Annotated in this window: 60 protein-coding genes (1 of these 60 only partly in view); 56 read left to right on the forward strand and 4 right to left on the reverse strand. The window is 45.5% G+C overall.

The features are described from left to right. Positions 1-98 precede the first annotated feature (98 nt). The 20 genes from tyrS to rpsA all read left to right on the forward strand — a co-directional run bounded on the left by tyrS (position 99) and on the right by rpsA (position 22,284). On the forward strand, positions 99-1,325 hold the full coding sequence (gene tyrS, locus NSA57_RS12995) for a tyrosine--tRNA ligase (RefSeq protein WP_173752095.1): 1,227 nt from the start codon (positions 99-101) through the stop codon (positions 1,323-1,325). 14 nt (positions 1,326-1,339) lie between these two features. Beyond that, positions 1,340-3,979 (forward strand): alanine--tRNA ligase, encoded by a 2,640-nt coding sequence (gene alaS / locus NSA57_RS13000; RefSeq protein WP_257465048.1) that lies wholly within the window; start codon positions 1,340-1,342, stop codon positions 3,977-3,979. Between the two features lie 170 nt (positions 3,980-4,149). Continuing rightward, positions 4,150-4,326, forward strand: coding sequence for a 30S ribosomal protein S21 (rpsU, locus tag NSA57_RS13005; RefSeq protein WP_004222305.1), 177 nt, complete (start codon positions 4,150-4,152; stop codon positions 4,324-4,326). Between the two features lie 95 nt (positions 4,327-4,421). Then, complete coding sequence (gene cls / locus NSA57_RS13010; protein ID WP_257465049.1) at positions 4,422-5,984, forward strand: cardiolipin synthase; 1,563 nt, start codon at positions 4,422-4,424, stop codon at positions 5,982-5,984. A gap of 74 nt (positions 5,985-6,058) precedes the next feature. Further along, positions 6,059-7,240, forward strand: coding sequence for a D-alanyl-D-alanine carboxypeptidase family protein (locus tag NSA57_RS13015; protein ID WP_257465050.1), 1,182 nt, complete (start codon positions 6,059-6,061; stop codon positions 7,238-7,240). Between the two features lie 235 nt (positions 7,241-7,475). Next, positions 7,476-8,504, forward strand: a complete 1,029-nt coding sequence (locus NSA57_RS13020) for a molybdopterin-binding protein (protein ID WP_257465051.1) — start codon at positions 7,476-7,478, stop codon at positions 8,502-8,504. A gap of 19 nt (positions 8,505-8,523) precedes the next feature. Continuing rightward, the gene (locus NSA57_RS13025) at positions 8,524-9,366 is read left to right on the forward strand and encodes a metallophosphoesterase (RefSeq protein WP_257465052.1); all 843 of its coding nucleotides are present in this window, start codon (positions 8,524-8,526) and stop codon (positions 9,364-9,366) included. 1 nt (position 9,367) lies between these two features. After that, on the forward strand, positions 9,368-10,153 hold the full coding sequence (locus NSA57_RS13030) for a segregation and condensation protein A (RefSeq protein ID WP_257465053.1): 786 nt from the start codon (positions 9,368-9,370) through the stop codon (positions 10,151-10,153). A gap of 16 nt (positions 10,154-10,169) precedes the next feature. After that, positions 10,170-10,739, forward strand: a complete 570-nt coding sequence (gene scpB / locus NSA57_RS13035) for an SMC-Scp complex subunit ScpB (protein WP_022067377.1) — start codon at positions 10,170-10,172, stop codon at positions 10,737-10,739. A gap of 14 nt (positions 10,740-10,753) precedes the next feature. After that, positions 10,754-11,548 carry a zinc dependent phospholipase C family protein gene (locus NSA57_RS13040; protein WP_257465054.1) on the forward strand — a complete coding sequence of 265 codons (795 nt, stop codon included), beginning with the start codon at positions 10,754-10,756 and terminating at the stop codon, positions 11,546-11,548. A gap of 116 nt (positions 11,549-11,664) precedes the next feature. Beyond that, positions 11,665-12,894 carry a D-alanyl-D-alanine carboxypeptidase family protein gene (locus tag NSA57_RS13045; protein WP_147599036.1) on the forward strand — a complete coding sequence of 410 codons (1,230 nt, stop codon included), beginning with the start codon at positions 11,665-11,667 and terminating at the stop codon, positions 12,892-12,894. Positions 12,895-13,111: 217 nt separating this feature from the next. Continuing rightward, positions 13,112-14,548, forward strand: coding sequence for an acyl-CoA carboxylase subunit beta (locus tag NSA57_RS13050; RefSeq protein WP_147599035.1), 1,437 nt, complete (start codon positions 13,112-13,114; stop codon positions 14,546-14,548). Positions 14,549-14,561: 13 nt separating this feature from the next. Beyond that, positions 14,562-15,308, forward strand: a complete 747-nt coding sequence (locus NSA57_RS13055; RefSeq protein ID WP_257465055.1) for an OadG family protein — start codon at positions 14,562-14,564, stop codon at positions 15,306-15,308. Between the two features lie 23 nt (positions 15,309-15,331). After that, on the forward strand, positions 15,332-15,676 hold the full coding sequence (locus NSA57_RS13060) for a biotin/lipoyl-binding carrier protein (RefSeq protein ID WP_257465056.1): 345 nt from the start codon (positions 15,332-15,334) through the stop codon (positions 15,674-15,676). A gap of 16 nt (positions 15,677-15,692) precedes the next feature. Further along, complete coding sequence (locus NSA57_RS13065) at positions 15,693-16,841, forward strand: sodium ion-translocating decarboxylase subunit beta (protein ID WP_022067383.1); 1,149 nt, start codon at positions 15,693-15,695, stop codon at positions 16,839-16,841. A gap of 79 nt (positions 16,842-16,920) precedes the next feature. Then, complete coding sequence (locus NSA57_RS13070) at positions 16,921-18,333, forward strand: oxaloacetate decarboxylase subunit alpha (RefSeq protein ID WP_147599033.1); 1,413 nt, start codon at positions 16,921-16,923, stop codon at positions 18,331-18,333. A gap of 74 nt (positions 18,334-18,407) precedes the next feature. After that, positions 18,408-19,649, forward strand: coding sequence for a BaiN/RdsA family NAD(P)/FAD-dependent oxidoreductase (locus NSA57_RS13075; protein ID WP_257465057.1), 1,242 nt, complete (start codon positions 18,408-18,410; stop codon positions 19,647-19,649). A 14-nt stretch (positions 19,650-19,663) separates the two neighbouring features. Next, a complete protein-coding gene (gene cmk, locus NSA57_RS13080) occupies positions 19,664-20,362 on the forward strand; it encodes a (d)CMP kinase (protein ID WP_257465058.1) in 699 nt (232 codons plus the stop codon). Then, positions 20,352-21,218: a 4-hydroxy-3-methylbut-2-enyl diphosphate reductase gene (gene ispH, locus NSA57_RS13085; protein WP_138270220.1), complete on the forward strand. Its 867-nt coding sequence runs from the start codon at positions 20,352-20,354 to the stop codon at positions 21,216-21,218. The genes cmk and ispH overlap by 11 nt, the downstream gene beginning before the upstream one ends. After that, on the forward strand, positions 21,199-22,284 hold the full coding sequence (rpsA, locus tag NSA57_RS13090) for a 30S ribosomal protein S1 (RefSeq protein ID WP_147599030.1): 1,086 nt from the start codon (positions 21,199-21,201) through the stop codon (positions 22,282-22,284). The genes ispH and rpsA overlap by 20 nt, the downstream gene beginning before the upstream one ends. Positions 22,285-22,514: 230 nt before the next feature. Here the strand turns inward: rpsA and NSA57_RS13095 are convergent, their stop codons facing one another. Next, positions 22,515-23,528: a ribonuclease H-like domain-containing protein gene (locus NSA57_RS13095; RefSeq protein ID WP_173752102.1), complete on the reverse strand. Its 1,014-nt coding sequence runs from the start codon at positions 23,526-23,528 to the stop codon at positions 22,515-22,517. 264 nt (positions 23,529-23,792) lie between these two features. Here NSA57_RS13095 and NSA57_RS13100 point away from each other — a divergent pair, with 264 nt between their 5' ends. From NSA57_RS13100 to NSA57_RS13185, 18 genes are all read left to right on the forward strand, one after another. Beyond that, positions 23,793-24,641, forward strand: coding sequence for a putative ABC transporter permease (locus NSA57_RS13100; RefSeq protein ID WP_022067390.1), 849 nt, complete (start codon positions 23,793-23,795; stop codon positions 24,639-24,641). 22 nt (positions 24,642-24,663) lie between these two features. After that, the gene (gene rsxC, locus NSA57_RS13105; protein WP_147599027.1) at positions 24,664-25,986 is read left to right on the forward strand and encodes an electron transport complex subunit RsxC; all 1,323 of its coding nucleotides are present in this window, start codon (positions 24,664-24,666) and stop codon (positions 25,984-25,986) included. Positions 25,987-25,999: 13 nt separating this feature from the next. Beyond that, positions 26,000-26,980, forward strand: coding sequence for an RnfABCDGE type electron transport complex subunit D (locus NSA57_RS13110; protein WP_138270225.1), 981 nt, complete (start codon positions 26,000-26,002; stop codon positions 26,978-26,980). After that, positions 26,977-27,585 carry an RnfABCDGE type electron transport complex subunit G gene (locus NSA57_RS13115; protein WP_257465059.1) on the forward strand — a complete coding sequence of 203 codons (609 nt, stop codon included), beginning with the start codon at positions 26,977-26,979 and terminating at the stop codon, positions 27,583-27,585. Before NSA57_RS13110 ends, NSA57_RS13115 begins: the two co-directional genes overlap by 4 nt. After that, positions 27,582-28,295 carry an electron transport complex subunit RsxE gene (gene rsxE / locus NSA57_RS13120; RefSeq protein WP_022067394.1) on the forward strand — a complete coding sequence of 238 codons (714 nt, stop codon included), beginning with the start codon at positions 27,582-27,584 and terminating at the stop codon, positions 28,293-28,295. Before NSA57_RS13115 ends, rsxE begins: the two co-directional genes overlap by 4 nt. Continuing rightward, positions 28,295-28,870: an electron transport complex subunit RsxA gene (gene rsxA / locus NSA57_RS13125; protein WP_022067395.1), complete on the forward strand. Its 576-nt coding sequence runs from the start codon at positions 28,295-28,297 to the stop codon at positions 28,868-28,870. The genes rsxE and rsxA overlap by 1 nt, the downstream gene beginning before the upstream one ends. Positions 28,871-28,882: 12 nt before the next feature. Further along, a complete protein-coding gene (locus NSA57_RS13130; protein ID WP_022067396.1) occupies positions 28,883-29,674 on the forward strand; it encodes an RnfABCDGE type electron transport complex subunit B in 792 nt (263 codons plus the stop codon). A gap of 214 nt (positions 29,675-29,888) precedes the next feature. Further along, positions 29,889-30,500, forward strand: coding sequence for a Holliday junction branch migration protein RuvA (gene ruvA, locus NSA57_RS13135; protein ID WP_257465060.1), 612 nt, complete (start codon positions 29,889-29,891; stop codon positions 30,498-30,500). Positions 30,501-30,508: 8 nt separating this feature from the next. Then, positions 30,509-31,507: a Holliday junction branch migration DNA helicase RuvB gene (gene ruvB, locus NSA57_RS13140; RefSeq protein ID WP_147599022.1), complete on the forward strand. Its 999-nt coding sequence runs from the start codon at positions 30,509-30,511 to the stop codon at positions 31,505-31,507. A gap of 145 nt (positions 31,508-31,652) precedes the next feature. Next, positions 31,653-32,060, forward strand: coding sequence for a cell division protein ZapA (locus NSA57_RS13145; protein WP_022067399.1), 408 nt, complete (start codon positions 31,653-31,655; stop codon positions 32,058-32,060). A 94-nt stretch (positions 32,061-32,154) separates the two neighbouring features. Next, the gene (locus NSA57_RS13150) at positions 32,155-34,326 is read left to right on the forward strand and encodes a U32 family peptidase (RefSeq protein WP_257465061.1); all 2,172 of its coding nucleotides are present in this window, start codon (positions 32,155-32,157) and stop codon (positions 34,324-34,326) included. Positions 34,327-34,331: 5 nt separating this feature from the next. Further along, positions 34,332-35,702, forward strand: a complete 1,371-nt coding sequence (locus tag NSA57_RS13155) for an FtsW/RodA/SpoVE family cell cycle protein (protein WP_022067401.1) — start codon at positions 34,332-34,334, stop codon at positions 35,700-35,702. Continuing rightward, complete coding sequence (locus tag NSA57_RS13160) at positions 35,629-37,107, forward strand: peptidoglycan D,D-transpeptidase FtsI family protein (RefSeq protein ID WP_173752104.1); 1,479 nt, start codon at positions 35,629-35,631, stop codon at positions 37,105-37,107. Before NSA57_RS13155 ends, NSA57_RS13160 begins: the two co-directional genes overlap by 74 nt. Before the next feature lie 91 nt (positions 37,108-37,198). Next, positions 37,199-37,642, forward strand: coding sequence for an NUDIX hydrolase (locus tag NSA57_RS13165; RefSeq protein ID WP_138270228.1), 444 nt, complete (start codon positions 37,199-37,201; stop codon positions 37,640-37,642). Positions 37,643-37,700: 58 nt separating this feature from the next. After that, a complete protein-coding gene (locus NSA57_RS13170; protein WP_022067404.1) occupies positions 37,701-38,012 on the forward strand; it encodes a hypothetical protein in 312 nt (103 codons plus the stop codon). 4 nt (positions 38,013-38,016) lie between these two features. Beyond that, the gene (locus NSA57_RS13175; protein ID WP_257465062.1) at positions 38,017-39,012 is read left to right on the forward strand and encodes a DUF2953 domain-containing protein; all 996 of its coding nucleotides are present in this window, start codon (positions 38,017-38,019) and stop codon (positions 39,010-39,012) included. Positions 39,013-39,014: 2 nt separating this feature from the next. Next, positions 39,015-39,383, forward strand: coding sequence for a GerW family sporulation protein (locus tag NSA57_RS13180; RefSeq protein WP_022067406.1), 369 nt, complete (start codon positions 39,015-39,017; stop codon positions 39,381-39,383). Positions 39,384-39,460: 77 nt separating this feature from the next. Beyond that, positions 39,461-39,598 (forward strand): hypothetical protein, encoded by a 138-nt coding sequence (locus NSA57_RS13185; protein ID WP_022067407.1) that lies wholly within the window; start codon positions 39,461-39,463, stop codon positions 39,596-39,598. A gap of 44 nt (positions 39,599-39,642) precedes the next feature. On the opposite strand, the gene rpmB is transcribed toward NSA57_RS13185, so the two are convergent. Continuing rightward, positions 39,643-39,831: a 50S ribosomal protein L28 gene (rpmB, locus tag NSA57_RS13190; RefSeq protein WP_022067408.1), complete on the reverse strand. Its 189-nt coding sequence runs from the start codon at positions 39,829-39,831 to the stop codon at positions 39,643-39,645. A gap of 155 nt (positions 39,832-39,986) precedes the next feature. On the opposite strand from rpmB, the gene NSA57_RS13195 reads away from it, so the two are divergent. The 4 genes from NSA57_RS13195 (at position 39,987) to NSA57_RS13210 (ending at position 44,627) form a co-directional block, all read left to right on the forward strand. Then, the gene (locus NSA57_RS13195; RefSeq protein ID WP_138270230.1) at positions 39,987-40,346 is read left to right on the forward strand and encodes an Asp23/Gls24 family envelope stress response protein; all 360 of its coding nucleotides are present in this window, start codon (positions 39,987-39,989) and stop codon (positions 40,344-40,346) included. 60 nt (positions 40,347-40,406) lie between these two features. Beyond that, positions 40,407-42,020: a DAK2 domain-containing protein gene (locus tag NSA57_RS13200; RefSeq protein WP_306814108.1), complete on the forward strand. Its 1,614-nt coding sequence runs from the start codon at positions 40,407-40,409 to the stop codon at positions 42,018-42,020. Between the two features lies 1 nt (position 42,021). Continuing rightward, on the forward strand, positions 42,022-44,073 hold the full coding sequence (gene recG / locus NSA57_RS13205; RefSeq protein WP_257465064.1) for an ATP-dependent DNA helicase RecG: 2,052 nt from the start codon (positions 42,022-42,024) through the stop codon (positions 44,071-44,073). Between the two features lie 113 nt (positions 44,074-44,186). Beyond that, positions 44,187-44,627: a DUF6465 family protein gene (locus NSA57_RS13210; protein ID WP_257465065.1), complete on the forward strand. Its 441-nt coding sequence runs from the start codon at positions 44,187-44,189 to the stop codon at positions 44,625-44,627. Between the two features lie 58 nt (positions 44,628-44,685). Here the strand turns inward: NSA57_RS13210 and NSA57_RS13215 are convergent, their stop codons facing one another. Next, complete coding sequence (locus tag NSA57_RS13215) at positions 44,686-44,913, reverse strand: alpha/beta-type small acid-soluble spore protein (RefSeq protein ID WP_147599017.1); 228 nt, start codon at positions 44,911-44,913, stop codon at positions 44,686-44,688. 261 nt (positions 44,914-45,174) lie between these two features. Here NSA57_RS13215 and NSA57_RS13220 point away from each other — a divergent pair, with 261 nt between their 5' ends. From NSA57_RS13220 to NSA57_RS13235, 4 genes are read left to right on the forward strand one after another with little or no spacing between them, the layout of a single operon-like run. Next, complete coding sequence (locus NSA57_RS13220) at positions 45,175-45,570, forward strand: methylglyoxal synthase (RefSeq protein ID WP_147599016.1); 396 nt, start codon at positions 45,175-45,177, stop codon at positions 45,568-45,570. Then, positions 45,567-46,121: a 16S rRNA (guanine(966)-N(2))-methyltransferase RsmD gene (rsmD, locus tag NSA57_RS13225; protein WP_173752109.1), complete on the forward strand. Its 555-nt coding sequence runs from the start codon at positions 45,567-45,569 to the stop codon at positions 46,119-46,121. Before NSA57_RS13220 ends, rsmD begins: the two co-directional genes overlap by 4 nt. Before the next feature lie 8 nt (positions 46,122-46,129). Then, positions 46,130-46,624 (forward strand): pantetheine-phosphate adenylyltransferase, encoded by a 495-nt coding sequence (coaD, locus tag NSA57_RS13230; protein WP_147599014.1) that lies wholly within the window; start codon positions 46,130-46,132, stop codon positions 46,622-46,624. 12 nt (positions 46,625-46,636) lie between these two features. Further along, positions 46,637-47,266 (forward strand): ATPase, encoded by a 630-nt coding sequence (locus tag NSA57_RS13235; RefSeq protein ID WP_147599013.1) that lies wholly within the window; start codon positions 46,637-46,639, stop codon positions 47,264-47,266. Here NSA57_RS13235 and NSA57_RS13240 read toward each other — a convergent pair. Next, on the reverse strand, positions 47,243-48,184 hold the full coding sequence (locus NSA57_RS13240) for a nucleoside recognition domain-containing protein (RefSeq protein WP_257465066.1): 942 nt from the start codon (positions 48,182-48,184) through the stop codon (positions 47,243-47,245). The two genes, NSA57_RS13235 and NSA57_RS13240, sit on opposite strands and share 24 nt — an antisense overlap. Positions 48,185-48,272: 88 nt before the next feature. Between NSA57_RS13240 and NSA57_RS13245 the strand changes: the two genes are divergently transcribed. The 10 genes from NSA57_RS13245 to hisZ form a co-directional block, all read left to right on the forward strand. Further along, a complete protein-coding gene (locus NSA57_RS13245) occupies positions 48,273-49,718 on the forward strand; it encodes an aminoacyl-histidine dipeptidase (RefSeq protein ID WP_147599011.1) in 1,446 nt (481 codons plus the stop codon). Then, positions 49,715-50,044: a TIGR04076 family protein gene (locus NSA57_RS13250; RefSeq protein WP_147599010.1), complete on the forward strand. Its 330-nt coding sequence runs from the start codon at positions 49,715-49,717 to the stop codon at positions 50,042-50,044. Before NSA57_RS13245 ends, NSA57_RS13250 begins: the two co-directional genes overlap by 4 nt. A gap of 105 nt (positions 50,045-50,149) precedes the next feature. Next, positions 50,150-50,962, forward strand: a complete 813-nt coding sequence (locus tag NSA57_RS13255; RefSeq protein WP_257465068.1) for a M23 family metallopeptidase — start codon at positions 50,150-50,152, stop codon at positions 50,960-50,962. Between the two features lie 83 nt (positions 50,963-51,045). Continuing rightward, a complete protein-coding gene (locus tag NSA57_RS13260; RefSeq protein ID WP_147599009.1) occupies positions 51,046-51,852 on the forward strand; it encodes a GTP pyrophosphokinase in 807 nt (268 codons plus the stop codon). Positions 51,853-51,862: 10 nt separating this feature from the next. Then, entirely contained in the window at positions 51,863-53,818 is a 1,956-nt protein-coding gene (locus NSA57_RS13265; RefSeq protein ID WP_257465069.1) for a YgiQ family radical SAM protein, read from the forward strand. 16 nt (positions 53,819-53,834) lie between these two features. Continuing rightward, positions 53,835-54,458: a hypothetical protein gene (locus tag NSA57_RS13270; protein WP_257465070.1), complete on the forward strand. Its 624-nt coding sequence runs from the start codon at positions 53,835-53,837 to the stop codon at positions 54,456-54,458. Between the two features lie 7 nt (positions 54,459-54,465). After that, positions 54,466-55,458 (forward strand): RluA family pseudouridine synthase, encoded by a 993-nt coding sequence (locus NSA57_RS13275; RefSeq protein ID WP_173752112.1) that lies wholly within the window; start codon positions 54,466-54,468, stop codon positions 55,456-55,458. Continuing rightward, positions 55,442-55,999, forward strand: coding sequence for a signal peptidase I (gene lepB / locus NSA57_RS13280; protein WP_147599005.1), 558 nt, complete (start codon positions 55,442-55,444; stop codon positions 55,997-55,999). Before NSA57_RS13275 ends, lepB begins: the two co-directional genes overlap by 17 nt. A 7-nt stretch (positions 56,000-56,006) precedes the next feature. Further along, entirely contained in the window at positions 56,007-56,540 is a 534-nt protein-coding gene (locus NSA57_RS13285; protein ID WP_147599004.1) for a Holliday junction resolvase RecU, read from the forward strand. An 85-nt stretch (positions 56,541-56,625) separates the two neighbouring features. Then, positions 56,626-57,468: the 5' portion of an ATP phosphoribosyltransferase regulatory subunit gene (hisZ, locus tag NSA57_RS13290; RefSeq protein ID WP_257465071.1), read on the forward strand. It continues 276 nt past the right edge of the window; the window shows 843 of its 1,119 coding nt (coding positions 1-843); it begins with the start codon at positions 56,626-56,628; the stop codon falls past the right edge of the window.

Here is a 57,468-nt window from a genome sequence, read left to right on the forward strand (position 1 = left end):
AGTCTTTAGACTCCAGTGCCGGTAATAGACCCTTATAGGGTCAAAGCAAACCACCGGCTAAGCCGGTGGTCGTGATTTATAACAGGAGGAAAAGAAATATGACAGTTTGGGAAGAACTGCAGGCAAGAGGACTGATTGCCCAGGTAACAAACGAAGATGAGATCAAAGAAATGGTAAATAATGGAAAAGCCACTTTTTATATTGGCTTTGACCCCACTGCAGACAGCCTTCATGTAGGACACTTTATGGCGCTTTGCCTGATGAAGCGTCTTCAGATGGCAGGAAACCGTCCCATCGCACTTCTTGGCGGCGGAACCGGAATGATCGGTGATCCCTCCGGAAGAACCGATATGCGTCAGATGATGACAAAGGAAACAATTCAGCATAATATCGACTGCTTCAAAAAACAGATGGAGCGTTTTATTGATTTTTCTGATGGAAAAGCTCTTATGGTCAATAATGCAGACTGGCTGATGGATCTGAACTACGTGGAACTTCTCCGTGAAGTGGGAGCTCATTTTTCCGTAAACCGTATGCTTACGGCAGAGTGCTATAAGCAGCGTATGGAAAGAGGCCTAAGCTTCCTGGAGTTTAACTACATGATCATGCAGAGCTATGACTTCTACATGCTGTTCCAGAAGTACGGCTGCAACATGCAGTTTGGAGGAGACGATCAGTGGAGTAATATGCTTGGCGGAACAGAACTGATCAGAAGAAAGCTTGGCAAGGATGCACATGCTATGACCATTACTCTTCTTCTGAATTCAGAGGGCAAAAAAATGGGCAAGACTCAGTCCGGCGCTGTATGGCTTGATCCGAACAAGACTTCTCCTTTTGATTTTTACCAGTACTGGAGAAATGTGGATGATGCAGATGTAATCAAATGTATGCGTCTTCTTACTTTTCTGCCTCTGGAAGAAATCGATGAAATGGCAAAATGGGAAGGCAGCCAGCTGAACAAGGCCAAAGAAGTACTGGCGTATGAGCTGACCAATCTGGTACACGGCGAGGAAGAGGCAAAGAAAGCCCAGGAAGGCGCCAGAGCACTTTTTGCAGGCGGCGCCAATACAGAGAACATGCCGTCTACAGAGTTGACTGATGAGGATTTCCAGGAAGGCAGCATCGACCTTATTACCATGCTGGTAAAAACCGGTCTTGTGCCAAGCCGTTCCGAGGGTCGTCGTGCCATCGAACAGGGTGGAGTATCCATTGACGGTGAAAAGATCACAGATATCAAACACACAGTAAAAAAAGAGGATTTCAACGAAGAAGGCATGGTGCTGAAACGCGGTAAAAAGAAATTCCATAAGGTGTGTGTAAAATAGAGGAGGAAACAATCATGAAAAAATACGGAGTAAACGAACTTCGTCAGATGTTCCTGGATTTTATGGGGAGCAAGGGACATCTTGTTATGAAAAGCTTTTCCCTTGTACCACAGGGAGATAAGAGTCTTCTGCTGATCAATGCAGGTATGGCTCCTCTGAAGCCTTACTTTACAGGAGCAGAGATCCCTCCAAGGACAAGAGTGGCAACCTGTCAGAAATGTATTCGTACCGGCGATATTGAAAACGTAGGTAAAACAGCCCGTCATGGCACATTTTTTGAGATGCTTGGAAACTTTTCTTTTGGAGATTATTTCAAGCATGAAGCCATTGCCTGGTCCTGGGAGTTCCTGACAAAAGTTGTGGGACTGGATCCGGAACGTCTGTATCCTTCTGTGTATCTGGAGGATGATGAGGCTTTTGAAATCTGGAATAAAGAGGTTGGTATTCCGGCTGAACGTATTTTCCGCTTTGGCAAAGAAGACAATTTCTGGGAGCATGGTGCAGGCCCATGTGGTCCATGCTCTGAGATCTACTATGACCGCGGCGAAAAATACGGATGCGGTAAACCGGATTGTACTGTAGGATGTGAATGTGACCGCTATATGGAAGTGTGGAATAATGTGTTTACACAGTTCGAAAATGACGGAAATGGCAATTACGAAACACTTCAGAATAAAAACATTGATACAGGAATGGGTCTGGAGCGTCTGGCTGTTGTTGTTCAGGATGTGGATTCTATTTTTGATGTGGATACCATCTGTTCTCTTCGTAATCTGGTATGTCAGGTGGCAGATAAGGAATATGGCAAAAATTATCAGGCTGATGTGTCCATTCGTCTGATCACAGACCATATCCGTTCTGCTACATTTATGATTTCTGACGGCATCATGCCAACGAATGAAGGACGCGGTTATGTGCTTCGTCGTCTGATCCGTCGTGCAGCCCGTCACGGACACCTTCTGGGAATTGAAGGAACTTTCCTTGCAAAATTAAGTGCAGAAGTAATCCAGGGATCTAAAGACGGATATCCGGAGCTTGAAGAGAAAAAGGAATTTATCTTCAAGGTTCTTACCAATGAAGAAAATCAGTTTAACAAGACCATTGACCAGGGTCTCCGCATCCTTTCTGACATGGAAGAGGAGATGAAAGCAAAAGACGAAAAAACACTTTCCGGAGAAAATGCATTTAAGCTTTATGATACTTATGGATTCCCTCTGGATCTGACAAAAGAAATCCTTGAGGAAAAGGGATACGGAATCGATGAGGAAGGCTTCCAGGCTGCCATGGAAGAGCAGAGAGTAAAAGCACGTACTGCCCGCGAAGTGACTAACTATATGGGGGCAGATGCTACTGTTTATGATGAGATCGATCCTTCTGTAACAACAGAGTTTACAGGCTATGATCATCTTTCTTATGAGTCAGAGGTAACCGTTCTTGCCGGAGAAAGCGAGCTGGTTGCTTCTCTGGTAGAAGGACAGAGGGGTACTGTTTTCGTAAAAGAAACTCCTTTCTATGCTACTATGGGCGGACAGGAAGGCGACACCGGTGTGATTGAAACTGCAAATGGAAAATTTGTGGTAGAAGATACCATTCAACTCCGCGGCGGTAAATTCGGTCATGTAGGATATATGGAATCCGGTATGATCTCTCAGGGAGAAACGGTTTCTCTTAAGGTTGCAGAAAACAAACGCCGTGACACAGAAAAGAACCACAGCGCTACTCATCTGCTGCAGAAAGCTTTAAAAACAGTACTGGGCTCTCATGTAGAACAGAAAGGTTCTCTTGTGACTCCGGACAGACTTCGTTTTGACTTTGCTCATTTCCAGGCAATGACAGAGGAAGAACTTGAAAAAACAGAAGCTCTTGTAAATCAGGAGATCCAGGCAGCTCTTCCGGTAGAAACTGCTGTCATGGACATTGAGGAAGCAAAAAAATCAGGAGCTATGGCTCTGTTCGGCGAAAAGTACGATCAGAAGGTCCGTGTAGTTTCCATGGGAGATTTCTCAAAAGAACTCTGCGGCGGTACTCATGTAAAAAATACTTCCTCTATCATGCTCTTTAAGATTGTTTCTGAGGCAGGTGTTGCCGCAGGCGTGCGCCGTATTGAGGCTCTTACCGGAAATGCGGTCGTGGATTATTATAAGAAGCAGGAAAATATGCTGAAGGAAGCTGCAAAAGCATTAAAAACACAGCCGGCTGAGGTGACAGAAAAGATCACTCATATGCAGGCGGACATAAAAGTGCTTCACAGTGAAAATGAATCTCTGAAAAGCAAGCTTGCACAGGGATCACTTGGCGATGTTATGGATCAGGTTGCGGAAGTAAAAGGCGTGAAGCTTCTGGCAGCCAAAGTGGAGGGCGTTGACATGAACGGTCTCCGTGATCTGGGAGATCAGCTGAAAGAGAAGCTGGGCGAGGGTGTTGTTGTCCTGGCGGCAGTAAACGGCGCGAAGGTAAACTTCCTTGCCATGGCTACAGATGCAGCTCAGAAGGCAGGCGCTCATGCAGGAAATCTGATCAAGGGCGTTGCAGCTATCGCAGGCGGTGGCGGCGGCGGTCGTCCGAATATGGCTCAGGCCGGCGGAAAGAACCCGGAAAAGGCTCAGGAAGCCATTGACGCAGCTGCCGGAATCCTGGAGCAGCAGCTGGCCTAAGCTTCTGCGGTAAATCCCTGCAAAAATATTGCAAAATATTTTGCAAAAATATCCAAAAGCTGTTGACGAACCTTAAGGCTATGATATATAATATAACTCGTGCAAGAAAAATACCCAGACAGTTGTATTTTAGCACAATCTACAACTGGAGGGAGGTTAGGTGTGAGTCTATGTCAAACGTTATCGTAAAAGAAAACGAGACTTTAGATAGCGCTCTTCGCAGATTCAAGAGAAGCTGTGCAAAAGCAGGTATCCAGCAGGAAATCCGCAAAAGAGAGCATTACGAGAAACCAAGCGTTCGTCGTAAGAAAAAATCTGAAGCCGCAAGAAAACGTAAATATAATTAATTGTGCGCAAAAATCCCTGGCTGTATAGTCAGGGATTTTTAAAAACTCTAATTGTTACTTTATTAACAACATTACAGAAAAAGTGAAGTGAAGCTATGAACCTGATTATCATGCCCCTGAAAAAAATGGCAAAGCTTTTATTTAACAGGATTTTTTATGTGGCGGTAGCCCTGCTTCTTCAGCTTGTATGGGTGTTTCTTTTTGTGTGGGAACTGGCAGGTTATTCTCAGTATATTTCCCTTGCCATTACAGTACTTAGTATTGTGATGGTGCTGTGGATCCTGAATAAAAGAATCAATCCTTCTTATAAGCTGGGCTGGACAATGCTGATCATGGCGTTTCCTGTTTTCGGACTGCTTTTATACCTGCTGTTCGGACATTCCAGGATCGCGGAGGAAATGCAGAAACGTTATACCCGGGTCCAGGAGGACAGTATTCCTTATCTTCAGTCAGATCCCCGGGTCTGCAGGAAAATACAGGAGGAGGATCCGTCTGCGGCAGTCCAGTCGGAATATATCTGCCGTCATTCCGTGTATCCTGTGTATGAACATACAAAGGCGGAATATTTTCAGGTAGGCGATGACATGTTTCCTGTGCTGGTGAAAGAACTGGAACAGGCAGAGCATTATATTTATATTGAATATTTTATTATTAATGACGGCGTTATGTGGAGGACGATTCTGGATATTCTGGAACAGAAAGCCGCTCAGGGAGTGGATGTACGCCTGATCTATGACGGATTTGGCTGTCTTACTACGCTGCCCTACAAATACGATAAATTCCTGCGGGAAAAAGGAATCCAGTGCAAAGTATTTAACCCTTTCCGCCCGGTGTTAAATATTATCCAGAATAACAGAGATCACAGAAAGATCTGTGTCATTGACGGAAAGACAGGCTTTACAGGAGGAATCAATCTGGCAGATGAATATATTAACCAGAAGGAACGCTTCGGCCACTGGAAGGATACGGCGGTAATGCTGAAAGGCGATGCCGTGTGGAGTATGACCATGATGTTTCTTCATATGTGGAATGTGGTAAACGGCATTCAGACACCTATTGATTACGCTGCCCATTCACCCCACGCCTATCATCCGGAAGAGTTTGAGGGAAGCGGATTTGTACAGCCCTTTACAGATACTCCTCTTGACGGGGAGACACTGGGAGAAAATGTTTATCTGAATATTATCAACCGGGCAAAGCGTTATGTGTATATCTGTACGCCTTATCTGATCATTGACAATGAAATGATGACAGCTCTCTGCCTTGCTGCAAAAAGCGGAGTAGATGTGCGGATCATGACTCCGGGAGTGCCGGATAAAAAAATGGTATTCCTTCTTACCCAGTCTTATTATGCGCAGCTGATAGAAGCCGGTGTAAAAATTTATGAATACCAGCCCGGATTCCTTCATGCCAAGTCTTTTGTCTGTGATGATGAAATTGCTGTGGTGGGAACCATTAATCTGGATTACCGAAGTCTTTATCTGCATTTTGAAGATGGCGTATGGATCTACAAAAACGACGTGATCCGGGATATTCTTGAGGATTTTCTGGAAACCATGCATTACTGTGATCCTATCAGTCTTGAATTCTGCAAAAACAGAAATATATTTGTGCGGGGATTTCAGAGTATTCTCCGTGTATTCGCGCCTCTTCTGTGATTTTTGAAGAAGCAGTCATATTTTCGGGTTTCTCCTTTTAGAATAGAATAAAACACCCAAACGGGAGGTTTTCTATGACTAAAAAACGGAGGAACCTTTTTTGTGCCCGGATACTTTGCGCAAGTATCCTTTTTTCGTTGGCAGCGCCGGTATCTGCGGAAGAAACTGCCTCTGCAGTTTCTGTGGAGGCTCCGGAATATGTGCTGATGGAGCCGGAAACAGGGACGGTGATCCTGGAAAAAGACAAAGATGTTCCAAGAAGTCCCGCCAGTGTTACAAAGGTTATGACTCTTCTTCTTATTTTTGAAGAAATAGAAAAAGGAAATCTGAAACTGGATGACACGGTTATAACAAGCGCTCATGCCAAATCTATGGGAGGCTCCCAGGTTTTTCTGGAGGAAGGAGAAACCCAGACGGTGGAGACCATGATCAAATGTATTGTGATCGCTTCCGGAAATGATGCCAGCGTGGCTATGGCAGAACATATTGCAGGCAGCGAACCGGAGTTTGTAAATGCAATGAATAAAAAGGCGCAGGCTCTGGGCATGAAAAACACGCATTTTGTGGACTGCTGCGGGCTGACAGATTCTGACGATCATTATACCACTGCCTACGACATTGCGCTGATGAGCAGAGAACTGATCCGTAAGTATCCGGAAATCCTGAACTATTCTTCCGTGTGGATGGATACGATCACACACAATACAAGGCAGGGTTCCAAGGAGTTCGGGCTGTCTAATACCAACAGGCTGATCCGTACATATGAAGGCTGTGTGGGACTGAAAACAGGCAGCACAAGCAAAGCAAAATTCTGTGTTTCTGCTGTGGCAAAAAGAAAAGGGATCACTCTGATCGCTGTAGTTATGGCTGCTCCGGATTCCAGGACAAGAGTGAAGGATGCCTCAATGCTTTTTGATTACGGATTTGCAAAATGCAGTCTTTATACAGACGAAAATCCGGGGAAGCTTCCAGATCTGAAAGTGATAAAAGGCATAAAAGAAAAAACAACTCTGACTTTTGGAAAAACCTTCCGCTGTCTGAGTACAGACGGAACAACTTTTGATAAAATAAAAAAGAAGCTGATTCTTCCAAATGAAGTAAAGGCGCCTGTAAAAAAGGGACAAAAAGCAGGAGAGCTTGTCTATTATCAGGAGAACAGAGAGCTTGGAAGGATTCCTGTGATCTATGCAGAAAACGTGAAAAAGGCCGGATATCTGGACCGGCTGAAACAGACGGCGGAGGAATTCTGCCTGTGAAAAGATACCGGATATCATACTGTGGCTGAAGGTTACTGTTCACAGGTACTATTCCGCCAGGTGTTTTGGAATGCATTTTGGCCAGGTTACTGCAAACGGAGTGAGCATTGGGATGTTTGCCTGAAAGAACTTTCCGGCATCTGACAATTCTTTTGACAAGAAGGATGGCTGGGGGGTATAATAAATTCCAAATAGGTTACAGACTGAACAGAAATATGAGAGGAATAAAGATAAAATGAAAGAGATCAGGACTGAGGAAGCAGTAGGGCATGTGCTTTGCCATGATATTACCCAGATTATCAAAGACGAAAAAAAAGGCGTGCTATTTAAAAAGGGCCATGTAGTAAAAGAAGAGGATATACCGGCGCTTCTGTCAGTGGGAAAAGAGCATCTTTTTGTATGGGAAAAACAGGAGGGAATCCTTCACGAAAACGAAGGGGCGGAGATTCTGTATGAAATCTGCGCCGGCAGACATATGCACGGAACAGAGGTAAAAGAAGGCAAAATAGAAGTGATCGCTGACTGCGACGGTCTTCTGAAGATCAACAGAGCTGCTCTTCTTGGCGTAAACAGTCTCGGAGAGATGATGATCGCTTCCAGACACGGGGATTTTCCGGTAAAAAAGGGAGATAAAATCGCAGGAACAAGAATTATTCCTCTTGTGATCGAAAAGGAAAAAATGGACAGAGCCCGGGAGACTGCAGGCCGCGAACCGATTTTTAATATCCTGCCTTTCCGGGAAAAAAAGGTGGGGATCGTAACGACAGGAAGTGAAGTGAAAAAGGGACTGATCCAGGATACCTTTACTCCTGTTCTGAGAGAAAAGCTTGCAGAATATTCCTGCCAGGTTATGGGGCAGACAACGCCGGGAGATGAAAAGGATCAGATTACAGGGGATATCCTGAAGTTTATTGAAAATGGAGCGGATATGGTGATCTGCAGCGGCGGAATGAGCGTGGATCCGGATGACAGAACTCCGGGAGCCATCCGCGCTACCGGTGCGGAGGTCGTAACCTATGGAGCTCCGGTTCTTCCGGGAGCCATGCTTCTTCTTGCCTATTACAGAAAAGGGGAAAAAACCATCCCGATCCTGGGTCTTCCGGGCTGCGTGATGTATGCAAAAAGAACTGTGTTCGATCTGGTTCTGCCGAGAATCGTGGCAGACGATTCTGTCCGCAGGGAAGAAATTGCAGCCTATGGGGAGGGCGGACTTTGCCTGAACTGCAGAGTATGTACTTTCCCTAACTGTGGATTCGGAAAATAAAAGCAGTCAGAGGAGCAGAATGAAAACATTCATAACAAAAACCTATCAGATAAAAACAGAAAAGCTGAAAGGCGGTCATCCGGTACGTTTTGCTGTCCTGGCAGATCTTCACGGGCTTGTATTTGGAAATGAGAATCAGGATCTGTTTCATGCAATTGAAAAAAGCGGAGCCGATGCAGCGCTTGTTGTGGGAGACATGGTTGTGAGAGCGGATGTGTCTACGGTTTCGGCAGTTACCGGATTTTTGTGCAGACTGGCAAACAGAATCCCTGTTTTTTATGCTCTTGGAAACCATGAGTATGAAATGCTGCTGAACCCGGATACGTCCGCAGAATATCTTACTTATGAGCATGTGCTTACCAATGCCGGCGTGTGCTTTCTTCATAATGAGCATGTGTGCATGAATATCAGAGGAACAGAGTTTACCTTTTACGGACTGGAGCTTCCGGAAGAATATTATCGGAAGCCTTTTTCTCCATATCCTGACAGACAGGATATGAGAGAATTGGTTGGAAAACCTTCAGGAGACGGGATTTCTGTGCTTCTTGCCCATAATCCGAAATATGGAGACGTATATTTTGAGTGGGGAGCAGACTTTATTTTTTCCGGGCATTATCACGGGGGAATCTTGAGATTTAATGAACATCACGGACTTACCTGTCCCCAGTATCTTTTGTTTCCTCTATATTGCTGCGGGGATTTTCACAGACAGGAGCAGCATATGATCGTCAGCGCCGGTCTGGGAGAGCATACCATTCCTGTGCGTATTCATAATCCCAGAGAACTGATCCTTGCAGAGCTTGTTCCGGACGAAGGCGGGCCAGGCGGAAATACTGCGCAGAAAACAGGAGGGGACAGCTGAAATGGCCATACCCATAAAGATAAATGTATTTGAAGGACCGCTGGATCTTCTTCTTCATCTGATCGAAAAGAATAAAATTGATATTTATGATATTCCTATTGTGGAGATCACGGATCAGTACATGGAGTACATTCATGGAATGGAAACAGAGGATCTGGGCACTATGAGCGAATTCCTTGTAATGGCAGCTACGCTTCTGGATATCAAGTGTAAAATGCTGCTGCCCCGTCAGGTCAATGAAGAAGGGGAAGAGGAGGATCCCAGAGAGGAGCTTGTTCAGAAGCTTCTGGAATACAAGATGTACAAATATATGTCCTATGAACTGAAGGACAAAATGGATGGAGCGGCAGGCGTGTTTTTTAAAAAGCCCACCATACCGGATGAAGTGATGAAATACAGAGAACCGGTGGATCCTCAGGCGCTTCTGGCATCTCTGACGCTGGAAAAGCTGAATCAGATCTACAAATCCATTCTGAAAAAACAGGAATCGAAAATCGATCCCATCCGAAGTAAATTCGGTACCATTGAAAAAGAAGAGGTCAGCCTTTCTGATAAAATGCTGGAAATGAAAGCATATGCGGCAGAAAACAGACGTTTCAGCTTTCGGGGGCTTCTGCAAGGCCAGACCTCCAAAATCCAGGTGATCGTTACATTTCTGTCTATCCTGGAATTGATGAAAATGGGATACGTTCATGTAAAACAGGAAGAGCTGTTTGACGACATCCAGGTGGAGGTAAAAGAGGATCCTGATACCTGGAAGAACCTGACAGAATTTGCGGACGAATAGGGGAATAAGGAGAAATATGGAAATAAAAAGAACAGAGGCAGCCATTGAGGCCATCCTTTTTGCCATGGGGGAATCTGTGGAGCTTTCCCGGATTGCCGCTGCGGTAGGGCAGGACAAGGATACTACCCGCAGGCTGCTGCATCACATGATGGACCGGTATCAGGAGGAGGACAGGGGGATCCAGATCATAGAGCTGGAACAGTCCTATCAGATGTGCACGAAAAAAGAGTATTATGAGAACCTGATCCAGATCGCCCTGCATCCCCAAAAGCCGGTTCTTACGGATGTTATGCTGGAAACACTTTCGATCATTGCCTATAAACAGCCTGTGACAAAGGCGGAAATAGAAAAGATCCGCGGAGTGAAATGCGATCATGCCATTAATAAGCTGATGGAATATGAGCTTGTCAGAGAGCTTGGAAGGCTGGACGCGCCGGGACGTCCGATTCTTCTTGGTACAACAGAAGAATTTCTGCGTTCTTTCGGGGTGCAGGCTCTTGATGAGCTTCCGGTTATGGATCCGGTACAGCTGGAAGATTTCAAGGCGGAAGCAGAAGAGGAAATCCAGTTAAAGCTGGACGTATAAGGAGGAAGGATGAAATGCCAACCACATACACACACGATTTATTTGGAAAAAAGGTTTACAGACAGCTTCCGGAGGAAATTCGAAAAGTGATACGGGAAAACGGAAATCTTTTTCGGATCGGCCTTCATGGACCGGATATTCTGTTTTATGACCTGTTCAATCAAAAGGTCTGCGGTCTGGGAACGGAAATGCACAAGATACCTGCAGCTTCGTTTTTTTTAAGAGGGATGAGCATTGTAAGAAGAACAGGAGACGAGAGGCTTCTGGCTTATCTTCTGGGATTTGCCTGTCACTATCTTCTGGACAGCTCCTGTCATCCTTTTGTGGATGAAACGGCTGAAAAGAAGATTCTTTCTCACACGCTTCTGGAAAAAGAATTTGACAGAACACTGATGGTGGAAACGAACAGGAATCCTCATCATTATTATCCGTCAGACTGTATTGTGCCCAGGATGGATTATGCAAAAGTTATACACTGCATGTTTCCTGAGATTACAGCAAAGAATATTTTCCTTTCTCTGAAGATGATGAAATTTCTTACCAATGCAATGGTTTACAATAATTCCGGAAAACGAAGGCTTTTGGCGGCCATTGTCACAAGGATCGCAGGACGGAAGCGGTCTGCGGCTGTCCTTGAATATTTTATGGAAAAGGATCCGGTTCCGGGGTCAGAAGCTCCTGTAAAGGAGCTGCATCAGTATTTTGATCAGGCGGTACGGGAAGCGCCTGCGTACATTGAGGAACTGTTCCGTTTATCCAGAGAGAAGAGAATGCTTTCAGAGAGATGGAACCGCACCTACAACGGATAGATGCAGGGAAAACACAGCCTGCTGGATAAACAGGGAGCTGAGACAGAGGAAAAGCAGAATAAAGCGGACATGTATGCATAAACTTATCCTATAAGCATAAAAAGGCGGGGATGAATATGAGACATGCTGCATTACTTCTGCTGACATCTGTCTTTCTTTTTGGGGAGTTTGCTTTTGGTTCTCAGGCTGTTGCGGCTGAGACAGTCTGTGAAAATACAGAAAAGGAAGCGGCAGATTCTCCGGGCAGCCTTTACGCTCTTTCAGCTGTTCTGATGGATGGAGAGTCCGGGCGTATTCTTTATGAAAAAGACGGGGAAACACCCAGGCCCAATGCCAGTACCACAAAAGTAATGACCTGTATTCTGGCTCTGGAAAACGGGGCAGGCGACGATTACGTTATGGTGTCAGATAAGGCGGCGGCGCAGCCGGATGTACAGCTTGGCATGAGGGAGGGAGAGCAGTATTATCTGGAAGACCTTCTGTATTCTCTTATGCTGATGAGCCACAACGATACAGCGGTAGCCATAGCGGAACATATCGGGGGAAGCACGGAAGGCTTTGCCGGGATGATGAATGAAAAAGCAAAAGAGATCGGATGTACGGATACGTATTTTATTACGCCCAACGGTCTGGATGCAGAAGATGAAAAGGGAGTGCATCATACAACTGCCAGAGATCTGGCTTTGATTATGCGCTATGCCATCAGAAGCGAAACCTTTTTAAAGATCACCCAGACCCGGGAATATTCGTTTACAGATCTCGATGAAAAAAGAGAATTTTCTGTTCACAATACAAACGCTCTGCTTACTATGACTGACGGGGTTCTTTCCGGAAAAACAGGATTTACAGGGGACGCGGGATATTGTTATGTGTGCGCCTGCGAAAAAGATGAAAAGACTTTTGTGGTGTCCCTTCTGGGATGTGGCTGGCCAAACAACAAAGGATATAAGTGGAAGGATTCTTTGAAGCTTCTGGATTACGGGGAAGATAATTTTGATTATGAGAAGTTCTGGAAAGAACTGAAGTTTCCGGAAGTACCGGTGAAAGACGGAGTGGAAAAAAACATTACCTTTGGGGACACGGCTGTTGTAAGCGGGATTCCGTCTGTTTCCGAAAAAGAAAAGAATAAAAAAATACTTATGAAAAAAGGTGAAAAGATCAGCTGCCGCCTGGAGATGCCGGAAAAGCTTCAGGCGCCGGTAAAAAAAGGAAACAGGATCGGAACTCTTATTTACAGCCTGGGAGAAGAGGAACTGGCTTCTTATCCGGTGCTGGCTGACCGGAATGTGGAAAAGGTTTCTTATGGCTGGTGTGTGGACCAGGTGTTTCATGATTTTTTTCACTGAATATCAGTTATAGGAATATCCGGAATTTTGCTGAAGGGGAAATTCCCGGCTTTGGTGCACCATGTACCACAGGCCGGGAGTTTTTTTGAGAGAAGAGGTTAAAATTTTAACAAAAACGTATTACCCTATTGAAAAATTTAGAAAAAAAGGTTACAATTATAATCGGCTGAAATTTTGGTTATACTTAAAATTCTTATAAAATGGAGGGCAAACGAGAATGAGTAACGCAACACCAAGTTTAGCAGGCACAAGAATCACTTCTTTGCTTGACGCGAACAGTTTTGTTGAAATCGGAAAAAGTGTTACAGCAAGATCCACTGATTTTAACATGACTGAAACAAAAGCACCTTCAGACGGTGTGATCACCGGATCTGGTGTGATCGACGGAAATCTTGTCTATGTTTACAGCCAGGACGCTTCTGTTCTGAACGGAACCGTTGGAGAAATGCATGCAAAGAAAATTTCCGCACTGTATGACCTTGCAATGAAAACAGGCGCACCGGTAATCGGTCTTGTTGACTGTGCAGGTCTGAGACTCCAGGAGGCTACAGACGCTCTGGAAGCTTTTGGTTCCATTTACCTGAAGCAGACACTGGCATCCGGAATGATCCCGCAGATCACAGCGATTTTCGGCACCTGCGGAGGCGGTATGGCCGTTGTTCCGGCACTGACGGATTTTACTTTTATGGAAGCAAAAAAAGGTAAAATGTTTGTAAATACTCCAAATGCGCTGGAAGGCAATCATGTGGACAAATGTGATACAGCATCTGCTGATTTCCAGAGCCAGGAGACAGGTCTTATTGACGGTACAGGAACAGAGGAAGAGATCCTTGGTCAGATCCGTCAGCTTGTAAGCCTGCTTCCTTCCAACTTTGAGGACAATGATTCTTTTGTAGAATGTGCAGATGATCTGAACCGTACCTGTGATGATCTGGCTGCATGTGCAGGAGATACTTCCCTTGCACTTTCCAGAATCGCAGATGAGGGACTTTTCTTTGAAACAAAGAAAAATTACGGAAAAGATGTTGTTACAGGCTTCCTTCGTCTGAACGGAGCAACTGTAGGTGCTGTGGCAAACAGAACAGAGATCTACAACGAAGAAGGCGAAAAAACAGAAGAATTTGACGGCACCATCTCTGCAAGAGGCGCAAGAAAGGCAGCAGCCTTTGTAAAATTCTGCGACGCTTTTGATATCCCGGTTCTGACACTTACCAATGTGACCGGATTTAAGGCAACTCTCTGCAACGAAAAAATGATGGCAGCATCCATCGGTGAGATGGTTCGTGCTTTTGCAGATGCAACTGTACCGAAGGTAAACGTAGTGATCGGCAAAGCTTACGGAACCGCATATGTTGCCATGAACAGCAAATCTGTAGGCGCGGATCTTGTGTATGCATGGGACAGCGCAGAAATCGGTATGATGGACGCTTCTCTGGCAGCTAAGATCATGTATCCGGGCGCAGATGCTGCCTCTCTTAATGAAAAGGCAGCAGAGTACAGAAACCTTCAGTCAGGTGTGGAATCTGCAGCGGCAAGAGGCTATGTAGATACTGTGATCGCTCCGGCTGATACCAGAAAATATGTGATCGGAGCTTTTGAAATGCTGTTCACAAAAAGAGAAGACCGTCCGGCTAAAAAGCACAGCGCAGTCTAAGTGAGGTGAGCATATGAATCAGATGTTAAAAAAAGCATCCTCTGTCTGCGCAGCAGCAGTGTGCGCCGCATCACTTATGTTTTCCGGCGCTTCCGTTGTAATGGCTGGCAGTGAGATCGACGAGGAAATCATGACTCAGATCACCATGACTGCAGAGGGACTGACTCAGACGATCATTCCGCTCAGTGATGAAGAAATTGAGGCATATCTGGAATCCGGTGACGAATTTACCGAGGGAGCCATGACCGCATGGGATGACGCCAGGGATGAAGTAGGTGAACTGAAAGAGGCCGGAAAGGCCGAGGTGGAGTTTTCCAATCATCAGTATACTGCCACAGTTCCGGTGGATTTTGAAAAGCTGGATGCAAAATTTGTATATGTATTTGAGGACGTGGAAGGTGTGCTGACACCTGTTTCTGCTTCTGTAGACGTTCAGTACCCGTTATCCACAACCATGAAAAATGCCGGATTGAATACAGTTATGGGACTTGGAATCGTATTTGTGATCCTGGTTCTTCTGATCTTTATTATTTCTCTTTTCAAATTTATTCCGGGTTCACCGGCAGCTGCAAAAAAAGAGAAAAAAGAAGAAGCTCCGGTACCGGCACCTGCCGCTGTTCCGGTTCAGGAAACAGTGCAGGCAGCTGATGATACAGAACTGATCGCAGTTATCGCAGCAGCGATCGCGGCCGCAGAGGGAACCACAACAGACGGATTTGTCGTGCGTTCTATCCGCAAAATCAACCGCCCAAGAAGATAATTGACAATTAGGAGGATTATAAAATGAAAAGTTATACAATTACTGTAAACGGAACTGCATATGAAGTAACTGTAGAGGAAACTGGAAGTGCTGCTGCACCTAAGGCTGCACCGGCACCCGCTCCGAAAGCAGCAGCTCCTGCAGCTGGTGCAGGCGCTGTAAAAGTGACAGCATCTGTACCGGGAAAAGTTCTTAAGATCGTTGCATCTGCTGGACAGGCAGTAAAAGCAGGCGACAGCATCGTGATCCTGGAGTCCATGAAAATGGAAATTCCTGTAGTTGCACCTCAGGACGGTACAGTTGCAAGCATTGATACAACAGAAGGTGCTTCCGTAGAGAACGGAGATACCCTGGCTACTATGAACTAAGACGGGAGGTATTCAGATGTCTTATGTAACAGAAACCCTGTCTAACCTGATTCATCAGACAGCCTTCTTTAATCTTACCTGGGGCAACTATCTGATGATCGCGGTGGCATGCGTATTCTTATTCCTTGCTATCAAGAAGGGATTTGAACCGCTTCTTCTTGTTCCTATCGCTTTTGGTATGCTTCTGGTAAATATTTATCCGGATATTATGGCTCGTCCGGAGGATATGTCAAACGGAGTAGGCGGACTTCTTCACTATTTCTACCTGCTTGATGAATGGAGTATTCTTCCGTCCCTGATCTTCATGGGCGTAGGAGCCATGACAGACTTCGGTCCGCTGATCGCAAACCCGAAGAGCTTCCTTCTCGGCGCTGCGGCTCAGCTTGGTATTTATGTTGCATACTTCCTTGCGATCTTCATGGGATTCAATGGAAAGGCAGCAGCAGCAATCTCCATTATCGGCGGTGCTGACGGCCCGACTTCTATCTTCCTTGCAGGAAAGCTTGGACAGACTGCCCTGATGGGACCGATTGCGGTGGCGGCATATTCCTATATGTCTCTTGTTCCCATCATTCAGCCTCCGATCATGAAGCTCTGTACAACAGAGAAAGAGCGTAAGATCAAAATGGACCAGCTTCGTCCGGTCAGCAAGCTGGAGAAAATCCTCTTCCCGATCGTGATCACTATCGTAGTATGCCTGATCCTTCCTACAACAGCTCCGCTGGTAGGTATGCTGATGCTTGGTAACCTGTTCCGTGAGTCCGGCGTTGTAAAACAGCTGACAGAGACAGCTTCCAATGCGCTGATGTACATCGTAGTTATTCTTCTGGGTACTTCCGTAGGTGCTTCCACAAGCGCTGAGGCATTCCTGAACCTGGATACTCTGAAGATCGTAGCTCTTGGTCTTGTTGCCTTTGCTTTCGGTACCTTTGGCGGTGTTATGCTTGGAAAACTGATGTGCAAGCTTTCCGGCGGAAAGATCAATCCTCTGATCGGCTCCGCAGGTGTATCCGCAGTTCCGATGGCGGCCCGTGTATCTCAGAAGGTTGGCGCTGAGGCAGATCCTACCAACTTCCTTCTGATGCATGCTATGGGACCAAACGTTGCCGGTGTTATCGGTACAGCCGTGGCAGCCGGAACCTTTATGGCTATTTTCGGTGTCTGATCTGTTGTGACAGACAGATGCCTGTAATCGTCAGATATATTGAATTTCCTTGTGAAAACTGATTAAAGGAGAATAAATAATGGCAGAATTAGAAAAAAAACCTGTTAAAATCGTGGAAACTGTTCTGCGTGATGCGCATCAGTCTCTGATCGCAACAAGACTCAGCACAGAGCAGATGCTTCCTATCGTTGATAAAATGGACAAAGTAGGCTACCATGCAGTAGAGTGCTGGGGCGGCGCTACTTTTGATGCTTCTCTTCGTTTCCTGAAGGAAGATCCATGGGAAAGACTTCGTAAATTCCGTGACGGCTTCAAAAACACAAAGCTTCAGATGCTGTTCCGCGGACAGAATATCCTCGGATACCGTCCTTATGCAGATGATGTGGTAGAGTATTTTGTACAGAAATCTGCAGCAAACGGAATTGATATCATCCGTATTTTTGACTGCCTCAACGACATGCGTAACCTGAAAACCGCAGTTAAGGCTGCAAACAAAGAAAAAGCTCATGCTCAGGTTGCTCTTTCCTATACTCTTGGCGATGCTTATACTCTGGAATACTGGACAAACATTGCAAAAGAGATCGAGGAAATGGGCGCAGATTCTATCTGTATCAAGGATATGGCAGGACTTCTTCTTCCGTATCAGGCTACAGAGCTTGTAGGCGCTCTGAAAGACGCAGTTAAGATTCCGATCGACCTGCATACACACTATACCTCCGGTGTTGCTTCCATGACCTATATGAAGGCAGTAGAGGCCGGCGTAGATATCATTGATACTGCAATCTCTCCGTTTGCTCTGGGTACTTCTCAGCCGGCAACAGAGGTTATGGTTGAGACCTTTAAGGGTACTCCTTACGATACAGGCTTTGATCAGCAGCTCCTTGCTGAGATCGCTGACTACTTCCGTCCGATCCGTGACGAGGCTCTGGACAGCGGCCTTCTGAATCCGAAGAACCTTGGCGTAAACATCAAGACTCTTCTGTATCAGGTACCGGGCGGTATGCTTTCCAACCTGACTTCCCAGCTGAAAGAGCAGCATGCGGAAGACAAGTTCTACGATGTTCTTGAAGAGGTTCCGAGAGTTCGTAAAGACCTTGGCGAGCCGCCTCTGGTTACTCCTTCTTCACAGATCGTTGGTACACAGGCTGTATTCAATGTTCTTATGGGCGAGAGATATAAGATGGTTACAAAAGAAACAAAGGATATCTTAAGCGGTAAATACGGCGCTACTGTAAAACCGTTTAATGAGGACGTTCAGAAAAAATGTATCGGAGATACTCAGCCGATCACCTGCCGTCCGGCAGACCTTCTGGACAACGAGCTTGACAAACTGGAAGGCGAGATGGCACAGTACAAGAAACAGGACGAGGACGTACTTTCCTACGCACTGTTCCCACAGGTTGCTACTGAGTTCTTCAAGTACCGTCAGGCACAGGAGACAAAGGTGGACGAGACAGCAGCGGACACAAAAAACGGAGCTTATCCGGTATAAGGTTTTTATAAAAGAAAAGTCAGGGGGCTGTGCAGGAAAAACTGTACAGCCCCTTGCTGCATGAAAGGATAAGGATGAAAAACAGAGTCATAATTGTTGGCGGAGGCGCAGCGGGAATGCTGGCGTCGATTTTTGCAGCTAAAAAAGGCTGTGAGGTCACACTCTTTGAAAAAAATGAAAAACTTGGCAAAAAGCTGTATATTACAGGAAAAGGGCGCTGCAATGTGACCAATAACTGTGATCCGGAAGAACTTTTAAACAGCGTTGTAACAAATGCCAAGTTCTTATACAGTGCCTTTTATACCTTTACCAGTCAGGATATGATGGAATTTCTGGAGGAAGCGGGCACGGCTCTTAAAACAGAGCGGGGAAACCGCGTTTTTCCCTGTTCCGATCATTCGTCCGATGTGATCCGGGCACTGGAGCGTCAGATGAAAAAATACGGAGTTCGCATCCATCTGAAAAGCCAGGTAGAGCGGCTGCTTCTGGAAGAGGGAACGGCGGCAGGGATCATTCTGACAGACGGCAGCGTTCACAGGGCAGAAGCGGTTATTGTGGCAACGGGAGGTCTTTCCTATCCCACAACCGGTTCTACAGGAGACGGATATCGTTTTGCCCGGGAGGCGGGGCATACTGTGACCGATTTAGCCCCCTCTCTGGTTCCTCTTCGTACAAAAGAAGAGTATATTCCGGAAATGGCAGGTCTTTCCCTGAAAAATGTGGAGCTGACCGTGAAAAGCGGAAAAAAAGTCCTTTACAGGGATTTTGGGGAGATGATGTTTACTCATTCCGGAATTACGGGACCTCTGGTTCTTTCTGCCAGCGCCAGACTGGGCACGGCCCTCAGAAAATCAGGAGAGCTTTCGGCTTTTCTGGATCTGAAGCCTGCGCTTACGCCGGAGCAGCTGGATGCCAGAATACTGAGAGAGTTTGAATCCGGAAAGAATAAGCAGTTTAAAAATGTGATCATCGTTCTGTTTCCCTCCTCTCTGACACCGGTTATGCTGAAGATCGGAGGGATTTCTCCGGAAAAACCCATTCATGAGATTTCCAGAGAGGAACGCCTCCGGTTCGGTGCTCTTGTAAAAGCATTTCCCTTTACCATCAATGGTTTCGGAGAATTTAAAGAGGCTGTTATCACCAGAGGGGGAGTTTCTGTAAAAGAGATCAATCCTGCAACTATGGAATCAAAGAAAATACAGGATCTTTATTTTGTGGGAGAGGTGCTTGACCTGGATGCGGTGACAGGAGGCTATAATCTTCAGATCGCATGGTCAACTGCCTACCTTGCAGCTATGGCTGTATGCGGAGAATAAAGGAGGACAATGAAATGATCTATAATATTGCCATTGACGGCCCGGCAGGAGCCGGAAAAAGTACGATTGCCAAAAAGGTTGCCGGAGAGCTTTCCTGTGTGTATGTAGATACAGGTGCCATGTACAGGGCAATGGCTCTTTACCTTCTTCGCCGGAATGTAAACAGAGAAAATCCGGATGAGATCGGAGAGGCCTGCCAGGGAGCGGAAATATCCATAGAGTATAAAAACGGAGAACAGATCGTTCTTTTAAACGGGGAGAACGTGAATCCGTTTCTCAGGAAAGAAGAGGTAGGCAATATGGCTTCTGTAAGCTCTGCAAATCCAAGGGTGAGGGAAAAGCTTCTTGACCTTCAGAGGAAGCTTGCCGCTTCCATGAACGTGGTTATGGATGGAAGAGATATCGGTACTACGATCCTTCCCAATGCAGAGGTGAAGATCTATCTGACTGCCAGCTCTTTTACAAGAGCAAAGCGCCGTTATCTGGAGCTCCAGGAAAAAGGCCTGTGCTGTGACCTGGAAGAGATCAGAAAAGATATTGAAGAGCGTGACAGTCGTGATATGAACAGGGAAATTTCTCCCCTTAAGCAGGCTGAGGATGCGGTTCTGGTAGATTCCTCTGAAATGACCATTGAGGAAGTGGTAAAACGTATTTTACAGATTTTTCATGAAAAAGTGATATTATCAGACGAGGTTGGAAAAAATGAAAGTTAAGACCGCAAAAACAGCCGGCTTCTGCTTTGGTGTAAAAAGAGCGGTGGACAAGGTGTACGAGCTTATTGAGAACGGAGTTTCGCCTATTTATACGCTGGGTCCGATCATCCATAATGAAGAGGTTGTCTCGGATTTTGAAAAAAAAGGCGTTACCGTGATCTCGGAAGAGGACATTCCGAAGCTTCGTGAAGGGACGGTTGTGATCCGTTCCCACGGCGTGGGCCGCAGGATTTATGATATGCTGAAGACTGCGGGAATTTCCTTCGTAGACGTAACCTGTCCTTTTGTTCTGAAGATACACAGGATCGTGGAACGGGAAAGCAGGGCCGGAAAACAGATTATCATATTTGGAGATCCTTCCCACCCGGAGGTAAAAGGGATCTGCGGATGGTGCGAGGGTTCCTGTACTGTTCTCAGAAACAGAGAGGATGCAGAAAATTTTGTCCCGGATCCGGGGCGAATACCCTGCATTGTTTCGCAGACGACATTTAATTACAACAAATTTAAAGAATTAGTTGAAATTCTCTGCAAAAAGAGGTATGATAATAATGTTTTAAATATTGACAATATTTTAAACACTATTTGTAATGCTACCGAAGAACGGCAGAAAGAAGCACAGTCCATAGCCGGAGAGGTAGACACTATGCTTGTCATCGGCGGCAGACATAGTTCCAATACTCAAAAGCTGTTTGAAATATGTAAAGAGGAATGTGAAAATACTTACTATATACAAACACCTGTAGACTTGGATTCTGAAATGTTCCATCACAGTAGTTATGTAGGTATTACAGCAGGGGCGTCCACCCCAAAGAAAATTATTGAGGAGGTTCAAGAACATGTCAGAATTAAGTTTTGAACAGATGCTGGAAGATTCCGTAAAAACTATCAGAAATGGAGAGATCGTGCAGGGTACTGTCATCGACGTAAAAGAGGATGAGATTATCCTGAATATCGGCTATAAAGCAGACGGTATTATCACCAGGAGCGAGTATTCCAACGACAGCTCCCTTGTACTTGCAGACGTTGTACACGTAGGTGACACAATGGAAGCCAAGGTTCTTAAAGTGAACGACGGTGAAGGTCAGGTTATCCTGACATACAAGAGACTTGCTGCTGAAAAAGGCAACAAACGTCTGGAAGCTGCATTCGAGTCTCAGGAAGTCCTGAAAGCGCCTGTAACTCAGGTACTGGACGGAGGTCTTTGTGTAAACGTTGAGGAAGCAAGAGTATTTATTCCTGCAAGCCTTGTATCTGATACTTACGAGAGAGATCTGTCCAAATATGCAGATCAGGAGATTGAATTTGTTATCACAGAGTTCAATCCGAGAAGACGCCGCATTATCGGTAACCGTAAACAGCTTCTTCTTGCAGAAAAAGCTGAGAAGCAGAAAGAGCTTATGGAGAGAATCCATGCAGGCGATACTGTAACAGGTGTTGTTAAGAATGTAACAGATTTTGGTGCATTCATCGATCTTGGCGGAGCTGACGGTCTTCTTCATATTTCCGAAATGTCCTGGGGCAGAGTAGAGAATCCGAAGAAGGTATTTACTGTTGGTGAAGAAGTTAAAGTTCTGATCAAAGAGATCAACGGAGATAAGATTGCTCTTTCTCTGAAATTTCCGGAAGAAAATCCGTGGCTGACTGCTGCTGAGAAATTTGCAGTAGGCAACATAGTAGAAGGAAAAGTTGCACGTATGACAGATTTCGGTGCTTTCGTAGAGCTTGCACCTGGAATCGACGCACTGCTTCATGTTTCTCAGATTTCCAGAGAGCATGTTGCCAAACCGTCTGACGTACTTTCCATCGGCCAGGAAATTCAGGCAAAGGTTGTTGATTTCAACGGCGAAGACAAAAAGATTAGCCTCAGCATGAAAGCTCTGGAAGCTCCGGCTGCAGAGGAAGCAGAAGGCGAAGAGGCATAAGAAGAACTGCTTTGTCAGTCTGAATACAGAAGATAAACTGAATTAACAAAAAGGATCATTACAGTTATGCGTATATGGCAGACTGAAATGATCCTTTTTTCTTTCTTTACCGAGAAAGGAGTGCGTTCGGTACTGACCTTTCTGGTACATAAAAATTTTTGTGAGAATGCTTCCGGATGCATACAGAATATGATCTGAGACACAGGAGACGGTTTATGGCCTCGGAATTTCTAAAAGCTGAGAAGGCATGGAAGGGTACTTTTTAGATACTGCGCCTGTTTTTCCGGATTGTTCAGGAAAGCTTCGCTGCAGGGAAACCAGGTATAACAGGTTTCCGGAGTGGCGGGAATCCTCAGACTTTTGTCCATGTACTGACTTAACTGTCTGGGCATGGCGGTATCTTCTCCGGGAATATAATCATAGGCTTTGTAATCTCTGTAGTACTGGCGTATTTTCTGATCTGTGGAAGTGACCAGAAGAGCTCCTTCCTGATCCCGGACAGTAATATAAAAATCTGTTCCCTTTTTGGAGACGGGTTTTGGCACAGGAGCCGGAAGCCGGAAAGAAAGGATCATCCGGTCTTCATCTGTTTCCGCTTTCAGAGGCTGATAATTGCCTTCCATCAGAACCCGGTATCCGAGCATGGAAAAAATGCTGCCAAGTCCCAGGAGATCCTCCTGATTGTGACCGAGGATGGTCTGTTCAGGCTCGGCCTTTGGATTTTTTATGTAGGATTTATAAAGACGAATGCACTGTCCGCCATCGCAGTGGAGGCGGGAGTCCAGCCCCAGGAATTCTTCCAGATCCGGCTGTTTCATTCGTTCCAGCTTCAGGAGATCTTTACAGGGCTTCAGTTCCTGATACAGATCCAGGACAGGGAGATTTCCGAAGGGAGAGGGCAGATTGTGTTTTTTGTAACGCGCTTCCAGATACGGCTGATCGAATCGTCTGCCATTATATTGGATTGTGGAGCTTGCAGAAGTCAGAAAATTAAAAAATTCACAAAGAATTTCAGGTTCCTCATCCTCTTTTTCCGCCATCCACTGATGGAGAAACCATTTGTTATTTTCCTGCATTACCGCGCCAATCAAATATAAAAAAGTGGAATATCGTGATAGTCCGGTGGTTTCGATATCATAAAAAACAGGGGCGTTTCCACAGTCGAAAGAGACGGAATTCGACAATTTTTTAACAGTCTCGAAGTCCGGAAACCCTTGTAAAATAGGCATTTTTTTAACAATCATATTTTTTCATTCCTTTCGTGATTGTACTTAATTATACACAAAAAAATAAAAAAATAATAGTGAATTTTTTCATAAATTGAGTTATAGTATAAACATCGTTACTGTTCAGATAGGCATGCTTCCTCCGGGCATTTTGGCATATATATGCAAAGCTCCCGGGACATTCAGGGCAAAATGCCATCACCGAAGGTCAGATGGATTGTAACGGAACATCAGCAGATGTTTGTCTGAAACAGGAATTTAAAACAGAAAGACGGGATGATTATGTGGAATCTGACAATTAACGGAACAGATCTTTACCATATTTTAAACTGGTTTTTTATTTACAGCTTTTTGGGCTGGGTATGGGAAACCTTTTATGTTTCTACAAAGCATGGAGAGTTTGTGAACCGAGGCTTTGTCAGCGGGCCTTTTTGTACAATCTATGGCTTTGGGGCAATATCTGTTTATCTGATTCTGAAGCCGATAGAAAATCATGTGCTGCTTTTGTTCTTAGGGGGCATTGTGGTTGCCACAGTGCTGGAATATATTACGGCGGTTCTGATGGAGAGTATTTTTCATACCTCCTGGTGGGATTACAGCGACCAGAAGTTTAATTTTCAGGGACGTATCTGCCTGGGAGTTTCTCTGGGATGGGGAGTTCTGACAGTTCTTCTGTTCAGGGTTCTGCATCCGCTTGTAGAGAAACTGGTTGCTCTTTATCCGGTGTATGTCGGAAAAATCTCAGTATGCGTAATAGCAACGGGGTATCTGTGTGATTTCTGCCGTTCCGCATCTGCAGCCTTCCATTTGAAGGAGAGAATTCCTTACTGGGAGCAGGATCTGGAAAAGAAGCGGGTGGAGCTTATGCTGAGGCTAAATGTGAAACTGGAATCGCTGGAGCTTCCCAAAGGTGCTTCTCCTGAACTTCTCAGAGAAAAGCTGGAAGATTCAGAAGCTCTCAGGATTTTAAGCGAAAAGCGTCTTGCATTCCAGAAAGAATTCACAGAAGAGCTCCGGGCTTACAGAAAAACGCTGGTAAACAGAACAAAGGGAAATACCAGACGTTTCCTGAAGGCTTATCCTCATCTGAATCGTGGATACCGTATGCGCCATAAGAAAGATAAAAAATAACTTGCAAAAGGAGGAAATAGATATGGGAAAACTTACCTTTAAGGGTGGGATTCATCCCTATGAGGGCAAGGAACTGTCCAAAAACAGTCCGATTGAAAAGTATCTTCCAAAAGGAGAGATGGTTTATCCGCTGTCTCAGCATATTGGAGCTCCGTCTGTTCCCTGTGTGAACAAAGGTGACCGGGTCCTGGCAGGACAGAAGATCGCAGAAGCCAACGGATTTGTATCCGTACCTCTGCACGCTTCTGTTTCAGGAACCGTAAAGGGCTTTGAAAAAAGACTGACTGCTGCGGGAAGTATGGCGGATTCCATTATCATAGAAAACGACCAGCAGTATGAAGAGACAGGATTCCAGGCAGCAGAGCTTTCTGAATTGTCAAAAGAGGAGATCATAGCAAGGATCCGTGAAGGTGGCGTTGTGGGAATGGGAGGAGCCGGTTTCCCTACTCATGTCAAGCTGTCTCCGAAGGAGCCGGATAAGATTGAATATGTTCTGGTAAACGGGGCGGAGTGCGAGCCTTATCTGACCAGTGATTACCGGAGAATGCTGGAAGAACCGGACAAGATCGTTGCGGGTCTTGAGGTAATGCTGAAGCTTTTTGATCATGCAAAAGGCTATATCTGCATTGAAGATAATAAGCCGGACTGTATTGCAAAGCTCCGTGAACTGGTAAAGGGACATTCCAGAATTGAAGTGAAAGAGGTTATGACAAAATATCCTCAGGGCGGCGAGCGTACTCTGATCTATGCCACCACCGGAAGAGAGATCAATTCCTCCATGCTTCCGGCAGATGCAGGCTGCGTGGTGGATAATGTAGATACAGTTGTGGCTGTTTATAAAGCGGTTATTCTGGGACGTCCGGTTATGAACAGGATTGTGACAGTGACAGGAGATGCCATTGCCAGTCCAAAAAACTTTACGGTTCTTACAGGAACAAATATGGAGGAGCTGATCGAAGCCGCAGGCGGACTGAAAACAGGCGCTGCAAAAGTAATCTCAGGCGGTCCTATGATGGGATTTGCCATGTTTGACCTTCATGTTCCCTGTGTAAAAACAACATCTGCGTTCCTCTGTCTGGAAAAGGATGCTGTTTCAGAGGCACAGAAACAGATGACAGCCTGCATTAACTGCGGACGCTGTGTGCGCGTCTGTCCGGGACGTGTTCTCCCTGCCCGTCTTGCCACACTGGCAGAAAGAGGGGATATGGCAGGATTTGAAAAATTAAACGGAATGGAATGCTGTGAATGCGGCTGCTGCAGCTATGTATGCCCTGCAAAGAGACCGCTGACTCAGAGCATCAAATCCATGCGGAAAATGGTTCTTGCCAGCCGCAGAAAGAAATAGGGGAGGTAAACCAATGGAACAAAAGTATAATGTGTCATCCAATCCTCACGTAAGAGATGGTATGACAACAAGCAGAATCATGCAGCTGGTAGTGATCGCGCTTCTTCCTGCAACACTGTTCGGAATCTGGAATTTTGGTTTTCGTGCATTCCTTGTTGTTGCGGTAACAGTGGCATCCAGCGTTATTTTTGAATGGCTCTATGATCATTTTATGCACAAACCAAATACAGTAAAGGATTTCAGCGCAGTTGTTACAGGACTTCTTCTTGCTCTGAACATGCCGGCGCAGATCCCGCTGTGGATGCCGGTTCTGGGAAGCGCATTTTCTATTATTGTAGTAAAACAGCTTTTTGGCGGACTGGGACAGAACTTTATGAACCCGGCTCTTGCAGGAAGGTGTTTCCTGATGATTTCCTTTGCAGGAAGAATGACAGACTTTGCAGTGTCAGATCATTTCCGGGGAGTTGTGGATACTGTCACAGGAGCCACTCCTTTGGCAGCTCTGAAAACCCAGGGATTTGTAGAAGGTACCTCTGTACCGGTACAGAATCTGTTTTTTGGAAATATCCAGGGAACCATCGGAGAGACTTCCGCTCTTGCAATCCTTATCGGCGCAGTGATCCTTCTTGTATTTAAGGTGATCGACCTGAAGATCCCGCTTACATATATCGGCAGTTTTTCTGTGTTTGTGATCATCTATATGCTGTGCACAGGAATGGGATTTGATGTAAATTATCTGTTAAGTCATCTGTTCGGCGGCGGTCTGATGCTTGGAGCATGGTTTATGGCAACCGATTATGTGACAACGCCCATTACCTTTAAGGGACAGCTTGTATACGGCTGCTGCCTTGGCGTGGTAACTGCAGTGTTCCGTCTGTTCGGCGGTTCTGCAGAAGGTGTTTCCTATGCGATCATTTTCTGCAACCTTCTGGTTCCGCTTATTGAAAAAGCAACCTATCCTGCTGCATTTGGAAAAGGAGGGAAAAAATCATGAGTATTGTAAAAGACACGATTTCCATTACTGCCATCACCCTCGTTGCAGGTCTGGCTCTGGGAGTGGTTCAGGATATCACTGCGGATCCTATTGCAGAGCAGAAGATGAAGGCAAAACAGGAAGCCTATAAATCTGTTTTTCCGGATGCAGACAGATTTGGGGAAGTTGAACTGGGAGATAAGACACAGGAGCTGGCCGGCGTACTCAGTGACAGCGGCTACGGCGCGCAGACCATTGATGAAGTAATGACAGCTTTTGACGCTTCTGACAATGAGATCGGATATGCGTTTACTGTGACAACCTCCGAGGGCTATGGCGGAGACATTCAGTTCGCCATGGGCGTACAGAAAGACGGTACACTGAATGGAATCTCTATTTTGTCGATTAGTGAAACTGCAGGTCTTGGAATGAAGGCGGACACAGATGATTTTAAAAATCAGTTCCGGGATAAAAAGGTGGAAAAATTCCAATACACCAAAACAGGAGCAGCATCAGAGGATGAAATTGATGCCATCAGCGGCGCGACAATCACCACCAATGCTGTAACCAACGGAGTAAACGCAGGCCTTGCCGCATTTCAGTACATGGAAGGAGGAGAACAATGAAAGCAAATACACCATCAGAACGTCTGATTAACGGTATTATTAAAGAAAATCCTACTTTTGTGCTGATGCTTGGTATGTGCCCTACACTGGCAGTTACCACTTCAGCAGTGAACGGCATCGGAATGGGACTGACCACCACAGCCGTTCTTGCAGCATCCAATCTACTGATTTCCCTGCTGCGCAAATTTATTCCGGACGGTGTGCGTATGCCCGCATTTATTGTTGTTGTGGCATCTTTTGTAACTATTGTACAGATGCTTCTGGAAGGCTTCCTTCCGGGTCTTTATGCATCTCTGGGATTATATATTCCTCTGATTGTTGTAAACTGTATCATTCTTGGCCGTGCGGAAGCATATGCATCAAAAAATCCTCCGATCCCATCACTTTTTGACGGTATCGGAATGGGGCTTGGATTTACGTTAAGTATTACCTGTATCGGCGCAGTCAGAGAGCTGATCGGCGCAGGACAGCTTTTCGGTCAGCAGATTCTGCCGCTGGCAGATGCTGCAGCCGGAAAAATGGGATATGAACCGGTTACGATCTTTATTCTGGCTCCGGGAGCATTTTTTGTTCTGGCTCTTCTGGCAGCTCTTCAGAACAAATTCAAGATCGGCGCGGCAAAGCGCGGGATTGATCCGAGTAATCCGGACAAGTGCGGCGGAGCCTGTGCTTCCTGCGGAAATACCATGTGCAAAGGAGGTAAACATTAATGAAAGAATTAATGCTTATCATTGTAGGTTCTGCACTTGTAAATAACGTGGTCCTCAGCCAGTTCCTGGGACTGTGTCCGTTCCTGGGCGTTTCCAAAAAAACAGAAACCGCAGCAGGCATGGGAGGAGCCGTAATCTTTGTTATTACGCTTTCTTCCTTTGTTACAAGTGTGATCTATCAGTTTATTCTGGTTCCCACTCATATGGAGTACCTGCAGACCATTGTGTTCATTCTGATTATTGCGGCCCTTGTTCAGTTTGTGGAAATGTTCCTGAAAAAGGCAATGCCTTCTCTTTATCAGGCTCTGGGAGTTTATCTTCCTCTGATCACTACAAACTGCGCTGTTCTGGGTGTGGCCCTTATCAATGTACAGAAGGACTACAATATCCTTCAGGGCACTGTAAACGGTTTTGCCACAGCAGTGGGCTTTACTCTGTCCATTATCGTAATGGCAGGTATCCGTGAAAAAATCGAGTACAATGACATTCCGGAATCCTTCCGCGGCTTTCCCATTGTTCTTATTACAGCAGGACTGATGGCGATCGCGTTTTTCGGATTTTCAGGACTGATTTAAGGAGGCGTAAATATGAATATCGGAGCAATTATCGTAGCAACTGTTGTAGTTGCGGCAGTGGGCCTCTTTATCGGCATTTTTCTTGGAGTTGCCGGAAAGAAATTTGCAGTGGAAACAGATGAAAAAGAGGTGGCTGTCCGTGAGGCCCTTCCGGGAAATAACTGCGGCGGATGCGGCTTCCCCGGCTGCGACGGCCTGGCTGCTGCGATCGCCAAAGGAGAGGCGCCGGTTAACGGCTGTCCGGTAGGCGGAGATGCAGTAGGAAAAGTGATCGCAGGGATCATGGGACAGGAGGTTGTGGAAACGGTCCGTCAGACTGCGTTTGTAAAATGTACCGGAACCTGTGAAAAAACAAAAAGCGATTTTGTATACACCGGTGTTGAGGACTGTGAGATGATGGCCTTTATCCCGGGCGGCGGGGCAAAAAGCTGTTCCTATGGCTGTATGGGCTTCGGAAGCTGCGTAAAGGCCTGTCCCTTTGATGCCATCCACATTATCAACGGTGTGGCTGTGGCAGATAAGGAGAAGTGCAAGGCCTGCGGCAAATGTGTTGCCAAATGTCCGAATCATCTGATCGAGCTGGTTCCCTATACCCAGACCACCTTTGTGGGCTGCAGTTCTCATGATAAAGGAAAAGCTGTTACTTCTGCCTGTGAGGTGGGATGTATCGGCTGCAAAAAATGTGAGAAAACCTGTCCGAACGGTGCTATTACCGTAACAGATTTCTGTGCTCATATTGATTATGAAAAATGCACCAACTGCGGCGCATGTAAGGAAGTCTGCCCCAGAGGCGTGATCCTGTAAAAAATATAAGACTGTTGTACATACAGTAAGATCCCGGTTTACAGATAAAACTCTGTACCGGGATTTTGTATTACCGGGAGAGCAGCGCATTCTGTATGAACCTTTACGGCCGCCGGAGGATGAGGGAGATTTCTCGAATAGATGTTTGCTTTTTTGCGATAACTGTGATATCATAAATCGATACAGGAAAAATCAAGCACAGGAGCGGCAGCTTATGATTTCATTTATATATGGCACAGTAGTGGATTCCACAGAAACCTCAGTGATCGTAGAGGCAGGCGGGATCGGCTATGAGATTTTTATGACAGGCTCTGCCATTGAACAGGCAGTCCGAAAAGAAGGACAGGTAAAGATACATACGCATTTCCATGTGAGAGAGGATGCCATGCAGCTTTTTGGCTTTTTAAGCAAGGATGATCTTCAGATGTTCCGGCTTCTTCTGGGCGTCAACGGAATCGGCCCAAAGGCGGCGCTTGGGGTTCTCGCAGGGCTTACGGCAGATGAACTGAGATTTGCTGTTTTATCGGATGATGCAAAAACCATTTCCAAAGCTCCGGGTATTGGAAAGAAGACGGCTCAGAAGCTGATCCTGGAACTGAAAGACAAGCTGAAGCTGGAGGATGCTTTTGAGAAGAAGCTTGCCCATGAGCAGGATGCGGCAACCATTTCAGGGACAAATATCCTGAATGGAAGCAAAGAGGCGGTGGAAGCACTGGTTGCGCTGGGCTACAGCAGTACGGATGCCCTGCGGGCAGTACGTAAAGTAACAGATGTGCCGCCGGATGATGTGGAAGCCATTCTGAAAGCAGCCCTCAAAAATCTGTAGGAGTTTATATGGAAAAAAGAATGATCACCACTGATGTAACAGAAGAGGACTTTCCTCTGGAGGGAAATTTAAGGCCTCAGACACTGGAAGAGTACATTGGTCAGGAAAAAACAAAAAAAACACTGAAAATTTATATAGAAGCAGCCAAACAGCGAAAGGATGCGCTGGATCACGTGCTTTTTTACGGCCCTCCCGGACTGGGAAAAACAACTTTGTCCGGAATCATTGCAAATGAGATGGGAGTGCATATGAAGGTCACTTCAGGGCCTGCCATAGAAAAGCCGGGCGAAATGGCGGCGATCCTTAACAATCTTCAGGAGGGAGATATTCTTTTTGTGGATGAGATCCACAGACTGAACCGGCAGGTAGAGGAGGTCCTTTATCCTGCCATGGAGGATTTTGCCATTGACATTATGATCGGAAAGGGGGCGTCTGCCCGCTCTATCCGTCTGGATCTGCCCAAGTTCACACTGGTGGGAGCGACCACAAGAGCAGGTCTTTTATCTGCGCCTCTCCGTGACCGTTTCGGCGTGATGCATCATCTGGAATTTTATAATCATAAAGAACTGGAAACGATTATTCTCCGTTCCGCGCAGGTGCTGGACGTGGAGATCGACCAGAAGGGGGCGGCGGAGATCGCCAAAAGGTCAAGGGGAACGCCAAGACTTGCCAACCGGCTTTTAAAGCGTGTCCGGGATTTTGCTCAGGTAAAATATGACGGGAAGATCACCTATGAGGTGGCTGTTTTTGCCCTGGATCTTCTGGAAGTGGATCAGTACGGGCTTGACAAGATCGACAGACGGATCCTTAAAACTCTGATCGTAAACTTCAAAGGAGGCCCGGTGGGTCTGGAAACACTGGCTGCAGCTATTGGAGAAGATTCCGGTACATTGGAGGATGTCTATGAGCCATATCTTCTTCAGAACGGCTTTTTAAACCGCACGCCAAGAGGGCGTATGGCCTCGCCTCTTGCCTACAGTCATCTGGGCTATGAGAAGATTTCATAAAAAATTCTATACTTTTCGACAAGTTTCGGGTATAATAAAATATGAATGATTTTTTCTGTCTCCGGGAAACCGTGATTCTGAAGGAAAATGAGACAGGAACTTTAATGGAAAATCAGGGAAATTTTATATACACAGGAGGCTTTGTATGGCAGTCAAGAATACGGCACAGGTAGTGATCGGGGGAAAGATCATCACTCTGGGAGGCTATGAATCAGAGGAGTATTTTCAGAAGGTAGCGTCTTACATAAATAATAAAATTGCGGAGCTCAGTGAAATGCCGGGTTATTCCAGGCAGCCAATGGAGACAAAGCATACTCTGCTCAGCCTGAATATTACAGACGACTATTTTAAGGCAAAAAAGCAGGCGGAAATTTTTGAACAGGATCTTCAGCAGAAGGATCAGGAAATGTATGAGTTAAAGCATGAACTGATCGCTCTCCGTATGAAAATGGAGGAAACAGAAAAACACCAGCAGGAGTCAGAGCACCAGCGCATCCTGATGGAAGGGAAGATCAAAGAGCTGGAAGGCGAAATTGAGTCATTACTAAAGTAAAAGTCAGAGGGGGATTGCTTCGGTAGTCCCCTTTGTCTGTTTTCAGGGATTCTGAAAACAGTTTCTGTACAGCAGAAAAGAGAAGTGAGGGATTATGACAGATATGAATAAAACAGAGCTTCTGGCGCCTGCAGGTTCCTATGAAGCCTTTGAGGCAGCCCTGGGAGCAGGGGCAGACGCGGTGTATGTAGGCGGTCCCGATTTCGGCGCCAGGGCTTATGCGAAGAATTTTACCCAGGAGGAGCTGATACGCGCTGTGCGTACAGCCCATCTTCATGGGAAAAAATTATATCTTACAGTAAACACATTGCTGAAAAACAGAGAGCTGAAGGAGCGGCTTTATGATTCCCTTCTTCCATCTTATCTGGAGGGACTGGATGCGGTGATCGTTCAGGATATGGGAGTTCTGCGCTTTATCAGGAGAAACTTTCCGGATCTGTCCATTCATGCAAGTACGCAGATGGCTGTTACCGGACCGAAGGGAATGCGGTTTCTGGAACAGCAGGGAGTAACCCGTGTGGTTCCTGCCCGTGAACTGACGCTTGAGGAGCTTGCTTCCATGCACAGGGAAAGCCCTATTGAGATTGAGGCGTTTATACACGGGGCGCTCTGCTACAGCATATCCGGTCAGTGCCTTATGAGCAGTATGATCGGAGGAAGAAGCGGAAACCGGGGAAGATGTGCTCAGCCCTGCCGGCTTGCTTATCAGGTAAGGGAGCAGCAGGGAGGATTTAAAGGGAAAGAAACCTGTCCTCTGAGCCTGAAAGATATCTGTACCCTTGATATTCTTCCGGAAATCCTAGGTGCAGGAGTGATGTCCCTTAAAATCGAAGGAAGAATGAAGCAGCCGGAATATACGGCTGCAGTTACGGGAATTTACCGGAAGTATCTGGATATACTAAAGAAAAATCCGGATTCCTATCAGGTGGATGCTCAGGATCGGAAATATCTTCTGGAGGTATTTAACAGAGGCGGTTCCTGCTCCGGATATTATAAACAGCAGAACGGCCCTTCCATGGTGGCTTTTTCCAATCATAAAAAAACAGGAGATATCTCTGTGCCTCTGAAGCAGAAAAAGGAAAAAATAAACGGAACACTGATGCTGTATCCGGAAAGCCCTGCAGTGCTTCAGGTTTCTCTGAAGGATACAGAGACTGTTGTATCAGCGGGGGAGGTTCAGTATGCCAGAGAGCATCCCATGGAAGAAGCGCGGATCCGCCAGCAAATGGAAAAACTGGGAAACACAGAATTTGTCTGGGACAGTCTTGATATTCAGTCCGACGGAAATATTTTTGTGCCTGTAAAGGTTTTAAATGAACTGAGAAGAACTGCTCTTGCACAGCTGGAGCAGGAGTTTCTTGAAAAATACAAAAGAGAAGCTCCGGAAAAGATTCTCCGGGGGGAAGAAGCGAAGATACAGCCCGGAGTCAGATCAGAGGATCCACTGGGTATCTATGCCTCCTGCGAGAAACCGGAACAGGCAGAGGTCCTTATGAACAGTCCGGAGATCACAGGCCTTTATCTGCCTTTTGATGTGATGGAAACCTGTATGGAACAGGGACTTCAGAAGGAAAAAGAACTGTACCTTTCTCTTCCGCGGATCACCCGTGGGAAAATGCCGGAAGAGTATCGAAAAAAGGCTCTGACCTGGCTTTCCATGGGAATGAAAGGCTTTCTGGTAAGAAATCTGGAAGCCTATGGAATGCTGAGAGAAGAGGGGCTTCAGAAATATTGTGTGGCAGATGCGTCTCTTTATACCTGGAATGATGAAGCCTGCGCGTTCTGGAAAGACGAGGGGATTCTGAGAAATACTGTTCCTCTGGAATTAAATGAAAAGGAGCTGCGCCACAGAACAAACCGGGACAGTGAGTTTATTATTTATGGTTATATTCCTCTGATGCTGTCTGCCCAGTGTGTGCGCAAGAACACTTTTCAGTGTGACAGAAAAGAAGCGCATATGGTGTTAAAGGACAGATATGATAAGGAATTTCCATGCGCCTGCGTCTGCTATCCCTGGAAAACCGGAACTACAGACCAAAAAGAGTTCTGTTATAATATTATTTATAACAGCATCCCTTATGGACTTTTAAATGAAAGCCAAAAGGTAAAGGAACTTAAAACAGCATCTCTCAGACTTTCCTTTACTCTGGAATCTGCAAAGGAGACAAAGGAAATCGTCAGAGAGTTTCTGGACGTATATGTTTACGGAAAAAAAGCTTCTGCCCGTGAGTTTACAAAGGGACATTTTAAAAGAGGAGCCGAATAAGGCATATGATTAATGTAATTGTTGAATTATCAAAGTATCTGATCCTGACGCTGATGATCATTTATACCTTTCACTGTTTTTACACAGTGCGCCAGCAGGATGAGATTGAGAGAAACGAACTTCTGCGCCAGCAGATGGTGCTGATCTTTTTTATGGATTTCACTGCATTTCTGGTGATCTATCTGAAAACCTTTAATTTTCAGGTGATTGTTTTTTATGTTGAAATGATGGTGTTTTTTGCAGCGGTGCAGATCCTGTACAGGATTTTTTACAAAAAGGCATCCCTGCTTCTTCTGAACAATATGTGTATGCTTTTAAGCGTGGGATTTATCATGCTTTGCAGACTGGACATCGCCACAGCCACGAAACAGCTTGTGATCGCGGCGGCAGCCAGCGGAATCGCGCTGATCATTCCGGTTATGATCCGGAAAATGAAATTTCTCCGAAGGCTTACCTGGCTTTACGCAGGAGTGGGCATCATCCTGCTTGCGGCAGTTTTTCTTCTTGCAAGAACAAGCTACGGAGCAAAACTGTCTCTGATGGGAATTCAGCCCTCTGAGGTTATTAAAATTACCTTTGTGTTTTTTACAGCCTCTCTGTTTTCCAGAGCAAACGATTTTCGCACGGTTGTGCAGGCAACTGTAGTGGCGGCTCTTCATGTGGGCATCCTGGTGCTTTCCAGAGATCTTGGAAGCGCGGTGATCTTTTTTGCCGCCTATCTTGTAATGCTCTATGTTTCCACAAAAAAGCCTCAGTATCTGGGACTTGGACTGGCGGGGGGAAGCCTTGGGGCAGTGGTGGCATACTTCCTTTTCGGTCATGTGCGCCAGAGAGTCAGCGCATGGAGAGATCCGATGGCTGTTTATCAGAACGAGGGCTATCAGATCGTCCAGTCACTGTTTGCCATCGGAACAGGCGGTTGGTTCGGCATGGGACTTTGCCAGGGTTCGCCGGAGTCTATTCCGGTTGTAAAAAATGACTTTATTTTCAGCGCTATCTGTGAGGAACTGGGCGGGATTTTTGCAATCTGTCTGATTCTGGTATGTATGAGCTTTTTCCTGATGATCGTAAATATTGCTCTCAGGATCAAAAATCCGTTTTACAAACTGATTGCTCTGGGACTGGGAACAGAATATGCATTTCAGGTCATCCTCACTATTGGCGGAGCTACCAAGTTTATTCCTATGACAGGCGTTACCCTGCCGCTGGTAAGTTACGGAGGAAGCTCTGTAATGAGTACGATCCTGATGCTTGCCATTATCCAGGGACTGTATATTTTAAGAGAAGACGAGGACGAGGAATTTGAGAGACGCAGAAAAGAAGCAGCGCAGAGAATTCGAGCAAGAGAGGAAGCGCGCAGAGCGAGAGATATCTAAAAAAAGACGTGCCAGAAACAGAGAATATACATTTGTATCCTGGTTTTTTGTGGCTGTTTTTATGGCAATGATCGGATATCTTGTATATTTTAATGTGGTAAAAAGCGAAGACTTTATCAACAGTCCGTACAACACCAGACAGGACACCTTTTCGGACCGGGTGGTAAGAGGACAGATTCTTTCTTCTGAGGGAGAAATTCTTGCCAGGACGGATGTTTATGATGACGGTACTGAGGACAGGATCTATCCCTATGCAAATGTGTTTGCCCATGTGATCGGATATGATTCCAACGGAAAAAGCGGACTGGAGTCAGAGGCAAACTTTCAGCTTCTGACCTCTCATGAGTTTTTCCTGAACCAGATGAAAAATGAATTTCTGGGAAGAAAAAATATGGGAGATACCGTGATCTCCACTTTGAGCGCAAACCTGCAGACAACCGCCTATAATGCTCTGGGGGACAGAAGAGGGGCTGTGGTTGCCATGGAGCCTTCTACAGGAAAGATACTTGCCATGGTCAGCAAACCGGATTTTGATCCCAACTCCATTGAAGAAAACTGGGAATGGCTGGTCAGTGATGAGACAAACTCCAGTCTTTTAAACAGAGCCACCCAGGGACAGTATCCGCCGGGATCTACCTTCAAAGTGGTGACAGCTCTTGACTATTTCAGAAAACATGGAAGCTTTAACGGATATTCCTATGTCTGTGAGGGAAGTATTACAAAAGAAGATCATACCATTCAGTGCTATAACGGGACAGTCCACGGACAGGAGGATTTTTACTCGGCCTTTGCCAGCTCCTGCAACTGTGCATTTGCGCAGATGGGGCTGGATCTGGGAGGAGGATCTCTGCTGGAAACAAGCGAGGATCTGCTTTTTAATAAAAAGCTTCCCCTTGCCTCCTACAAAAAAAGTACCTTCAGCCTGAACGGAAAGTCAGGAATCCCTCTTACCATGCAGACCTCCATCGGTCAGGGAAACACCCTTGTTTCCCCTGCCCATATGGCAATGATCACCTGCGCTATTGCAAACAACGGAGTGCTTATGAAGCCGTATCTGATTGACAGAGTAGTAAACAATACAGGAGATCAGGTAGATGAAACTGCTCCGGAGGTGTATAAACGTCTCATGACAAAAAATGAGGCAGTGATGCTGGGAGAGCTGATGAAAGATGTTGTAGAATACGGAACCGCCTCTGCTCTTTCCGGACAGGGCTATACGGCGGCAGGAAAGACCGGTTCCGCCGAATATGATGAAAACGGCTCCAGTCATTCCTGGTTTATCGGATATTCCAATGTGGATGATCCGGATCTTGCGGTTGCAGTGATCGTTGAAGGAGGAGGTACCGGAAGCGAGGCTGCTGTGCCGATCGCCTCTCAGCTTTTTAACGCTTATTACTACAACTGACCGGAACAAACAGTTGCCAGCAGAGGCAAAAAGAGTTATACTATATCCAGTTTGAAATATCATTCACACGCATTACAGGAGGGACTTGCAGATGATAGAAGCAACGAGCTGTGGCGGTGTGGTAATTTATCGTGGAAAAATACTGGCTTTATACAAATCTTACAGAAACAGATATGAAGGCTGGGTATTGCCAAAGGGAACCGTTGAAAAGGGAGAGACCCATATCCAGACGGCGCTTAGGGAGGTCAAGGAGGAAGCAGATGTAAACGCTTCTATTGTAAAATATGTAGGCAAAAGTCATTACAATTTTACAGTTCCCGAGGATATGGTCACCAAGGAAGTTCACTGGTATCTGATGACGGCTGATAATTATCATAGCAGACCTCAGAGAGAGGAATTTTTTGTGGACTCCGGGTATTACAAGTTTCATGAAATTTATCATCTTCTCCGTTTTTCCAATGAAAAACAGATTGTGGAGAAGGCGTATCAGGAATATCTGGAAATGAGGAGTCAGGGACTCTGGGGCAAAAAATAAACAGGGTTGTGTTTTACGCAGCCCTGTTTAGATTTATCAAAAAGGGGGAATCCTTTAAATGCTGAAATGGCATGACCATTATTACGTAGGAGAAAGTGTACGTGATGAAAGCGCAGTCCGTGAGAAGCTGGATGCAGGAAAACCTGTGCCCGGAATTTATCTGGTGACTTTTTCGGACAACCCTCATAACATTCTGGAGATCATTCCGGCTGTGACCCTGTTCCAGAAAACTGCTGCCAGACTGTGTCCTGAGATCGTAGGCATGGCAAAGGGCATGGATGAAGCCATGGAACTGGTGCAGATGATCGTACAGACTGTGTATGAGGAGACAGGGGATGTCCTGGTGGAAAAATATTTAAAAAACAGGTGAAGGCATGTTACATATCTTATGGATGCTGATAAAATTGATATTGATCCTTCTGGGAACGGTTTTGGGACTGGCAGTGCTTGTTTTGCTGCTGCTTTTGTTCTGTCCTGTCAGATACAGCGCCGAGGCTTTAAAAGAAACGTCCTCTTTTAAGGAAACCGAAGCCGCAGTTCGTGTAAGCTGGCTGTTCGGAGGCATTTCCTTTACTTTCAGAAGGATACAGGGAAAAAATACTCAGAAACTTTGCGTTTTTGGGATTCCGGTTCTGAGCCTTCTCCAAAAACGGAAACAGAAAAAGGCCGCTGCCGGGAAAGTGCAAACGGCAGAGAAAAGCCCTTTGTCTGAACAGCCGACTGAGAAGCCGCTGCCCGAGACAAAAATATCCCTGCCTGAGACAGAAATATCCCTGCCGCAGGAAAAGAAACCGGATATTCCCTATGGTTCTGCCGAAGCAAAACAGAAAAAAGATCCGGAAACAGGCACTTCTGATCTCAGTGAATCAGACGAGAAGATCCGGACTGAAAACAAGAATAAAATATCAGCACTTCTGGACAAACTAAAAGAAATCATGGACAGGCTTGCGCAGCTTCCTTCCATGCTCAGCAAAATTCCGTTAACAATCCGGAGGATTTATGATAAGATAGACTGGTACAGACAGTTTTTTGAGCATCCCAGGACAAAGGAGGCAGTGAGTCTGGTTCTTGACCGGAGCAAAAAACTGATGCATCATATTTTCCCAAAAAAGATAAAGGGGAAGGTGACTTTTGGAAGCGAAGATCCTTCCATAACCGGAACCGCTCTTGCAGTTCTGGGAATGACAATGCCCTTCCATAAAAACAGAGTGGAGATTGTTCCTGTTTTTGACAATCAGAATATTCTGGAGGGAAATATAAAAATAAAAGGCAGGATCTACGGCTTTGTACCGGTGAAAATGCTGGCAGAGCTTTATTTCAATAAAAATATTAAATATATCATCAGCCGATGGAAGCATAAGGAGGTCTGAAAATGGCAAACGAAAATAATTTTAAGGACACGGTAAATTCCCTTTTTAAAGGACTGGACACATTTATTTCAGCAAAAACCGTTGTGGGGGAGGCAGTCCATGTAGGCGATACCATCATCCTTCCGTTGGTAGACGTTACCTTCGGCGTAGGCGCGGGAGCCTTTGAGGGGGACAAAAAAAGCAACGGCGGCGGTGGAATGACCGGAAAGATGACGCCGAGCGCTGTGCTGGTGATCCAGAACGGAACTACGAAGCTGGTAAATATTAAAAATCAGGACGGACTGACCAAGGTTCTTGATATGGTTCCGGATTTTGTGGACAGATTTGCCGCAGGAAAAAACAGCAGTGAAACAACCGGCACAGAAATCTGATTTTATCTTTTTATTTGTGTTCCCGGAAGTATTTGCCGCATAAGATAGTATAGACCAAAGAGAAGAGGTTGTGCGATGTGGGAAGACTTCTGGGACTGATGCTTTTTTGTATAGGGATTGGAATGGTGATCGGAATGCTGATCGCGGAAAGTGTGATTATTGTGATCGCAGCAGGTCTCTGTCTGCTTTGCGGATATCATATGTTTTGCAGATAAAAAATTCCCCACGCTTTTGCGAGGGGAATTTTTAAGTTTGAGTTTTATGCTCTTTCAACTTTTCCGGATCTCAGACAAGAAGTACATACATACATCTTTTTAGCTCCGCCTGTAGCAGTTTTAACTTTTACAGACTTTACGTTGGATTTCCACATTTTATTGGATCTTCTATGGGAATGACTTACATTATTTCCGAAGTGAGCACCTTTTTCACAGATTGCACATTTAGCCATGATAGCACCTCCTTGACGCTTTTTTTCAACAGATTTTATTTTAACAGATGAAAAAGGCTTTTGCAAGCAAAAAAAGGAAAAATATAAAAATAATATTCCTTTTTCCGGGAAAAAAGGTTATAATACATACATATTAAAAAAATGGAGGTACCTATATGAATGGACGTATAGATTCCGGACTCGGACAGATAGTGATTGACACCGATGTGATTGCAACCTATGCAGGCAGTGTGGCAGTGGAATGCTTCGGCATTATCGGCATGGCTGCAGTCAGCATGAAGGATGGTCTTGTCAAACTGCTCCACAGGGACAGTCTGAAACATGGTATCAGTGTGATCATTACAGAAGAAAATAAAATCCGTCTGAATTTCCACGTGATTGTGGCTTACGGTATCAATATCAGCACGATTGCGGACAACCTTGTCAGCAATGTCAAATATAAGGTAGAAGCTTTTACCGGCATGGAAATTGAAAAGATCAACATCTATGTGGAAGGCGTACGTGCAATAGACTAAGGTTATGAGGAGGAACTTGTGGTGAGTATAAAAACCATAGATGCAAAAACACTGGCCAGAATGTTTCTGGCAGGAGCCAGAAATCTGGAAGCAAAAAAAGAATGGATCAATGAACTGAATGTTTTCCCTGTACCGGATGGAGATACAGGAACTAATATGACCATGACGATCATGTCCGCAGCTTCTGAAGTAAGCTCTCTGGAAGAATTTGATATGGAAACTCTGGCAAAAGCTATTTCTTCCGGATCCCTTCGCGGCGCAAGAGGAAACTCCGGAGTTATCCTTTCCCAGCTTTTAAGAGGATTTACAAAAAGTGTAAAAAAAGCAGAGCGTCTGGATGCCCTGGCCCTTGCCGCAGCCATGGAACGGGCAGTGGAGACAGCATACAAGGCTGTTATGAAGCCAAAGGAAGGAACCATTCTTACAGTGGCAAAGGAGGCAGCTCTGAAAGCTGCGGAGATCGCTCCTGAGGCAGACGAGCTTCAGCCGTTTTTTGAGGAGGTCTTTGCCCATGCGGAGGCAACTCTTGCCAGAACGCCGGAAATGCTTCCTGTTCTGAAAGAGGCGGGGGTAGTGGATTCCGGCGGACAGGGGCTTCTGGAAGTTCTCAGAGGCGCCATGGACGGCTTCCTAGGCAAAGAGATCGACTATTCTGTTTTTGAAAAGAGCAGTTCTCCTTCTGTAACAAAGATCTCTCCTCAGGCAGAGGCAGATATTAAATTCGGCTATTGTACAGAGTTTATCATTCTTCTGGATAAAGCTGTTTCAGAGGAAGAGGAACATAAATTTAAAGAATTCCTTACTTCTATTGGCGATTCCATTGTTCTGGTTGCAGACGATGAGATCATTAAAGTGCATGTGCATACCAATCATCCGGGACAGGCTATTGAACGTGCTCTGACCTATGGCGCTCTTTCCAGAATGAAGATTGACAATATGAGAGAAGAGCATCAGGAAAGACTGATCAAGGATGCGGAAAAGCTTGCAAAAGCGCAGGCAGAGGCAGAGCCGCCAAAGGAAAACGGCTTTATTGCGGTTTCTGCAGGCAGCGGACTTACAGAGATCTTCCGTGAGCTGGGTGTGGATTACCTTATTGAGGGCGGACAGACCATGAACCCAAGTACAGAGGACATGCTGAATGCCATTGCAAAGGTAAATGCGGAAACCATTTATATTTTCCCGAATAATAAAAATATTATCCTTGCTGCAAATCAGGCCCGCGATCTGACAAAGGATAAAAAGATCATCGTTGTTCCCACCAAGACAGTTCCTCAGGGAATCACTGCCATGATCAGTTTTGTTCCGGAAAAATCAGCAGAGGAAAACGCTCAGGAAATGGAAGAGGCAGTTTCCAAGGTTCAGACAGGTCAGATCACTTATGCGGTCCGCGATACACGTCTGGATGACAAAGAGATCCATGAGGGAGACATCATGGGAATCGGAGATAAGGGAATTCTTGCTGTAGGTAAGGATAAGGAGCAGGTTGCTCAGGATACCATTGAAGCCATGATGACAGAGGATGCGGAAGTGATCAGTATTTATTACGGAGAAGACGCATCAGAGGAAAAGGCAGAAGAACTTGCTGCTGCTGTTGAAGAGCTTTATCCTGACTGTGAAGTAGAGCTTAACAGAGGCGGACAGCCGATTTATTATTACATTATTTCTGTAGAATAAAATGGGAGAAAGTTTAAGAACTCTGAAAGGAGTGGGAGAAAAAACGGAGAAGCTGTTTCAGAAAATAGGTATTTCTGACACGGAATCCCTTCTCCGGTATTATCCCAGGAATTATGATGAGTATGAAATGCCGGCAGATATTGCAGATCTTAAAGAGGGGACGGTGAAAGCCGTCTCCGCTGCAGTATGTTCCGGCGTTTATGTAAATCCGGTACGAGGAAAACAGGTCGTTTCTATTACCGCATGCGACAGTACAGGAAGGATCTCCATTACCTGGTTTAATGCTTCCTATCTGAAAAATACTCTGAAAAAGGGAAGTGTTTTTGTATTCAGAGGAAGAGTGATCAGACGGCAGGGCAAGCTTCAGATGGAACATCCTGAAATTTTTACCCCTGCAGCCTACGAGGAGATCCTTCACAGCCTTCAGCCGGTCTACGGGCTTACGGCAGGTCTTTCCAATAAAACCATTGTAAAGCTGCTTCACCAGCTTCTGAAACAGCAGTCACTGAAAAGCGAATATCTTCCGGAAGAGATCAGGGAAAAATATCAGCTTTCAGATATCAACTATGCGCTCCGCACCATCCATTTTCCCCAAAATATGGATGAGCTTCTTGTATCAAGAAAGCGCCTGGTATTTGATGAATTTCTGTTTTTTATTCTTTCTGTCCAGCTTCTGAAAGAAAAAACAGAAGAGGCGGTGAATCTGTTTCCCATAAAAAAAACATGGACAACAGAGCAGGTGATCGAAAATCTTCCCTACAGGCTTACCAGCGCCCAGCTGAATACCTGGCATGAGATCGAGCGGGATCTTTCCGGGCAGTCTCTGATGTCCAGGCTGGTGCAGGGAGATGTGGGAAGCGGAAAGACGATCCTTGCCTTTCTTGCCATGATCCTGACCTTTGAAAATGGATACCAGTCTGCGCTTATGGTGCCCACAGAGGTTCTTGCCCGCCAGCACTTTGAGGCGTTTCAGACACTTGTCCGGGAACAGGGGCTGGATATTCCGGTTGTTCTTCTTACCGGTTCTAATACGGCAAAGGAAAAAAGACTGATTTATGAAAATATCAGGGAGGGAAAGACCTCTGTGATCATAGGAACCCATGCGCTGATCCAGGAGGCTGTGCAGTATCGGGATCTTGCCCTTGTGATCACAGATGAGCAGCACCGTTTTGGTGTAAAACAAAGAGAGGCTCTGGCAACCAGGGGGAATCCTCCGAACATTCTTGTTATGAGCGCAACCCCTATTCCGAGAACTCTTGCCATTATTCTGTACGGCGATCTGGATATTTCTGTGATCGACGAACTGCCGGCAAGAAGGCTTCCTATAAAAAACTGTGTTGTAGATACTTCCTACCGCCCAAAAGCCTATCGTTTCATTGAACGTCAGATACGGGAGGGCCGCCAGGCATATGTGATCTGTCCTATGGTAGAAGAAAGCGAGGGTATGGAAGCGGAAAATGTCCTGGATTATACAAAAAAATTAAAAGATGCTCTGCCGGAGGATATTTCTGTGGAGTTTCTTCATGGAAAAATGAAACCAAAGGAAAAAAACAGGATCATGGAAGAATTTGCAGCCGGAAGCATCCAGGTTCTTGTTTCCACAACTGTTGTGGAGGTAGGCGTCAACGTTCCGAATGCAACTGTGATGATGATAGAAAATGCCGAGCGCTTCGGTCTTGCCCAGCTTCATCAGCTCCGGGGACGGGTGGGACGCGGAGAATATCAGTCTTACTGTATTTTTATTCAGGGCAGTCAGGAAAGCACCACATCCAAACGTCTGGAGATCCTTGGGAAATCAAATGATGGTTTTTATATTGCGGCAGAAGATCTGAAGCTTCGGGGACCGGGAGACCTGTTCGGCATCCGTCAGAGCGGACTGATGGAATTTCGTATCGGAGATATTTACAATGATGCAAATATTCTGAAAAATGCCAGCGAGGCTGCCGCGCAGATTCTTGCTCTGGATCCGGATCTTTCTCTGGAACAGAACCTTCCTCTTAAGGAACAGCTTGATTTCTGCAGGGAAGACGGACCGGAAAATTTTGGACTTTAGGAGATACAATCCTGCAATATCAGGACTTTAGTGAAATAAATTGTTGCAAAAAAACAAAAAACGTAGTATTCTAGTACCGTAATAATTTTATTTCACCTTGTAAGGAGGCTATTATGGCTACAAGAACAACAACAAAGAAAGCAGAACCTAAGACAACAACTGCAAAAACGGCTATCGAAAAAGAGGCTCCTGCAAAGACTGCTGCAGAACCGGCAAAAGTGGACGCAGCTACAGCTAAAAAAAACACTGAGAAAACAACTGCCAGAAAAACAGCAGCAAAGAAAACCGCAGAAAAATCTGTCTCTGCAAAGAAACCGGCGGTAAAAAGAACTGCAGCAAAGAAGACAGCATCAGTAAATGCAGAAGTATATGTACAGTTCTGGGGCAAAGAGGTGTATGCAAAGGATATCGTGGAAAGCGTTAAGAAGATATGGACTGACGAGATGGGCAAAAAAGAATCAGAGCTGAAAGACCTGAAAGTATACATTAAGCCGGAAGATAACGGAGCACATTATGTCATTAACGGTGACATCACAGGCTTCCTTGGTTTATAAGAAACAGAAAAAAGCTCAGGGGACAGTTGTCACCTGAGCTTTTCTTCTGACCGTATTCTTAGAACTGGCTGTTCTGAACACCGCCGGACATCTGACGTTCCTGTTCAGCAATCATTTTACGGACCATTTCACCGCCTACAGATCCGTTCTGTTTAGATGTCAGGTTTCCGTTGTAACCGTCAGTAAGCGGCACGCCAAGCTCATTGGCAACCTCAAATTTGAAACGGTTAAGAGCACCCTTTGCTTCCGGTACAGTTACTTTGTTAGAAGAACTTGTGTTTGACATGATTCATTTCCTCCTTGGTTGTTTTTGTTATTTGGATGTTACACTGGTAGTATGTGAAATTTACGGAATAATACACTAGAATATACTGTCTCTGCTTCCAGAAATTTGAAATTATTAATTTTCTGTGAATTTTGTATATTCTATAAGATTTAATTGCGTTTTTTTTGGACATTTGTTATAATATCAAGGGAAATAAAGAATGTATAAAGAAGAAAAATAAAGAAACTATAAAATGTATTGGTGAGAATGGAGAGATGATCAATGAATTTAGGAATCATTGCACACAACAGTAAAAAAGTACTTATTGAAGATTTTTGTATCGCTTATAAGAATATTCTCGCTAAGCATGAAGTTTATGCCACGGGAACCACTGGAAGAAGGATCGAGGAGGCTACAAACCTGCATGTGCATAAATTTCTTGCAGGCAGCATAGGCGGTGACAAACAGTTTATGGAAATGATCGAGCGCCAGGATCTTGACATGGTGATCCTGTTTTATAATCCGGCAATGCTTGATCCCAAGGAACCGGATATTGCATCCATTACCATGCGCTGCGATCAGTATAATATACCGGTGGCTACCAATATAGCTACCGCAGAACTTCTGATCCTCGGACTTGCACGCGGGGATCTGGATTGGAGACTGAATCTTAAATGAGAGTAATTGCAGGAAAAGCCCGCCGTCTTCCTCTGAAGACACTGCCGGGTTCAGATACACGGCCCACCACGGACCGTATAAAAGAAACTTTATTTAATATACTTCAGCCGGAAATACCGGACTGTTCTTTTCTGGATCTTTTCAGCGGAAGCGGCGCCATTGGTATTGAGGCTTTAAGCAGAGGCGCCGCATCTGCTGTATTTGTAGAAAAAAATCCGAAAGCCTGCTCCTGTATCAGAGAAAATCTGACATTTACAAAACTTGCGGAAAATGGTAAACTGTTAGCCATGGATGCATTACAGGCACTGCGTTCCCTGGAGGGACGCCAGGTGTTTGACTGCATTTTTATGGATCCGCCCTATGAAAAAGGCCTGGAACGTCAGGTTCTGGAATATCTGGCGGAAAGTACACTGGCAGATGAACATACGCTGATCATAGCAGAGGCAGATCTTCACACGGATTTTTCCTATGTGGAAGAAATCGGTTATGAGATCAGCCGCTCCAAGGAATATAAAACCAACAAGCATGTTTTTCTGTACAAAAGAAAGTGAGAATACACATGGTAACAGCAGTTTATCCGGGAAGCTTTGACCCGGCCACCTACGGTCATCTGGATGTGATCCGCAGGGCCAGCGTTTCTTTTGACAGAGTGGTAGTGGGAGTTTTGCATAATTCTGCAAAAAGTCCGTTGTTTTCTGTGGAAGAACGTGTTAATATATTAGAAAAGGCGACAAAGGACATCCCAAATGTTATTATAAAGCCATTTAACGGGCTTTCTGTTAATTTTGCAAAAGAGAATGAAGCCCAGGTTATAGTGCGCGGACTTCGTGCGGTTACAGATTTTGAATATGAGCTGCAGATGGCACAGACAAACCGCGTTCTGGCACCGGATGTAGATACGGTATTCCTGACCACAAGTCTGGAATATGCCTATGTCAGCTCTACGATCATGAAGGAAGTTGCCCGCTTTGGCGGTGATTTAGCGAAATTCGCACCGCCTGAGATTATTCAGGCTCTGCATTCCAAGATGCAGGAACAAAATGAAGAGAAATAAGGAGAATGTACAATGAGCAGCAGAATTGAACAGATTATTGACGACATTGAGGAATTTATAGACAGCTGTAAATACCAGCCTCTGTCTAATACAAAGATTATTGTAAACAGAGATGAGATCGATGAGCTTATAAAAGAGCTTCGCCTGAAAACACCGGATGAGATCAGACGTTACCAGAAGATCATCAGCAATAAGGATGCGATTCTGGAGGATGCACAGTCCAAAGCAGACGCGATCATTGCAGATGCACAGGCTAAGGCTCAGGAGCTTGTTACTCAGCATGAGATCATGCAGAAGGCTTATGCACAGGCAAATGATACTATTAATGCAGCCAATAAGCAGGCTCAGGAAATCCTTGATTCTGCCACACAGGATGCAAACAGCATTCGTCTCAGCGCGATCACTTATACAGATGATATGATGGCAAGCATCGGCTCTGTTCTGAATCAGACACTTGAGGATGCCGGCGGCAAATATAAGAGCTTTATTGAAGCCCTTCAGACCTGTCTGGATGTTGTAAATCAGAACCGCCAGGAGCTTGCTCCTCAGACTGCGCAGGCAGCAGCGATCACCGGAACCTATCACGACAGTGAACCGATTCCGGAGGAGGATGAGCTGTTAGACGACCTTGAGGAAAACTAAGGCACAGATAGCAGTAATTGCTGCGTTGAGGCATTTTGCAGAAATATAAGGCAGAACAGAAAGATCTCTGTGAAGAAGACTTTTTGTCTGCGCGAGAATACAGACTCCGCCAAAAGCAGCCATGGGCATGGAGCAGAGATATCTGAAAACAGGAGACAGGTCTGATCTTGCAAGCTGATGAAGTCCGGTTGTAAGTTCCAGGGCACCCAGAAACAGATATTCTGTCATTTCCCCTGCACTCCAGTAATGCCTGATAAAGGCAGACAGGATCGAAAACAGGAGAATATAACCACCCAGCCGGGTGATTGTTTCAAAACCATTCATAATGGAGGCATCCAGCAGAGTTCCGGTAACACCGGGCGCGGATGGCTCCTTATTTTTTTTATCAGAAAAATTATCCGGAGTTTTTGTATGGTTTCTGTAAACAAAAAAACGGAAGATAACCATAGTGAGGAAGCTGGCTAAAATCAGCGGCCCATAGATAAGCCGGGGGTGAAACCTGTCATTGAGACAGATATGAATCAGATATGTATAAATAAAAACAGGACTGGCATGATTGGTAAAGGTAAGAAGATATTCCGCTTCCCTTCGGCTGATCCTGCCGCAGCCATACAGGTCTGAGGTGATCTTGGTTCCCATAGGATAGCCGCACAGAAGTCCAAGAAGCAGGGCGTAGGCTCCTGAGGGGGAGATGCCGAATACATGGCTCCACACAGGAGCCAGAGGCTTCAGAAGTTTTTCGGCTGTTCCTGTATGAATGAGGATCCCGGTAAGGATAATAAAAGGAAGAAGCGTGGGAAACAGGGTGTTCAGCCACAGCTTCAGGCCATCTCTGGAAGCGGCTAATGCCTCTTCCGGAAAACGCAGCAAGAATATCAGCAGCAGGAGAGTACCTGCAGTATAAAAAATTCGCTTCATATACAACCATCGTTTTTTCTTTAATATATGGTTTGTATCAAATAAATATGAAGAATTTTCATAATCACATGAAATGGAGGAACAGAACATGAGAGCATTGGAAAACTGTGAACCAAAACGGGTATTTTATTATTTTGAGGAGCTTTGCAAGATTCCTCATGGTTCCGGAAATACAAAGCAGATCAGTGATTATCTGGTAAGCTTTGCAAAAGAACACGGACTTGAATATGTTCAGGACGAGATGAATAATGTTGTGATTTACAAACCGGCAACAGAAGGCTATGAGGATGCGCCGGCAGTGATCCTTCAGGGACATATGGACATGGTATGCGAAAAAAGACCGGATGTAGATCATGATTTTACAAAGGATCCTTTAAATATTTCTGTAAAGGACGGATATGTAACGGCAAACGGAACAACCTTAGGCGGTGATGATGGGATCGCTGTGGCTTACGGCCTTGCGCTTCTGGAAAGTAAAGACCTTGCACATCCTGCGCTGGAGGTTCTGATCACCGTTGATGAGGAGATCGGTCTTCTTGGCGCGGAAGGCTTTGACTGCAGCGTCTTAAAGGGAAAAAGACTGATCAATCTGGATTCTGAGGCAGAAGGAAGTCTGTGGATCAGTTGTGCAGGCGGCCTTTCCGGTATCAGCACCATTCCTGTACAGAGAGTGGAGGCAGAAGGTCAGAAAGCAGCAGTAAAGATCACAGGACTTATGGGCGGACATTCCGGAGCGGAGATTGACAAAAAGCGTGCCAATGCCAATGTTCTGATGGGAAGATTCCTTTACAGCCTTCAGCAAGAGACTGCTTATGAGATCATTTCTCTGGCAGGCGGTCAGAAGGACAATGCCATTACAAGAGAAGCAGATGCAGAGCTTCTTGTGGAGGATATAAATTCAGTAAAAGCATGTGCGGAAAAGCTTCAGAAAGGCTTCCGTGAAGAATATGCAGGAACAGACGAGGGCATCACAGTTGAAATTACAGATCTTGGCGTTGCCTCTGCAAAAGTTCTTCATCCTACCAGCAGAGAAAAAGTTCTGTTTTTCCTGATGGAAGTACCTTTTGGCATCCAGAAAATGAGCGGAAGCATTGACGGTCTGGTGGAAACCTCTACAAATATCGGAATCGTGAAGCTTGGAGAGGATGAATTCCTGGGAAGCTCCAGTGTCAGAAGCTCTGTTGAGGCAGCAGGAGCAGCTCTTTCCGATAAGATCTGCTATCTGACAGAATTCCTCGGAGGAGAATATACTGTTCAGGGAGCTTATCCGGCATGGGAATACCGGAAAGACTCTCCGTTGAGAGACCAGATGGTTGAGGTTTATGAGGAAATGTATGGAGAAAAACCAAATGTTGTGGCAATCCATGCAGGTCTTGAGTGCGGTCTGTTCTACAAAAAAATCGAAGGACTGGACTGCGTTTCCCTTGGACCGAACATGAAAGATATTCATACATCTGAGGAGGTTCTTGATATTGCCTCCACAGAGCGCGTATGGAAATATCTTGTAAAAGTCCTGGAATCTCTCAAAAAATGAAAAAAGTAAGAATTACAGTTCTGCGTAAAGAATTTTATCCGGAGTACGCAGATGAGTATCTGACAGAGGGACAGTCTGTGGGTCCGTGCCCTTTACTCGAGGTTGGGGATGAATTTATTTTTGAGGGCAGCGCGAAAATGCCGGAGGGATTTTGTCCGTGGGCCTGGATTGATATTTACAGAAGTGTCAGTGCAATGTCATCCGGTTCCAGCAATAAACCGTGGACGAAAAAGGATGGACAGACAATTGTATGCTGCACAGATGGAGTACGCCCGGTAGTGTTTTGTGTAGAAGCTTTCGGGGAAAATGATGAATCTGTGGAGTAAAATATAATACGGTATAAAAAGCGCCGCTGTGGAATGTATTTCTGCAGCGGCAATTTTCGTTTTTCTTCCGCATATATTAAACTGCAGGTTTGAGCTGGAGGATTTATGAAAAGAAAAAAGATGTTTCTGATAATTACCGGATTTTTTTATCTTCTGTTTCTTACAGATCTGGAAGGGATCATACGGGATCGGAGCTGCGCCTCAGTTTTATCCGGAGATGTTCTGAAAAGTGAAAAATTCCGGGAGCAGAGGATGTCCGGTGAGCTTTATAAAAAGCTGCATAAATCTTCCGGAGAAAGTGGGGACTGGATTTCTTTACTGACTGCTTCCATGGCGGAAGGGGGATTTTATCCTGAGAAGGTTTCCGAAAATCAGGAGCTTTACAGAAAATATAAACCGGAGGAATTTCAGCTTCTTCTGAATGCTTACCGGGCAGTGTGGGAGGATGTGAGATATTTTCCCGTTGCTTCTTCAGAAATTGTTTTTGAAAATACCTGGATGGCAAAAAGAGAATATGGGGGAAACCGGAGCCACGAAGGGACGGATCTGTTTGGAACGGTTCGTGAGTCCGGATATTATCCTGTTATCAGTATGACAGACGGCACAGTGGAACAAAAAGGATGGCTTCCTCTGGGCGGCTACCGGATCGGCATCCGTTCTCCTCATGGGGGATATTTTTATTATGCGCATCTTTCCGGATATGAAGCAAATATCAGAAAAGGGCAGACGGTTGCTGCCGGAGACATTCTGGGATATATGGGAAATACCGGATACGGATCTGAGGGAACCAGAGGGAAATTTCCGGTACATCTTCATCTGGGAATCTATATTGAAGTTCCCTTTCAAAAAGAGCTGAGTGTAAATCCATACTGGCTTCTGAAAATTTTTGAGAAAAAAATCAGAAACTATACATATTAAATTACATAATCTTTTAAAAGTATGCTATAATATGCAGGAGTATCAAAGTGTACTCCGGTATTTTCCTGCAAGGAGTGATTTATATGGAAATACAGTTATGGAGAAGTATTTTATGCCCTTACCAGCTTGCTGTCAGAGAGCTGACAGTAAAGTTCGAGCATATGATAGAGGAGCATAAAAAAAATGATCTTTATTCGCCTATTGAGCAGGTTAGCGGGCGTGTAAAAAGTGTTACCAGTATTCTGGAAAAAATGCAGCGCAAGCATATCCCCATGGAACGGATGGAAGAGGAAGTGGAGGACATTGCGGGAATCCGTATCATCTGTCAGTTTGAAGAGGATATTGATACAGTGGCGGCTCTGATCCAGAAACGCAGTGACATGCAGATAAAAAGTGAAAAAAACTATCTGAAGCATATTAAACAGAGCGGTTACAGAAGCTATCATCTGATCATTTATTATACGGTGGAAACCATTGAGGGACCCAAAACCATTCAGGCGGAAATCCAGATCCGTACCATGGCAATGAATTTCTGGGCAACCATCGAGCATTCGCTTCAGTACAAATATAAGGGAGAAATGCCCATGCATGTGGCAGAGCGCCTCAGCAAGGCTGCGGATGCCATTATCGCGCTGGATCAGGAAATGTCTTCTGTGCGAAACGAGATCATGGATGCACAGAATTCTTCCAGAATGCAGTCCAATCTTGTAAAAGATATTCTTTCCAGCATTGAGAATCTTTATAAGAGTTCCAATAAACGGGAGGTGGAAAAGATCCAGGATGAATTCCTGAGGGTGTTCCGAACCAAGGATCTTCAGCAGCTTGAGCGGTTCCACAGACAGCTTGATATTATCGCAGAGGGCTATCGCGCCCAGTCAGTGGCAAATTAGGAGCAGATACATGCATGAATTTTTACCAGTAACAGCACAGGAAATGAAAGACCGGGGATGGGAACAGGTGGATTTTGTTTATCTGACAGGAGATGCCTATGTAGACCATTCTTCTTTTGGCAGTGCCATTATCAGCAGGCTGCTGGAAAGCCACGGCTACCGGGTTGGCATCATTCCTCAGCCTGACTGGCGGAAAAAAGAAAGTATCCAGGTGTTCGGGGAACCGCGCCTGGGTTTTCTTGTGACCGCTGGAAATATGGATTCCATGGTGAATCATTACACCGTGTCAAAAAAACACCGCCAGAAAGACTCGTATTCTCCCGGAGGCGTCATGGGACTGCGTCCGGACATGCCTACAGTGGTTTACAGCAATCTTATCCGTCAGACCTATAAGCATACCCCCATTATTCTTGGCGGGATCGAGGCAAGCTTAAGACGTCTGGCCCACTATGATTACTGGGAGGACCGGGTAAAAAGAAGTGTGCTTCTTGATTCCGGCGCAGATCTGATCTCTTACGGAATGGGAGAACATTCTATCATTGAAATTGCAGATGCCCTGAACAGCGGTATTCCGGTAGAAGAGATCACCTACATACCAGGTACTGTTTACAAAAGTAAAACAACAGATACCGCCTATGACCCAGTGGCGCTTCCGTCTTTTGATCAGGTCAGAGACAGCAAAGAAGCCTATGCGGAAAGTTTTTCCGTTCAGTACAGAAATACAGATCCTTTTACGGCAAAACCGCTGATCGAGGATTACGGCACACGGGGCTATGTGATCCAGAATCCTCCTGCGCTGCCGCTCAGTACTCAGGAGATGGATGATGTTTATGATCTTCCCTATATGGGAACCTGGCATCCGATGTACGACAGTCAGGGGGGGATTCCGGCTCTGGATGAAATCCGGTTCAGCCTTACCAGCAACCGCGGATGCTTCGGAGGCTGCAGCTTCTGCGCCCTTACCTTTCACCAGGGAAGGATCCTGCAGACAAGAAGCCATGAATCTATTTTAAAAGAAGCAGAAAAAATGACGGAGGATCCGGCATTTAAAGGATATATCCACGATGTAGGAGGCCCTACGGCAGATTTTCGCCAGCCTTCCTGTCAGAAACAGCTGACAAAGGGCGTATGCCAGAATCGGCAGTGCCTTTTTCCCACGCCCTGCAAAAATCTTACGGCAGATCACAGCGACTATGTGACGCTTCTTGGGAAGCTCCGGAAGATTCCTGGGGTAAAAAAAGTATTTATCCGTTCCGGAGTGCGGTTTGATTATGTAATGGCAGATAAAAATCCTGCGTTTTTACAGGAACTGGTCCGTCATCATATCAGCGGACAGCTTCGGGTAGCGCCGGAGCATGTGTCAGACCAGGTGCTCCATTATATGGGAAAGCCTTCTCATAAGGTTTATCAGGATTTTCTGAAAGCCTATGAAAGGGAAAACAAAAAAACAGGGCAGAAGCAGTACGCAGTGCCGTATTTTATGTCCTCTCATCCCGGATGTACCATGAAGGAGGCGGTAAAGCTTGCGGAATATGTAAGAGATCTGGGATTTACACCGGAACAGGTGCAGGATTTTTATCCTACGCCTTCCACGCTTTCCACCTGCATGTATTATACAGGAATCCATCCTCTTACAAAGGAAAAGGTTTATGTTCCGAAAAATCCTCATGAAAAAGCCGTTCAGAGAGCTTTGATGCAGTATAAAAATCCGGCAAACCGGTCGCTTGTTCTGGAAGGGCTGAAAATGGCAGATCGGATGGATCTTGTAGGTTTCGGACCAAAATGTCTGATCCGCCCGGAGCGAAAGAACAACGACGGGGGAAAGGCAGGCAGAAAAGGGCACCCTGGAGAGAAAAACTCTGCCGGTAACAGAAAAGGAAAATCACGGGAAGTATCAGGGAAAAATTTTGCCGGAAAATCTGTAAAAAAAACAATACGTAATACACATAAGAAAAAAAACAGATAGAATGAAGGAGAATCACATGAGCAAAAAAAAAGCCGGGAAACATGCCAAAAAGGGTGAATTCGGTTACGTTGCAGCAGAGAAGAAACGAAAATTTCTGATCACATCCATTCTGTTTGCAGTGCCGCTTCTGATCTTTTTTACGGCAATGATTTATTTTAAAACAAGACTGACCATCTGGACGGTGATCGCTGTTGTGGGCTGTCTTCCTGCCTGCAAAATGCTGGTGAATCTTATTATGCTGTTTCGCTGTCCGTCCATGGATCCACAGATCTACAGTCAGATTCAGGACCATTGTGGAAGCCTGGTCATGTCCTATGAAATGTATATGACTTTTTATGAAAAAAGCGCGTTTATTGACGCCTTTGCCATTTGCGGCAATCTGGTGGTGGGATACAGCAGCGATCCTAAGATAGACACTGCCTTTATGGAAACGGAAGCCCGGAAAATTCTGAAAGGCAACGGATACCGGGCAAATGTAAAAATATTTAAAGACCTCAAGCCGTTTCTGGACCGTCTGGATTCCATGAACGAGCATAAAGAGTCTCTGGAGGAAGGAATCAAATTCCGGCCGGATGAGCGTTATCCGGAGCTTTCCAGAAATGAACTGATCCGCCATACGATTCTGGCGATCTGTCTGTAGGTGAAATATGAAGCAGTTTACAATCAACGGAAACGAGGCGGGGCAGCGTTTTGACAAGTATCTGGCAAAGCTTTTAAGAGAAGCGCCAAAAAGCTTTGTATATAAAATGCTCCGCAAAAAAAATATTACTCTGAACGGCAAAAAGGCAACAGGCAATGAAAAGCTGAACCAGGGGGACGAGATCAGGCTTTTTTTAAGCGATGAAACCTATCTGAAGTTCAGCGGAAAAGAAGCTGCGCCCAGGGCAAGTACGGATCTGGCGGTTATTTATGAAAACAGAGATATCCTTCTGATCAATAAACCGGCAGGAATGCTTTCCCAGCCGGATGAAACAAAAGAGCCTTCCCTTGTGGAGTATGTGACAGGCTATCTTCTGGACACCGGCGCTGTGACAGAGGAAGAACTGATCACCTTCCGGCCATCTGTGTGCAATCGTCTGGACAAAAATACCAGCGGACTTGTGGCGGCAGGAAAAAGTCTGGCAGGGCTTCAGGCTCTCTCAGAGCTTTTTCATGACAGGACCATCCATAAGGATTATCTTTGTATCGTAAAAGGTGTGTTAAAGGAACAGACGCATATCCGGGGCTATTTAAAAAAAGACTCCCGATGCAACAAGGTTACTGTATATAAAAATAAAGTTCAGGATGCCCAGCCTGTAGAGACTGTGTACACACCTCTTGGCAGCAATGGAAGGACAACACTTCTGAAGGTACGACTGGTTACAGGAAGAACTCATCAGATCCGGGCGCATCTGGCCTCCCGGGGATATCCCCTTATGGGAGACAGTAAATACGGAGACAGGGAGTTTAATAAAAAATGCCGGGAGCGTTATGGTCTGAGACACCAGCTTCTTCATGCATTCAGCCTGACCTTCCCTCATCTGGAGGGAGACCTTTGTGAGGTTTCGGAAAAAAACTTCCGCGCAGAGCTGCCGGAGCTTTTTGAGCACATTATAAAAGAAGAACATTTAGAGGAGAGTTATCATGAAAATCTGGAATGAAATCTGGGATTATGTAAAAATGATCATAATCGTAGTGGTTGTGGTGCTTTTTGTCAATAATTTTATTCTCATCAATGCAAAAATTCCTTCTGAGTCCATGGAAAATACCATTATGACAGGGGACCGTGTATTTGGATTCCGTCTTGCCTATGGACTGAATGTGGATCTGTTTGGAAACCATATTTCCAAAAAAGTAAAGGATCCGGAGCGTTTTGACATTATTATCTTTAAATATCCGGATGATGAAAGCCAGCTGTTTATCAAGCGTCTGATCGGCCTTCCGGGAGAGACCGTGGAGATCAGAGACGGAAAGGTCTATATTGACGGAGCCCTGGAGCCGCTGGATGACAGCTTTGTTCCTGAGGTGCCTACCGGAGACTACGGACCATATAAGGTTCCTGAGAATTCTTACTTTATGCTTGGAGACAACCGGGAAAATTCAAGGGATTCCAGATTCTGGGACAACACCTTTGTCACCTTTGATCAGATCGTGGGAAAAGCAGTGCTCCGTTATTTCCCATCCATTAAAATCCTGAAATAAGGAGCGGATTATGGCATGGGTCAGCAGAGGACTCCGGGGTTCTACTCTGGAGGAGCTTGTCAATCGTACAAATGAACAATATGCAGAAAAAAAACTGGCACTGATACAGAAGATCCCCACTCCTATTACGCCTGTGCGTATGGACAAAGATCATCACCAGATCACTCTGGCGTATTTTGAACAGCGCAGTACCGTAGATTATATCGGTGCTGTGCAGGGAATTCCTGTGTGTTTTGATGCAAAGGAATGCAGCACAGATACGTTTCCTTTAAGCAACATTCATTCACATCAGGTCGCCTTTATGAAAGCGTTTGAAGAGCAGGGAGGAGTGGCATTCTTTTTGCTCTTTTTCAGCAGTGAGGATATATTTTATTATCTTCCTTTACGCCAGCTTTTAATTTTCTGGGAGCGCATGGAAAAGGGAGGCAGAAAAAGCTTCCGCAGAGAGGAACTGGAACAGCAGTTTTACCTTCCGAGACAGAGCGGATTTTTTGTTCCCTATCTGGAGGGACTGAAAATGGATCTGAATTTACGGGATTGACAAGTGGTTTCGCATTTATTATAATCTTATTATTTAATATAGTATCGCAGTAGCGAACTAAAGTAATAATAAGGAGGAAGGAAGCATGCAGAGGATTTTTCATACACCTGAGGGCGTCCGGGATATATACGGCAGAGAATGCAGGCAGAAGCATGAACTGAAACGCCGGATCCGCAGTGTATTTCAGAAATACGGCTATGAAGAGATAGAAACACCCACATTTGAATATTTTGAAGTATTCAGTCAGGAGGTAGGGACGGTTCCGTCCAGAGAGCTTTATAAATTTTTTGACAGAGACGGAAATACGCTTGTACTGAGACCGGACTTTACACCCTCGGTATCAAGAGCCTGCGCTTCTTATTTTTCTCCGGATCAGGAGCCGGTTACTCTGTTTTATACAGGACAGACCTTTATAAACAGCTCCAGCTATCAGGGCAGGCTGAAAGAGATCACCCAGATGGGTGTGGAGCGGATCGGGGACGATTCTCCCGAGGCTGACGCAGAGCTTCTGGCAATGACAGTGGAAGCGCTTCTGTCCTGTGGATTAAGAGAATTTCAGGTCAGTGTGGGACAGGTGGACTATTTTAAATCTCTGCTGAAGGAAGCAGGTCTTGAAAAAGAGGCAGAAGAACATCTGAGAGCGCTGATCTCAGAAAAAAATTACTTCGGCGTGGAGGAACTGGTAGAAGAACAGAAGCTTTGTCCCCAACTGGCAGCAGTATTTCAGGAGCTTCCTCATCTTTTTGGTTCTGTGGAAGTACTGAAAAAAGCCAGAAGCCTTACAGATAATCAGTCAGCAGTCCGGGCAGTGGAGCGTCTGGAACGGATCTATGAGCTTCTGAAGGTTTACGGATATGAAAAATATATTTGCTTTGATTTTGGAATGGTAAGCCGGATCCAGTATTATACAGGGATTATTTTTCAGGCT

The organism is Blautia caecimuris (assembly GCF_024622975.1).
Taxonomy (GTDB): Bacteria; Bacillota; Clostridia; order Lachnospirales; family Lachnospiraceae; genus Blautia_A; species Blautia_A caecimuris.

Coding starts and splice junctions, on each gene's coding strand:
- tyrS (WP_173752095.1), top strand. CDS start 99: ATGACAGTTTGGGAAGAACTGCAGGCAAGAGGACTGATTGCCCAGGTA.
- alaS (WP_257465048.1), top strand. CDS start 1,340: ATGAAAAAATACGGAGTAAACGAACTTCGTCAGATGTTCCTGGATTTT.
- rpsU (WP_004222305.1), top strand. CDS start 4,150: ATGTCAAACGTTATCGTAAAAGAAAACGAGACTTTAGATAGCGCTCTT.
- cls (WP_257465049.1), top strand. CDS start 4,422: ATGAACCTGATTATCATGCCCCTGAAAAAAATGGCAAAGCTTTTATTT.
- NSA57_RS13015 (WP_257465050.1), top strand. CDS start 6,059: ATGACTAAAAAACGGAGGAACCTTTTTTGTGCCCGGATACTTTGCGCA.
- NSA57_RS13020 (WP_257465051.1), top strand. CDS start 7,476: ATGAAAGAGATCAGGACTGAGGAAGCAGTAGGGCATGTGCTTTGCCAT.
- NSA57_RS13025 (WP_257465052.1), top strand. CDS start 8,524: ATGAAAACATTCATAACAAAAACCTATCAGATAAAAACAGAAAAGCTG.
- NSA57_RS13030 (WP_257465053.1), top strand. CDS start 9,368: ATGGCCATACCCATAAAGATAAATGTATTTGAAGGACCGCTGGATCTT.
- scpB (WP_022067377.1), top strand. CDS start 10,170: ATGGAAATAAAAAGAACAGAGGCAGCCATTGAGGCCATCCTTTTTGCC.
- NSA57_RS13040 (WP_257465054.1), top strand. CDS start 10,754: ATGCCAACCACATACACACACGATTTATTTGGAAAAAAGGTTTACAGA.
- NSA57_RS13045 (WP_147599036.1), top strand. CDS start 11,665: ATGAGACATGCTGCATTACTTCTGCTGACATCTGTCTTTCTTTTTGGG.
- NSA57_RS13050 (WP_147599035.1), top strand. CDS start 13,112: ATGAGTAACGCAACACCAAGTTTAGCAGGCACAAGAATCACTTCTTTG.
- NSA57_RS13055 (WP_257465055.1), top strand. CDS start 14,562: ATGAATCAGATGTTAAAAAAAGCATCCTCTGTCTGCGCAGCAGCAGTG.
- NSA57_RS13060 (WP_257465056.1), top strand. CDS start 15,332: ATGAAAAGTTATACAATTACTGTAAACGGAACTGCATATGAAGTAACT.
- NSA57_RS13065 (WP_022067383.1), top strand. CDS start 15,693: ATGTCTTATGTAACAGAAACCCTGTCTAACCTGATTCATCAGACAGCC.
- NSA57_RS13070 (WP_147599033.1), top strand. CDS start 16,921: ATGGCAGAATTAGAAAAAAAACCTGTTAAAATCGTGGAAACTGTTCTG.
- NSA57_RS13075 (WP_257465057.1), top strand. CDS start 18,408: ATGAAAAACAGAGTCATAATTGTTGGCGGAGGCGCAGCGGGAATGCTG.
- cmk (WP_257465058.1), top strand. CDS start 19,664: ATGATCTATAATATTGCCATTGACGGCCCGGCAGGAGCCGGAAAAAGT.
- ispH (WP_138270220.1), top strand. CDS start 20,352: ATGAAAGTTAAGACCGCAAAAACAGCCGGCTTCTGCTTTGGTGTAAAA.
- rpsA (WP_147599030.1), top strand. CDS start 21,199: ATGTCAGAATTAAGTTTTGAACAGATGCTGGAAGATTCCGTAAAAACT.
- NSA57_RS13095 (WP_173752102.1), bottom strand. CDS start 23,528: ATGATTGTTAAAAAAATGCCTATTTTACAAGGGTTTCCGGACTTCGAG.
- NSA57_RS13100 (WP_022067390.1), top strand. CDS start 23,793: ATGTGGAATCTGACAATTAACGGAACAGATCTTTACCATATTTTAAAC.
- rsxC (WP_147599027.1), top strand. CDS start 24,664: ATGGGAAAACTTACCTTTAAGGGTGGGATTCATCCCTATGAGGGCAAG.
- NSA57_RS13110 (WP_138270225.1), top strand. CDS start 26,000: ATGGAACAAAAGTATAATGTGTCATCCAATCCTCACGTAAGAGATGGT.
- NSA57_RS13115 (WP_257465059.1), top strand. CDS start 26,977: ATGAGTATTGTAAAAGACACGATTTCCATTACTGCCATCACCCTCGTT.
- rsxE (WP_022067394.1), top strand. CDS start 27,582: ATGAAAGCAAATACACCATCAGAACGTCTGATTAACGGTATTATTAAA.
- rsxA (WP_022067395.1), top strand. CDS start 28,295: ATGAAAGAATTAATGCTTATCATTGTAGGTTCTGCACTTGTAAATAAC.
- NSA57_RS13130 (WP_022067396.1), top strand. CDS start 28,883: ATGAATATCGGAGCAATTATCGTAGCAACTGTTGTAGTTGCGGCAGTG.
- ruvA (WP_257465060.1), top strand. CDS start 29,889: ATGATTTCATTTATATATGGCACAGTAGTGGATTCCACAGAAACCTCA.
- ruvB (WP_147599022.1), top strand. CDS start 30,509: ATGGAAAAAAGAATGATCACCACTGATGTAACAGAAGAGGACTTTCCT.
- NSA57_RS13145 (WP_022067399.1), top strand. CDS start 31,653: ATGGCAGTCAAGAATACGGCACAGGTAGTGATCGGGGGAAAGATCATC.
- NSA57_RS13150 (WP_257465061.1), top strand. CDS start 32,155: ATGACAGATATGAATAAAACAGAGCTTCTGGCGCCTGCAGGTTCCTAT.
- NSA57_RS13155 (WP_022067401.1), top strand. CDS start 34,332: ATGATTAATGTAATTGTTGAATTATCAAAGTATCTGATCCTGACGCTG.
- NSA57_RS13165 (WP_138270228.1), top strand. CDS start 37,199: ATGATAGAAGCAACGAGCTGTGGCGGTGTGGTAATTTATCGTGGAAAA.
- NSA57_RS13170 (WP_022067404.1), top strand. CDS start 37,701: ATGCTGAAATGGCATGACCATTATTACGTAGGAGAAAGTGTACGTGAT.
- NSA57_RS13175 (WP_257465062.1), top strand. CDS start 38,017: ATGTTACATATCTTATGGATGCTGATAAAATTGATATTGATCCTTCTG.
- NSA57_RS13180 (WP_022067406.1), top strand. CDS start 39,015: ATGGCAAACGAAAATAATTTTAAGGACACGGTAAATTCCCTTTTTAAA.
- rpmB (WP_022067408.1), bottom strand. CDS start 39,831: ATGGCTAAATGTGCAATCTGTGAAAAAGGTGCTCACTTCGGAAATAAT.
- NSA57_RS13195 (WP_138270230.1), top strand. CDS start 39,987: ATGAATGGACGTATAGATTCCGGACTCGGACAGATAGTGATTGACACC.
- NSA57_RS13200 (WP_306814108.1), top strand. CDS start 40,407: ATGTTTCTGGCAGGAGCCAGAAATCTGGAAGCAAAAAAAGAATGGATC.
- recG (WP_257465064.1), top strand. CDS start 42,022: ATGGGAGAAAGTTTAAGAACTCTGAAAGGAGTGGGAGAAAAAACGGAG.
- NSA57_RS13210 (WP_257465065.1), top strand. CDS start 44,187: ATGGCTACAAGAACAACAACAAAGAAAGCAGAACCTAAGACAACAACT.
- NSA57_RS13215 (WP_147599017.1), bottom strand. CDS start 44,913: ATGTCAAACACAAGTTCTTCTAACAAAGTAACTGTACCGGAAGCAAAG.
- NSA57_RS13220 (WP_147599016.1), top strand. CDS start 45,175: ATGAATTTAGGAATCATTGCACACAACAGTAAAAAAGTACTTATTGAA.
- rsmD (WP_173752109.1), top strand. CDS start 45,567: ATGAGAGTAATTGCAGGAAAAGCCCGCCGTCTTCCTCTGAAGACACTG.
- coaD (WP_147599014.1), top strand. CDS start 46,130: ATGGTAACAGCAGTTTATCCGGGAAGCTTTGACCCGGCCACCTACGGT.
- NSA57_RS13235 (WP_147599013.1), top strand. CDS start 46,637: ATGAGCAGCAGAATTGAACAGATTATTGACGACATTGAGGAATTTATA.
- NSA57_RS13240 (WP_257465066.1), bottom strand. CDS start 48,184: ATGAAGCGAATTTTTTATACTGCAGGTACTCTCCTGCTGCTGATATTC.
- NSA57_RS13245 (WP_147599011.1), top strand. CDS start 48,273: ATGAGAGCATTGGAAAACTGTGAACCAAAACGGGTATTTTATTATTTT.
- NSA57_RS13250 (WP_147599010.1), top strand. CDS start 49,715: ATGAAAAAAGTAAGAATTACAGTTCTGCGTAAAGAATTTTATCCGGAG.
- NSA57_RS13255 (WP_257465068.1), top strand. CDS start 50,150: ATGAAAAGAAAAAAGATGTTTCTGATAATTACCGGATTTTTTTATCTT.
- NSA57_RS13260 (WP_147599009.1), top strand. CDS start 51,046: ATGGAAATACAGTTATGGAGAAGTATTTTATGCCCTTACCAGCTTGCT.
- NSA57_RS13265 (WP_257465069.1), top strand. CDS start 51,863: ATGCATGAATTTTTACCAGTAACAGCACAGGAAATGAAAGACCGGGGA.
- NSA57_RS13270 (WP_257465070.1), top strand. CDS start 53,835: ATGAGCAAAAAAAAAGCCGGGAAACATGCCAAAAAGGGTGAATTCGGT.
- NSA57_RS13275 (WP_173752112.1), top strand. CDS start 54,466: ATGAAGCAGTTTACAATCAACGGAAACGAGGCGGGGCAGCGTTTTGAC.
- lepB (WP_147599005.1), top strand. CDS start 55,442: ATGAAAATCTGGAATGAAATCTGGGATTATGTAAAAATGATCATAATC.